A 55875-nucleotide genomic window follows, 5' to 3' on the forward strand; every position below is an offset into this window, starting at 1 on the left:
CGCCCCCTGGGCCGAGGTGCTTTCCGCGGTTCCCCGCGAGTATTGAGTCATCGAGAGCATTCGAGATCGCGTACGGGAAAGCACTTCGGAGAGGGAGAGAACATGAGCGCGTTGACCCGCCCCCGTCAGGGACGATGGATCGGTGGCGTCTGCGCCGGTCTGGCGCGACGGTTCGGTGTTTCGGCGAAGGTGATGCGGCTGATATTCGTCGTGTCCTGTCTGCTGCCCGGCCCGCAGTTCCTGATCTACCTGGCGCTGTGGATCCTGCTGCCGAACGAGAAGAACTCCACGACCGCCTGGTGAGGGCGGTTCGGGGGATGTCCGTCAGGGGGTGTCCGGGGGTGCGAGGCGGGGTGCGCGGGCGTCGCGTTCCTCCTCCATCCGGGCCGAGAGCTCTTCGCGGGCGGCGTTGAGGGCGGCGAGCCGGCGGGGCGCCGCCTCGGCGGCCTCGGGCCGGTCGTCGAGGCCGAGGTCGTGGCGCAGGACGTACTGGAGCAGCCAGACCCCGTCGGCGAGGGTGTCGGCGAACCAGACCCGGCCCCGTTCGAACGCGAGCTGCGGATCGGGGTGCAGGGGCAGTTCACGGACCACGAGGTAGCCGTTGCCCAGTGCTCGGTTGAGGGCGGCGGCGTAGCCGAGGAGCGGCAGCGGCAGGGCCATCTGGGCCTGCGCGTACTCCTCGGCCCACCGGTCCCGGGCGGTGTCGAGCAAGGCGGGGTCGTGTTCCTCGCCCCGGTGCGCGGCGAGGAGGGCGTCGCGGGCGGCGGAGCGGTAGCCGCGGGCGGTGGTGTTGAGGCGGGCGTAGCGGGCGCGGGTGGCCTCCTCGTCCCGTTCCTCGCGGGCGCGGCTCCGTTCCAGTTCGGCCCGGCGCGCCGATTCGCGGGCCTCGGTCCTGACCGCGCGTTGGCTGAGCACGGCGCCGCCCAGGGTGCCGCCGAGCGCGCCGACGACGCCGATGCCCGCGGCGACGAGCGTGGTGATGTCCACGGACCCCCCGATCCCGCCGGGCCCCCCGGCCCGGTCCCGGCACCGATCGTACGACCCGGGCGCGGGGAACCGGTTCGGGGATCACGTGGGGATCGGGCGGGGCTCAGTGGGAGACGCGGGCCAGCTTCTCCAGTTGCTTGTCGGCGAGCTCCCGGGGGACGCGGACCTGTCGTTCCGCGCCGGCCGGGGCCTGCGCGCCGGGGGCGGGGGCGGGGGCGCCGGCGACGTTGAGGGCCATCAGGCGCACGACGGTGGCGCCCTCGCGGATCACGACGAGGTGCACGGGCGCGGAGACGCCGGCCGCGGCGGCGGTGACGGACCAGGAGACGGTCTCGTCGCCCCCGGCGGGCTTGAACTCGACGGGCTTCACGTCGCGGTAGGCGCCGGTCTGCTTCTCGACGGTGGCCGTGAACCCGGTCCCGCACGCCGCGACGGCCGCGCGCAGGCGGGTCATGAGGGCCTTGGCGGCGGCCTCGGGGTACTCGCTGAGGGAGGCGGAGACGGCGAGGCCGAGCTGCTTCTGCGAGCCGATGCCCCGGTTGACGGTCTCGGCGGCGCCCGCGTCGGGCTTGTCGCCCATGACGTCGGCGAGCGGCTGGCACTGCTTCTTGTCGGCCTGCGGCTGCCCTGAGGGCGCGTTGGGGTTCTTGCCCTGGGCCGAGATCTGGTAGCCGGGCACGTCGCCTTGGGCGAGCGCGGCGGCGGCCAGGCCGGTGGCGGGGGCGGCGCCGGGGCTCGGGCTCGTGGCGGGCAGGGCGCCGGCGGGGGGCGCGGAGCCCTCGGCCGGGCGGGAGCCGGCGGGCCCGGGGCCCTTGTCGGCGGAGGGGTCGGCGGCGCCGCCGCAGGCCGTGGCGGTGAACAGGAGTGCGGGCACGAGCACGCCGAACGCGGCGCGGGTGACGCGGCGGGCGGGACGGCGGCGCGCGGTGGGGGCGTCGGTGTCCGGGCCGGCGTGCGGGTGGGTGGTGTCGGGTGCCGTTGGTGCCGTGGTGCGCATGATCGAAGACCTCATACCCCGTGCTGTGGGCGGCGGTTGAGGGACGATCGTGGCACAGCGCGCGGACGGGCGCACACCGTTCGAAACGGTGCGCGCCCGCTGTACACGCGTGCGAAATCCGCTGCTCAGCCCGCGTTGAGCGGCAGGCCGCCGATGAGGCCCTGGGCCGGGCCGAGGGCGGAGCCGAGGTCGGAGGCGCCGCCCTTCTCGCCGGTCTGGTTGGTGACGGCGCCGGTGGCGTCGGTGAGCTGGCCCACCGCGTCCGTGAGGCTCAGGTTCGGCAGCCCGGCGGCGGAGGCCGCGCCGGCACCGGAAGCGGCGAGGGCGGCACCGGCGACGGCGACACCGAGGGTCTTGGCGACAGACTGCTTCATGGGAAAACCTCGCGGTTGCGTCAGGGGAATCGAGCGGCTCCGCAACCTAGCCACGGGATTCCCGGCTCGGCAAACCTCGGTAAATACGAGAAAGCGTCCGAGTGCGCGGGCACTCGGACGCTTTCGGGGACCTCGCTCGCGGCGAGGCTTTGGCCTAGGCCGAGACGGAACCGCTGGTGGAAGCGGTCTGTCGGAACAGCCATTCCGACTTCAGCTCCGCGTAGCCCGGCTTGATCACGTCGTTGATCATCGCGAGGCGTTCATCGAAAGGAATGAACGCGGACTTCATGGCATTGACCGTGAACCACTGCATGTCGTCGAGCGTGTAGCCGAAGGTGTCGACCAGGTGCTCGAACTCGCGGGACATGCTGGTGCCGCTCATGAGCCGGTTGTCGGTGTTGACCGTCAGCCGGAAGTGCAGCTTGCGCAGCAGGCCGATCGGGTGCTCGGCGTAGGAGGCGGCCGCGCCGGTCTGGAGGTTGGAGGTGGGGCACATCTCCAGCGGGACGCGCTTGTCGCGCACGTAGGAGGCGAGCCGGCCGAGCGTGACCGTGCCGTCCTCGGCGACCTCGATGTCGTCGATGATCTTGACGCCGTGGCCGAGGCGGTCCGCGCCGCACCACTGGAGCGCCTGCCAGATCGACGGCAGGCCGAATGCCTCGCCGGCGTGGATGGTGAAGTGGTTGTTCTCGCGCTTGAGGTACTCGAACGCGTCGAGGTGGCGGGTGGGGGGGAATCCGGCCTCGGCGCCCGCGATGTCGAAGCCGACGACGCCCTTGTCGCGGTAGCGGTTCGCCAGCTCGGCGATCTCCAGCGCGCGGGCCGCGTGCCGCATCGCGGTGAGCAGCGCGCCCACGCGGATCCGGTGCCCGTTGGCCTTGGCGCGGCGCTCGCCCTCGCGGAAGCCGTCGTTCACGGCCTCCACGACCTGCTCCAGGGTGAGCCCCGACTCCAGGTGCTGCTCGGGCGCGTAGCGGATCTCGGCGTACACGACGCCGTCCTCGGCCAGGTCCTCGGCGCACTCGGCGGCGACCCGGAACAGGGCCTCCTTGGTCTGCATGACGGCGCAGGTGTGCGCGAACGTCTCCAGGTAGCGGGGCAGGGAACCGGAGTCGGCCGCGTCCCGGAACCAGACGCCCAGCTTGTCGGCGTCGGTCTCGGGCAGGTTCGCGTAGCCGACCTCGCGGGCCAGCTCGATGATGGTGCCCGGACGCAGACCGCCGTCGAGGTGGTCGTGCAGGAGCACCTTCGGGGAGCGTCGGATCTGGTCCGGAGTGGGCAGGTTGGGGCTTTCGCTCGTCATTTGCGCACTCTAACGCCTACGCGCGTAGAGCACCGGTCGGCGGGGGCGGTCGATATGGAACGGTGACCGTGCGGACGGGTGGCGTACACCTCGGCGTCTGAGACTGTTCCGCCATGCCATACGAAGCGTCGCCGACGCGCGGGGCCCCGCTGGGCCGGGCGATCGGCGCGAACGGTCCGGACGCGACCGTCGCCGGAGTGGTCCTCGTCCTGCTGCCCCGCGCCCGCCTCGCCCTCCCCTCCCCCGGCCCCCTGCGGGCCCTGACCAGGGCCCTCGCCCGGGCCACCCCGACCGGGGAGGACGCCCTGGCGACCCACGCCGTGCGCGGCGGGGCCGGGCCGGCGCTGGAGGCCGCCGTCGCCCGCTACGGGGACGTGCCCGTCTGCCTCGTCGGCCACGGGACCCGGGCCCGCGAGGCCCTGCGGGAGGCGGGGCACCCGGCCGTCAACTCGGTGGTGGCGCTGGCCCCTTGGCTCACGGCACTGGAGGAGGCGGCCTCACCGGAACCGGTGAAACACCTCGCGGGCCGGCAGGTGTTGATCGCCCACGGCACCGACGACGCCCGCGCCGACCCCGACCTCTCCTTCCGCCTCGCCGCCCGCGCGAAGAAGGTCAACCGCACCACCTGCCGCTTCGAGGTCCACTCCGACGGCCACGCGCTGCGCGAACACCGCGCCGAAGTCGTCGCCCTCACCCAGGACTTCGCGCGCGGCGCGCTGCTGGGCACCCCGTGGAGCCGCCCCGTCACCGACGCCCTGGCCGCGCCCCCGCCGCTGGGCCTGCGGATGCCGCTGGCCTCCGGCTACACCCTCCGCACCCCCTGACCCCCCCTCGATCGCCCCGCGCCCCGCCGGGTCACGGACACGGGAGCCGGCGGGTGGGGGGCGGGGCGAGGAGCAGCGCGAGGCGCCGGGCCGCCTCCCCCAGGCAGGCCCGCAGGGCCCGGCGGTCGGGGGCCGTGGCCAGGATCCAGCCGTGCCGCCTGCTGCCCGTGGCGGGGTGGTGCACGGTGAGCGGGCGGCCCGGGTCGGTGTCCGGGAGCCGCACCCGGACCACGCCGGGCACGGCCCGGGCCGCCGCGACCGCCGCCCGCAGCGCCCGCGGCGCGTGCGTCCCCGGCGGCAGGTCCACGTAGCGCAGGCCCGCCGGGGCCGTCGTGCGCGGCGTGGCGAGCGGGGCCGGCAGGCCGAGGGCGGCGGCGATCACCAGGCCGGGCACGTCCACCCCGCGCCCCAGCCGCAGCAGGCCGCACAGCTCCTCCGCCGGCGGGTGCGCGTGCGCCTCGATCAGGCGCGGTCCGTACGGGGTGAGGACGAGGTCCAGGTGGGCCGCGCCCTCGCGGTGCCCGGCCAGGTTCAACACCCCCTCCACCAGGGCCCGCACCGCCGCCGCGGTCTCCGGCGGCAGCGGGGCGGTGAGCTCGTGGCCGGCGGCCAGGGCGAGGGGGCCGTCGGCGGGGCCGGGGCGGCGCAGGGTGTGGCCCAGGATCCGGTGCCGGCCGGCGTGCGAGAGGGTGACGACGGTGAGTTCCGGCCCCGGCAGCCATTCCTCCACGATCAGATCCGTCACGGCCGGGTACACGCGGGCCGCGGCCTCCGCCTGGGCGGGCCCGGTCACCAGCCGGACCCCCTCCCCCCGGCTGCCGCAGCGCGGCCGGACCACGCACGGCGTGCCGATGAGCCCGGTCAGGAACGGCAGCAGGTCGGCGCGCCCGCAGCGGACGAAGGAGACGGGTCGGGTGGGGTGGAGGGTGTTGGAGAGCGCGCGGGTCGCGGCCTTGTCGGCGAGGACGGAGACGGTCCCCGGCCCGGGTCCGGCGCCGGCCGGCAGCCCGAGCGCGGCGTTCGCGCGGGCCGCGGCCAGCGCCTCGGCGGGCCCGTCGAGTCCGAGGACGGCGGCTCGACGGGCCCGCACCTCCGGCAGCTCGCGCAACGCGCGGACCAGGGCGGTGTGGTCGCGCCAGTCCACCCGCACCCGCCGGTCCGCCCCCTCGCGGGCGGTGGGTGCCGGGTGGGCCGGCGTGACCGCGACCGCCGCCGCCCCGACCCGGTGGGCGGCGGCGAGCTCGGCCGGACGCGGACTCAGCAGCACGGCCACCGGCCGCGTCGCCCCGGGCCTCGCGCCCAGGGGCCCGGACGCCCCCCTCCGTGCCGGTTCCATGACGCGCTCCCCCCATCTCACGGCGGGTCCCCCCGACACGCCGTGCTCCGGTCCGGCACACTCTGCCGGTTCGGCATATGCCGGCACACGGGTGGAGACCGCTCCGGTCGGTGCCTTGCGGAGATCGGAGGGGTTTACAAACGGGCACGCGTCGGGACGAATGGTTCATGCCACTCGATGACGGGTCCGGGGGCACGGCCCCGGCCGGCGGACGCCCCGGGCCGCTCGGCCCCGCCGCGTCGCGGCTGTACGCGTACGCCGCGCAGCGCGACTCCTTCGGCCTCGCCGAGGCCACCGCCGCGCTCGGCGCCCGGGCGGCCACCGCGCTCACCGAACTCGTCGGCGCGCACCTGCTGCAACGCGCCCCGGACGACGGCGACGGCGAACGCTGGTCCGCCGTCCCGCCCCGCGCCGCCGCCGCCCGGGCCACGGCCCCCCTGGCCCTGCGGGTGCGCGAGACCCACGACGAGATGGACCGGCTGCGCGAGAGCCTGGAGGCCCTGCTCCCCGTCTACGAGGCGGGCGAGGCCCGGCGGGCGCTGCGCCGCTCGGGCGGCCTGGAGCTCGTGACCGACCTGCGGGCCGTGCGCGGGCTGATCGCGGAGCTGGCCGCCGGCTGCGAGGAGGAACTGCTGACCTCGCAACCGGGCGGCGGCCGGCCCCCGGAGACCCTCGCGGAGGCCGTGGACCGGGACGAGGCCCTGCTGGCCCGGGGCGTGCGGATGCGCACCCTGTACCAGCACACGGCCCGCTACTCGCGGCCCACGGCGGCGTACGTGGAACGGGTGACGGCGCTGGGCGCGCGGGTGCGGACCGTCGGGGACGGGGTGGTGCGGATGCTCGTCTTCGACCGGCGGGCCGGGGTGATGACGGTGAAGGACACCCCGGGCGCGGCGCTCGTGGTGCGGGAGCCGAACGTGGTCGGGTTCATGGCGGCCACCTTCGAGCACGCGTGGCTGGGCGCGGAGCCGTTCCCGGTGTCGGTGGGGCCGGAGCAGGCGCGGGAGATCTCGGACGAGCTGCGGCAGACGATCGTGCGGATGCTGTCGGAGGGGCTGGAGGACAAGGTGGTGGCGCGCCGGCTGGGCATGTCGGAGCGGACCTGTCAGCGGCACATCGCGGAGATCATGCGGGCGCTGGGGGCGCGGTCGCGCTTCCAGGCGGGCTGTCTGGCCGCGCGGCAGGCCGCCCTCGCGCCCCCGCCCGACTGAGCGCCGTCCCACCCGTCCCACCCGTCCCGCGCCGGCGGGTCAGAGTTCGGGGATGAGGCGGCCCCGGCGCGACAGGAGGAACTTCTTGAACTCGGCCACCGGCGGGGTGTCCGGGTGCCCCTCCAGCCAGGCCACGCCGATCTCCCGGACCGCGCGCGGGGCCGTGACGGTGAGTTCGACGACCCCGGGCCGGGCCACCGCCGGTGGGGGCAGCAGGGCCACACCCAGGCCGGCCGCGACCAGGCCGCGCAGGGTCTCCGCCTCCTCGCCCTCGAAGGCCACCTTCGGGGTGAAGCCGGCCTCGGCGCACAGGTCGTCGGTGATGCGGCGCAGCCCGTAGCCGGGTTCGAGGGTCACGAAGGTCTCGCCGGCGGCCTCGGCCAGCCGGATCCGCTTGCGGCCGGCCAGCCGGTGGTCCTCCGGGACGACGAGCCGCAGGCGTTGTTCGTCGAGGCGGCGGGTGGACAGGTCGGGGGCGTCGGGGACGGGCGAGGTGAGGCAGAGGTCGAGCTCGCCCGCACGCAGCCGCTCCAGCATGGCCTCGCCGTAGTTCTGGACGAGCGCGAACCTGATGCCCGGGTGGTCGGCGCGAAAGGCCCGGATGAGGGCGGGGACGGTCTCGGAGCCGAGGGTGTGCAGGAAGCCGAAGGCGACCTTGCCGGTGCTGCGGTCGGTGTCCTGCTGCACGGTGTCCACCGCGCGGCCGATCTCGGCGAGGGCCTTCTCGGTCGCGGCGAGGAAGGAGTGGCCGGCGGTGGTGAGGGCGACGGTGCGGCCCCGGCGGGCGAACAGGGCCACGCCCAGGTCCTGTTCGAGGCGGACCAGGGCGCGGGAGAGGGTGGACTGCGGGATGCCGAGCTCGTGGGCGGCGCGGGTGACGTGCTCGTGGCGGGCCGCGGCGGCGAACCAGGCGAGTCGGGGGGCCAGAAGACCTGTCACGGCCATGTCTTCTTCGTAACGACTCATTGACAGCCACCCCTCTGAACTGCGGTGATGCAGTGGTGGAACGATTACCGCGATTCTACGCATTGGACGCATGAAAAAGGACGGGCTTACGGTCGTGACCATGCCTCCCGTCGATACCGGGGCACCCGTCACCTCGGGTGCCTCCACCCCGTCGTCTCCCGAAGCCCCCGAGGACCCCGCGAGCGCGCCGCTCACCCACCGCGCGCCCGGCCTTCCCGGTTACCGCCGCATGAGCCTGGCCCTGTTCGCGGCCGGCCTGGCGACCTTCGCGCTCCTCTACTCCACGCAGGCCCTGCTCCCGGCGGTCTCGGCCGGGTTCGGGGTGAGCGCGGACCGCGCGAGTTGGACGGTGTCGGCCGCGACCGGCGCGCTGGCCCTGTTCGTGCTGCCGCTGAGCGCGTTCTCGGAGCGGTTCGGGCGGACCCGGATGATGACCTGGTCGATGGCGGTGGCGGTGGGCGTCGGCGTGCTGGTGCCGTTCGCGCCGAGCCTGGAGTGGCTGGTGGCGCTGCGGGCCCTGCAGGGCGCGGCGATCGCGGGCATCCCGGCGTCGGCGATGGCGTACCTGGCCGAGGAGGTGTCCCCGAAGGCGCTGGTGGGCGCGATCGGACTGTTCGTGGCGGGCAATTCCATCGGCGGGATGAGCGGCCGGGTCGTGACCGGCTGGGCGGCCCAACTGTGGGGCTGGCGGGCCGGGTTGGCGGCGGTGGGCGCGATGTCGCTGCTGTGCGCGATCGCGTTCCTGGTCCTGTTGCCCAAGGCCCGCAACTTCCGGCCCGCCTCCCTGGACCCGCGCGCGGTGGGGCGGACGGTCGGGGCGCACCTGCGCGATCCGCTGCTGCTGCGGCTGTACGGGATCGGCGCGCTGTTCATGACGGTGTTCGGCGCGGTGTACACGGTGATCGGCTACCGGCTGGTGGAGGAGCCGTTCTCGCTCGGTCAGGGCGTGATCGGGTCGATCTTCCTGGTCTACCTGGTGGGCACGGCGTCGAGCGCGGCGGCCGGCACCCTCGTCGGGCGGCTGGGGCGGCGCGGGGCGCTGTACCTGGCGGTGATCACGACGGCGCTGGGCCTGCTGTTCTCGCTGGCCGACTCCCTCGTGGCGATCCTCGCCGGGCTGGTGTTGATCACGGCCGGGTTCTTCGCGGGGCACGCGGTGGCCTCGTCCTCGGTGAGCCGGACGGCGAAGACGGGCCGGGCGCAGGCATCGGCGCTGTACCAGTCGGCGTACTACCTGGGGTCGAGCGCGGGCGGCACGCTGGGCGCGCTCGCGTTCCACTCCGGCGGGTGGGCGGCGACGGTGGCGCTGGCGCTGCTCGCGGTGGTCGGCGTCGTGGGGATCACGCTGTACGGGTCGCACGCGGCCCGGGTGGAGCGGGCCCGGCTGACCCCGCTCGGCTCCCGCTGACCCTCATCTCGTCGACCCCTCATCTCGTCGAGCAGTCCATACGACGATCGCACGGTCCGAAATACGCACCCCCGGTGGGAACTTCACCGGGGGTGCGCTCGTCCCCGTGGCCAGAAGCACAGATGAGCCGGGGAGGATTTCGTGAGGGTGTCCGAGCACACACGCACCACCGGGACGGGGGCGGCGGTCGAACGGGCCGGGCGTACGGGGCGTTCCGCGTCGCGGGCACGTCGGATCGCGCTGGCGCTGGCCTCGGCGACCGCGCTCGCGGTGCCGACGGTCGTGGTCGGCGGCGGGTCGGCGCAGGCCGCGTCGTGCAACCTGACCACCGGTCCCTACCAGCGGCAGGTCGAGCAGTTCCTCGGCCGGCCGGTGGACGGCAAGCAGTCCGCCGCCGACTGCACCGCCATCCGCGCCTTCCAGGCGCAGCACGGGATCACCCCGACGGCCGGCTACGCGGGCGCGTTGACCTGGCAGACGATGAGCACGATCCTCGCCCAGCGGGCCGCCGGCACCACCCCGAACAAGGCGGGCACCTGCCCCGTGAACCGGGGTCGGATCGCGTGCGTGGACCTGACCCGGCAGCTGTCGTGGATCCAGGACGGGAGCAGGCTCGTCTACGGCCCGGTCCCGATCCGCTCCGGCAAGGACGGCACCGAGACCCGCACCGGCTTGAAGAAGATCTACCAGCGGACCCTGAACCACTGGTCGACGATCTACAAGGTGTGGATGCCGTACTCCCAGTTCTTCGACGGCGGCATAGCGTTCCACTCCGTCGACAAGAGCATGTGGAACCCGCCCGGTTCCGGAGGCTGCGTGAACATGCGCCCGGCCGACGCGAAGGCGTACTGGAACATGCTGAGCGTGGGCGAGGACGTGTTCGTGTACGGGCGCAAGCCCGGCACCTGATCCCACCCGCCGGCCCTCCCCCGCGCGGCCCGACGGCGGCGCCCGGCCCGTCCGGGTGCCGTTGTCACACCCCTCGGTTAGATTCCGAGAAGGACGCTTCGCAGGGGGAAACGCATCATGGGTCACACGATTCAAGCGGACCGGTTGCCGGACGAGTTGGCGGACGGGCTGGCCCGACACCGTACGGAGCTGACCGGCTACTGCTACCGGATGCTCGGGTCGGCCTTCGACGCCGAGGACGCCGTGCAGGAGACCTCGATCCGGGCCTGGCGCTCCTTCGACACCTGGGAGCGCCGCGCCTCCCTGCGCTCCTGGCTGTACCGGATCGCCCACAACGTGTGCCTGGACGCGTTGAAGGCCGGCAACCGCCGGGCCCGCCCCATGGACCTCACCTCCCCGCAGAGCCAGGCCGCCGCCATGCTCAACGAGCGCTCCGAGGTGACCTGGCTGGAGCCCGCGCCGGACGGGCTGGTGCTCCCGACGAGCGGGGACCCGGCCGAGCTGGCGCTCGCCAAGGAGTCCGTGCGGCTGGCGTTCATGGCGGCGCTCCAGCGGCTGCCGGCCAAGCAGCGGGCCGTGCTGATCCTGCGCGAGGTGCTGGCCTGGAAGGCCGACGAGGTGGCCGCGCTGCTGGAGACCACGGTGGCCTCCGTCAACAGCGCCCTCCAGCGCGCCCGCGCCACCCTGGCCGCGAACCCGCCGCGCGCCACCGAGTCCGTCGACCCGCTGGACGAGGAGCAGAACCGACTGCTGGCCCGCTACCTGACGGCCTTCGAGGGCTACGACATCGAGGCCCTGGCCGGGCTGCTGCACGAGGACGCCGTGCTGTCGATGCCGCCCTACGACCTGTGGCTGCGGGGACCGGCGGACATCGCGGCCTGGCACCTGGGGCAGGGCATCGGCTGCCGGGGCTCACGCCTGGTGCCGACCACCGCGAACGGCATGCCGGCCTTCGCCCAGTACCGGCCGCGCGAGGACGGCGCCCCGGGGCACACGGCGTGGGCGCTCCAGGTGCTGGAGATCGTCGACGGGCGGATCGTGGGTCTGAACGCCTTCCTGGACACCGAGCGCTGGTTCCCGCTGTTCGGCCTGCCGGCGACACTGGCCCCGGGACAGGAGGTCACGGCCTAGCCCACCACTGGCCGGTCAGGGTTCCGGGAGGCCCAGGGTCGCGGCGAGGCCGGTGAGCACCAGCAGCCCGCGCAGCGGGGCGGGCACGCCGGTCAGCCGCAGCGGCAGGCCGGCGCGGCGGGCCGCGAGGGCGAGCCGGGCCAGGGTGTCCACGGTGCGCAGGGTGGGTGCCGTCACCGCGCGGGCGTCGCAGAGCAGGACCGCGCCCGGTGCCCAGCCGGTCTCCGGTGGCACGAGGGCGGGCAGCAGGGGCTCGGGGAGCACGCCGTCGGGGCCGGGCAGGGCCGGCGCGATGATGCGGGTGGTCGTCACACAGGGCTTGACCGTCGAAGGGCCCGAAACTCATCGGGGCCGGGCGCGCGTGAGCGCGGTGGCGTCGCACACCACCGCGCTCACGGTGACCGGTCCGCGGGAGGTCCGGCCCGGTCGGTGACGGGCCGGGGGCCCGTCACGTCGTCGCGTCGCCGGTCAGGCGATGCGGTCCAGGACGATCGGGGTCGGCGTGTGCGCCGTGCCGGCCGGGGCGATGTCCCAGGCGCCGGCCAGGGAGGCGAGCGCGTAGTCGAACTTCTCCGGGGTGTCGGTGTGCAGGGTCATCAGCGGGGTGCCCGCCGTGACCGTGTCGCCGGGCTTGGCGTGCAGCTCCACGCCCGCGCCGGCCTGCACCGGGTCCTCCTTGCGGGCGCGGCCGGCACCCAGGCGCCAGGCGGCGACGCCGACCGCGTACGCGTCGAGGCGGGTGAGGACCCCGCTCTCGGGGGCGGTGACCACGTGCTGCTCGCGGGCCACGGGCAGGGCCGCGTCCGGGTCGCCGCCCTGGGCGGAGATCATGCGGCGCCACACGTCCATGGCGGAGCCGTCGGCGAGGGCCTTGGCCGGGTCCACGTCGGGCAGGCCGGCCGCCGCGAGCATCTCGCGGGCCAGCGCCAGGGTGAGCTCGACGACGTCGGCGGGGCCGCCGCCGGCGAGGACCTCGACGGACTCGCGGATCTCCAGGGCGTTGCCGGCGGTGAGGCCGAGCGGGGTGGACATGTCGGTGAGCAGGGCGACGGTCTTCACCCCGGAGTCGGTGCCGAGGCCGACCATGGTGCGCGCGAGCTCGCGGGCGTCGTCGATGTTCTTCATGAAGGCGCCGGAGCCGACCTTCACGTCGAGGACGAGGGAGCCGGTGCCCTCGGCGATCTTCTTCGACATGATCGAGGAGGCGATCAGCGGGATGGCCTCGACGGTGCCGGTGACGTCGCGCAGCGCGTACAGCTTCTTGTCGGCGGGGGCGAGGCCGTCGCCGGCGGCGCAGATGACGGCGCCGGTGGTGTCGAGGACGTTCAGCATCTCCTCGTTGGAGAGCAGGGCGCGCCAGCCGGGGATGGACTCCAGCTTGTCGAGGGTGCCGCCGGTGTGGCCCAGGCCCCGGCCGGAGAGCTGCGGGACGGCCGCGCCGCAGGCCGCGACGAGGGGGGCCAGCGGGAGGGTGATCTTGTCGCCGACGCCGCCGGTGGAGTGCTTGTCGGCGGTGGGGCGGGAGAGGGAGGAGAAGTCCATGCGCTCGCCGCTCGCGATCATCGCGGCGGTCCAGCGGGCGATCTCGGCGCGGTTCATGCCGTTGAGCAGGATGGCCATCGCGAGCGCGGACATCTGCTCGTCGGCCACGACGCCGCGGGTGTAGGCGTCGATGACCCAGTCGATCTGCTCGGGGCTCAGTTCGCCGCGGTCGCGCTTGGTACGGATGACGGAGATGACGTCCATGGCATGTCCTTGGTTCGTGTCGCAAGAGGGACGGGAGAAGGGACGGGAAAAGCGCACGACCCCCGCCCGTGGCGCCGTCGGTCGACGATTCGGGGCGGGGGCCGTACGCGGCTGGGGGGCCCGCTACCGGAGGTGGTCGGGACCGAATGCCTGGGGCAGCATCGCGGACAGCGGGAGGATCCCCTCGGGGGTCTCCACCCGCAGCTCCGGGCCGCCGAACTCGTACAGCAGCTGACGGCAGCGCCCGCAGGGCACCAGGATCTGCCCCTTGCCGTCCACGCACGTGAAGTGCGTGAGCCGGCCGCCTCCGGTGGCCTGGAGGCTGGAGACGAGGCCGCACTCGGCGCACAGGCCGAGGCCGTAGCTGGCGTTCTCGACGTTGCAGCCGGTGACGACGCGGCCGTCGTCCACGAGGGCGGCGACGCCGACGGGGAAGCCGGAGTAGGGGGCGTAGGCGCGGGTCATCGCGGCCCGGGCCGCCTCCCGCAGGGCCTCCCAGTCGACCCCGGCGTCGGCGGCGGGGGCCGCCGCGCCGGGGGTCGCGGGCGTCTGGGGGCTCGTCACTTGCCCTGGCCCTTGCGGTACGGCATGCCGTCCGCCTTGGGCATCCGCAGGCGCTGGGCCGAGAGGGCCAGCACGAGCAGGGTGGTCAGGTAGGGCGCGGCGTCCACGAACTGGCTGGGCACGGCGTCGGTGGTGACGTACCAGACGAAGAGCACGACCGCGCAGACGGCGGAGATGCCGGCCTGGACGAACTTGCGCTTGTACAGCTGCCAGGCGACGACGAGGAGCAGCAGGATCGCGATGAGCAGCAGCAGGGCGTGCACGTTCTCGGCGCCGCCGCGCAGCTTGAGGCTGTCGGTGAAGCCGAAGAGGCCGGCGCCGAGCGCCATGCCGCCGGGCATCCAGTTGCCGAAGATCATCGCGGCGAGGCCGATGTAGCCGCGGCCGCCGGTCTGGCCCTCCTGGTAGATCAGGGTGGTGATCGAGAGGAAGGCGCCGCCGAAGCCGGCCAGTCCGCCGGAGACGATCACGGCGATGTACTTGTACTTGTACACGTTGACGCCGAGGGACTCGGCCGCGATCGGGTTCTCGCCGCAGGAGCGCAGGCGCAGGCCGAAGGAGGTCCGCCACAGCACCCACCAGGTGCCCGGGATGAGCAGCAGGGCGAGGACGGTCAGCGGCGAGAGGTTGGTGAACACGCCGCCGATGACGCCGGCCACGTCGGAGACGAAGAACCAGTGCTTGCCCTGGAGGTCGGACATCCAGTCGGAGAGTCCGGGGACCGTCCAGTTGGTGAGTTCCTCCAGTCGCGGGGACTGCTTGGAGGAGCCGCCCTCGACGCCGTCGAACGCGAAGTTCGACAGGTACTGGGTGAAGCCGAGCGCCAGGATGTTGATGGCGACACCGGAGACGATGTGGTTCACGTTGAACGTGACGGTGATGATCGCGTGCAGCAGGCCGCCGATGGCGCCGCCGACGATGCCGAGCAGCAGGCCGGTCCACGGGCCCCACTGGTAGCCGGCCCAGCCGCCGAACCAGGTGCCGAGGATCATCATGCCCTCAAGGCCGATGTTGACGACGCCGGCGCGTTCGGCCCACAGACCGCCGAGACCGGCGAGGCCGATCGGGACGGCGAGCTGGAGGGCGCCGGAGACCTGGCCGATGGAGGTGAGGTCGTCGGCGCCGGAGACGATGCGGACGAGGGAGACCAGGGCCAGCCCGCCCGCGATGATCAGCATGATCACGGGGAGGGTGAGCTTGGTGCGGGCCGTGCCCGGCTTCTTCGGGGCGGTGCCCGTCGCGGGGGCGGTGGTGGTGCTCACGCCGCGACCTCCTTCTTGTCCGTCGAGAGGGCGCCGCCGGCGGCCAGCTCCTCGCCGACCTTCTGCTGCTGGCGGCGGATGCCGTAGCGGCGGACCAGCTCGTAGGAGACGACCACCGCGATCACGATCAGGCCCTTCATGATCGTGCCGATCTCCTTGGCGTAGCCGGCCGTGTCGAGGGAGGCGGACGCCTTGTCGATGAAGGCCATCAGGAGGGCGGAGAAGAAGATGCCGAGCGGGTTGTTGCGGCCCAGCAGGGCGATGGTGATGCCGGTGAAGCCGACGCCGACCGGGAAGGAGAGGCTGTAGGTGTGGCTCTCGCCGAGCAGCACGGGCATGCCCGCGAGGCCGGCGACGGCGCCGGAGATGAGCATCGAGGTGATGATCATCTTCTTGGCGTCCACGCCGGACGCCTGGGCGGCGGACTCGCTGGCGCCGGTGGCGCGCAGGTCGAAGCCGAACCGGGTCCGGTTGAGGACGAACCAGTAGACGACGCCGAGGGCGAAGGCGATGAAGGTGAACCCGTAGATCTCCAGCCCGTCGCCGATGTCCAGGGACGGGAACCAGCCGGACTGGGCGATGTCGCCCGTGGTCAGGTCGTTGGAGCCCTCCGGCTGCACGCCGAGGTTGGTGGGCAGGATCAGCCAGGCGATCAGGGAGGTCGCGATGGCGTTCAGCATGATCGTGGAGACGACCTCGCTGACCCCGCGCTTGGCCTTGAGGACACCGGCGATGCCGGACCAGAAGGCGCCGACCAGCATCGCGACGAGCACGATGAGCAGGATGTGCAGCGGGCCGGGCAGGGTGACCGCCGCGCCCACGGAGGCGGAGACCATGGCGGCGAGGCGGTACTGGCCGTCGACGCCGATGTTGAAGAGGTTCATCCGGAAGCCGACGGCCACCGCCAGCGCCGCCAGGTAGTACGTGCCGGTCTGGTTGAGGATCAGGACCTGGACGTCCTCGTAGCCCGCGTTCTCGATCATGATGCGCAGCGGGTCGATCGGGTTCACGCCCGAGACGGCCAGCACCAGCATGGTGAGCACGAAGGCGCTGATCAGCGCAAGCGCGGGGCCGGCGAAGCCGAGAAGCAGCCGGTCCTTGTCGAATTTCTTCATCGGGCCTCGTCCTCCGTCGAAGGCGAGTCCTCGCCGGAGCTGTCGGTGGTGGGGGCGTCGCCGCCGGCGGCGACGACGTCCGGGGCCGCGGCGGCCTCGGCGAGTTCCTCGGGCGTGGCCTCCAGGTGACCGGAGGCGGCGCCGGTCATGGCCGTGCCCAGCTCCTCCGGGGTGACGGTCGCCGGGTCGGCGTCCGCGACCAGCCGGCCGCGGAAGATGACCCGGAGGGTGTCGGAGAGGCCGATCAGCTCGTCGAGGTCGGCGGAGATCAGGAGCACGGCCAGGCCCTCGCGGCGGGCCTCGCGGATCGCGTCCCAGATCTGCGCCTGCGCGCCGACGTCCACGCCGCGGGTGGGGTGCGCGGCGATCAGGAACTTGGGGTTGTGGCTCATCTCGCGGCCGACGATCAGCTTCTGCTGGTTGCCGCCGGAGAGCGAGGCCGCGGTGACCTCGATGCCGGGGGTGCGGACGTCGTACTCGCGCACGATCCGCTCGGTGTCCTGGCGGGCGGCCTTCGGGTCGAGGATGCCGCGCTTGGAGTTGGGGGCCTCGGTGACGTGGCCGAGGATGCGGTTCTCCCACAGCGGGGACTCCAGCAGCAGGCCGTGCCGGTGCCGGTCCTCGGGGATGTAGCCGATGCCGTCCTCGCGCCGCTTGCGGGTGGGCCGGGCGGAGATGTCGGTGCCGTCGAGGGTGATGACGCCGCCGTCGGGGACGAGCATGCCCATCAGGGCCTCGATCAGCTCGGTCTGCCCGTTGCCCTCGACGCCCGCGATGCCGAGGACCTCGCCCTTGTGGATGGTGAGGTCGATGCCGGCGAGCACGTCGCGCACGACGCCGTCGGGGTCGGTCGCGGCCAGCCGCAGGCCCTCCACCGTCAGCATGGGCACGTCGGTGACGGTGGACTCGCGGGTCTCCGGCGAGGGCAGCTCGCTGCCGACCATCAGCTCGGCGAGCTGCTTGGGGGTGGTGTCGCGGGGGTCGGCGGTGCCGACGGTGGTGCCGCGCCGGATGACGGTGATGTCGTCGGCGACCTTGAGCACCTCGCCCAGCTTGTGGGAGATGAAGATGACCGTCAGGCCCTCGGACTTCAGCTCGCGCAGGTTGTCGAAGAGCGCGTCGACCTCCTGCGGGACCAGGACGGCGGTGGGCTCGTCGAGGATCAGGATCTTCGCGCCCCGGTAGAGGACCTTGAGGATCTCCACGCGCTGCCGGTCCGCCACGCCGAGGTCTTCGACGAGGGCGTCGGGGCGGATGCCGAGGCCGTAGGCGTCGGAGATCTCCTTGATCTTCTTGCGCGCCGCGCCGCCGATCCCGTGGAGCTTCTCGCCGCCGAGGACGACGTTCTCCAGGACGGTGAGGTTGTCGGCGAGCATGAAGTGCTGGTGCACCATGCCGATGCCGCGCTCGATGGCCTCGCCGGGGCTGTTGAAGGTGACCTGGTCGCCGTCGATGGCGATGGTGCCCTCGTCCGGCTTCTGCATGCCGTAGAGGATCTTCATCAGGGTGGACTTGCCGGCGCCGTTCTCGCCGACGAGCGCGTGCACGGTGCCCTTGCGGACGGTGATCGCGATGTCCTTGTTGGCGACGACGCCGGGGAAGCGCTTGGTGATGCCGTGCAGTTCGACTGCGGGCGGCGGGCTGGACGCGTTGATGACGCACTCTCCTTGGCCGAAAGGAGTGGGAGGCAGGGGGGACAGGGCGGGGAGAGAAGGTATCGCGTCCACGAGACCTCTACGCGCGTAGCACTGTCGAAACCGAAAACTTGAGGCCAAAGGGCCTCGGATCTTGGTCGTCCCAGGCGGTCCGAGGACCGTTTCCGGGACGGGGTGGGGGGACTGCGGTGTGGCGGGGGGGGAGGGCCCGGACGTGGCGCGGGGTCCACGGCGTGAGGCCGGGTCGGTCGACGCCTTACGGGGCGGTCTTGACCTTGATCTTGCCGGCGACGATGTCCGCCTTCGCCTTCTCCACGGCGGCGATGAGGTCGGTCATCTTCTTGTACTCGGGGTTGGAGTCGGCCAGGCCGACGCCGTCCTTGTCCAGGCCGTAGCGGATCTCGCCGGTGGTCGGCTTGCCGTCCTGGACCGACTTGATGAGGTTGAACACCGAGTCCGGGATGTCCTTGGTGACCGAGGTCAGGATCTTGTCCTTGTACTTCGACAGACCGGCCTGGTTGTACTGGTCGGAGTCGACGCCGATGGCCCACTTGCCCTTGGTGGCGGCGGCCTCGATCGCGCCGGAGCCGGCGAGACCGGCGGCGGCGTAGACGACGTCCGCGCCCGCGTCGATCTGCCCGTTGGCGGCGGCCTTGCCCAGGTCGGGCTTGGCGAAGCCGTCGAAGTTCGGCGGCTGGGTCAGGTACTGGCTGAGCACCTTGGCGTTCGGGTTGGTGTCCTTGACGCCCTGCTCGAAGCCCGCCTGGAACTTCTTGATGAGCGGGACCTCGACGCCACCGATGAAGCCGACGGTGCCGGACTTGGACGCCTTGGCGGCGGCGACGCCGGCCAGGTAGGAGCCCTGCTCCTCGTTGAAGACGAGGTTGGCGATGTTCGGGCCGGTCACCGAGGTGTCGTCGATGATGCCGAAGGTGGTCTTCGGGAACTTCGGCGCGACCTTCTTGATGGCCGGGGCGTAGGCGAAGCCGACACCGATGACCGGGTTCGAGCCGGAGCGGGCCAGCTCGGTCAGGCGCTGGACCTTGTCGGCCTCGCCCTCACCGTCGGTGGGCTCCTGCTCCTTGCCCTTGATCTTCAGCTCGGACTCGGCCTTGGCCAGACCGGCGTAGGCACCGTCGTTGAACGACTGGTCGCCGCGCCCGCCGATGTCGTAGGCGATGGCGGCGCTCTTGGTCGAGGTCGACCCGCCGTCGGAGGGGGTGTCACCCGAGGACTTCTTACCGCCACAGGCGGTGGCCGTCAGCGCGAGCGCCGCGGACGCGATGCCCACGGTGGCGATCCTGGTGATCCGGCGCAAGGGGAGGCTCCTTCAAAACCGACCGAAGCGCCACGACCGGCGCTGGTTTCGCCGCGATCGTAACGCGCGTAGATGCCACTTAAAGCCCCCTTGGTGAGTCGTTATCGGATCGTCGCGATCCTCTCCGTGACCATTTGGTGACCAATGTCGTGCACAGCCCTTGCGTGCCAAGGGCTGAAACACGTTTGCCGACGCGATGTCGGGTGTTGTATCGCGCGTTACCCGTTCCGCCGGGCGCGCTGTGCGTCGAGGAGGGCGGCGGCCGTGAAGAACTCGACGCCGACGGTGATGGCGGCCTCGTCCACGTCGAAATCGCCCCGGTGCAGGTCACGCTGGACGGGGTCGCCGGGGGTGCGCACCCCGAGCCGGGCCATCGCGCCGGGCACGTGCTCCAGGTACCAGGAGAAGTCCTCGCCGCCCAGGCTCTGCTCGGTGCCCTCCACGGAGTCGGCGCCGCGCCGGGCGATCATCGACTCGCGGAGCAGTTCGGTGACGGCCGGGTCGTTGACCACGGGCGGGACCCCGCGGACGTGGTTGATCTCGAACTTGGCGCCGTGCATCGTGGCGACCTCGTCGATGGCCGCGTGGATCTGGTCGGGGGCCTCGTGCCAGGCGTTCAGGTCCAGGCAGCGGACCGTTCCGGAGAGCTCGGCGTGCATCGGGATCACGTTGCAGGCGTGACCGGAGGAGATCCGGCCCCAGGTCACGGACATGCCGGAACGGGCGTCCATCCGGCGGGCGAGCAGCGCGGGCACGTCGACGGCGATCCGCGCGGCGGCCGTGACCAGGTCGGTGGTCAGGTGCGGGCGGGCGGTGTGGCCGCCGGGGCCGGAGAGGCTGATCTCCAGGCGGTCGCAGGCCGAGGTGATGGGGCCGGCGCGCAGTCCGATCCGGCCGGCGTCGACGCGCGGGTCGCAGTGCACGGCGATGATCCTGCCGACCCCGTCGAGGACTCCGGACTCGATGGCCTCGGTGGCCCCGCCCGGCAGCACCTCCTCGGCGGGCTGGAACAGCAGCCGGACCGGGAACGGCAGCCGGCCCCGGCGGTGCAGTTCGGCCAGGACCAGGCCGGCGCCGAGGACGACGGTGGTGTGCACGTCGTGACCGCAGGCGTGGGCGCGGTCGGGCACGGTGGACCGGTAGGTCACCTGGGTCTTGGCGTCGGGGATGGGGAGGGCGTCGATGTCCGCGCGCAGGGCCAGCATGGGGCGCTTGCCGTCCCACGTGCCCACGTCACAGATCAGGCCGGTGCCGGAGTTCAGGACCCGGGGGCGGAGCCCGGCCTTCTCCAGCCGCGCCTTGATCGCGGCGGTGGTCCGGAACTCCTGGTGCCCGAGTTCTGGATGCATGTGCAAGTCCCGGCGGAACGCGATCAGTTCATCGCGCAGATTCTCCGGGAGCCGGCCGGGCAGCTCGGGCTGAGCCGGCGTGCCGGGCAGGGCGGTCTGGGCCTCGCGGGACATCAACTGGTTCACCCGTTCAAGGGTAGGCCCCTCGCTGTCAACTGTCGGGTGATCGCCAAAACTTCAACCCGTTCGGGGCGAAAAAACCGTCCTCCGGAGGCATGGGCCTCCTCGGACGGGGGTAAACTCGCCCGCTCATCCGCCCGAACAGCCGTTTTGCGCCGGTACGGGCGCACGTTCAGCCGGCGCCGGGTGCGCCGGCGGCGCCGGTGGCCGCGAGCCCGTGGGTGGCGCGGGCCCCGGCCGACACGTCGTCGAGGAAGCCCCGGGCCCGGGGCGAGGCCGTGCGGGTGAGCCAGTCGGGGTCGATCTCGCAGACCTTCACGGTGACCCCGGTGCCGGCCAGCGCGTAGGGGAGCGTGTGCACGACGGTGGACGGGAAGCTCACCACCGTGCGCCCGATCGGGCCCCGGCGCGCGATCAGCTCCAGCGGCAGGTCGGGGCGGACGATCTGGAGGCCGGTGGCCTCGGCGACGGCCCGCAGCTTCTCGGGGGACTCCCGGCGGTGGGCGAAGTAGCGGCCCGCGCCGTGGTCGGCGGCGAGCCGGGCCACCGCCGCGAGGTAGTGGGTGGGCTCCAGCACCCCCGTCTCCACCAGCGAGGTTCCCACCAGGTCGGTGCCCCGGGTCAGGCGCGGCGGGCCGAAGCGCGAGCGGGTCCACGCGAAGTCGTTGAGGGTCAGTCGGGCCCCGGGCAGCGGCTCCACCGGCATCGAGGTGAACAGTTCCAGGGAGCGCCGGCCGGGCAGGCCGGGGGCGGGCGAGGGGGTGAGCCGGCGCAGGGCGCGGGCGGCGACCGGCGCGTGCGCCAGCTCGCGGACCCGGCCGAGCGCGCCGGCGGCCGGGGTGCGGTGCCAGCGGCGCAGGCGTTCGCCGGCGGCGAGGCGGGCGGCGAACTCCAGGGTGGCGGTGCCGTCGTCGACGACCACGAGGTCGGGGGTGCGGGCGGCGGCGAGGAGGAGTTGGGTGAAGCGGGAGAAGGGGTCGCCGATGACGAGGCGTTCGGCGGCGCGCACGTCGGACAGCAGGGCGGCGAGCGCCTTGAGCGGGGCGCCGGGTCCGCCCCGGGCCTCCTGCCAGGTGACGGCGTGACCCTCGTCACGGGCGAGGCCGGCGACGCGGCGCAGTTGGCCCCGGGACATGGGGTCGGTGGGCGGCAGGACCACGATCCGCAGCCGGGACTCCCCGCCGGCGGGCGGGGCGGGGGCGTGCGCGCAGCCGGGCCGGTCGACGCGGGATTCGGCGCGGGTCTCGGGGTGGGCGTTGGGGCGGGGGTTGGGGCGGGGGTCGGCGGGCCCGGGTTGGGCGGGGACGCCGGTCAGGAGGGTGCCGGCGGGGCCGGGGCGGGTGCGGTGGGCGTGGGCCCATTCCAGGACGCCGAGGAGCTGGACCGGGCTCTCGACGAAGGCGAGCGTGGCGGGGTCGGGGGTCACCGCGGTCTCCTCGGGTTCCGGCGTGGCGGGTTGGGAGGGGTGTGGGGCGTGACGGGCTGCGGGGCGGGGTGTGCGGGGCGTGCGGGCGGCTCGGGTCGGGGCCGGGGCGCCGCCCCCCGGGGGTGTCGGGGGCGGCGCGCGGTGGGGGGTCAGGCGGGCTGCGGGACGTTCACCGCGGCCTCGGCGGCCTCGGTCTCGGCGGCCTCGGTCTCGGCGATGACGCCGGGGACGCGGCGGAGCTTGCGCATGGGCGCCAGCTCGGAGTCGTAGACCTTCTTCACGCCGTCGCCGAGCGCGCTCTCGATGGTGCGGATGTCGCGCACGAGGCGGGTGAGGCCGCCGGGCTCGACGGAGGCGGCCTGGTCGGAGCCCCACATGGCGCGGTCGAGGGTGATGTGGCGTTCGACGAACACGGCGCCGAGGGCGACGGCGGCGAGGGTGGTCTGCAGGCCCGTCTCGTGGCCGCTGTAGCCGATGGGCACGTTGGGGTACTCCTCGCGCAGGGTCTGGAGCACGCGCAGGTTCAGCTCCTCCGCCTTGGCCGGGTAGGTGGAGGTGGCGTGGCAGAGCAGGATGTTCTCCGAGCCGAGGACCTCGACGGCGTGCCGGATCTGGCGCGGGGTGGACATGCCGGTGGAGAGGACCACGGTGCGGCCGGTGGCGCGCAGGGAGCGCAGGAGTTCGTCGTCGGTGAGGGAGGCCGAGGCGACCTTGTGGGCGGGCAGGTCGAACTTCTCCAGGAAGGCGACGGCCTCGGTGTCCCACGGGGAGGCGAACCAGGCGATGCCGCGCTCGCGACAGTGCTCGTCGATGGCGCGGTACTCGTCCTCGCCGAACTCGACGCGGTGGCGGTAGTCGAGGTAGGTCATGCGGCCCCAGGGGGTGTCGCGCTCGATGTCCCACTGGTCGCGGGGGGTGCACAGCTCGGGGGTGCGCTTTTGGAACTTGACGGCGTCACAGCCCGCCTCGGCGGCGGCGTCGATCAGGGCGAGGGCGTTGGCGAGGTCGCCGTTGTGGTTGATGCCGATCTCGCCGACCACGTACACGGGGCGGCCGGGGCCGACGGGGCGGTCGCCGAAGGAGCGCAGGCGGGGGCCCTCGGCGCGCGGGGCGGGGATCTGCGGGGTGCGGGTCTCGGCGGTCATGGCAGGGTTCGCCTTTCGTTGACGTGCGGGTGTGACGGGAGGTTCCGGGCGGTCGAGCAGGGGGGCCAGCGCGCGGGCGCGGGCGAGGTCGTGCGGGTCGTCGATCTCCAGGACCCGGGCGGGGTCGACGCGCACGGGCAGGGTGCGGCCGAAGAAGCGGTGGCGGGCGGCGCGGAAGCCGGGGACGCGCATGGCGTAGGCGGCGCCGGTCTCCAGCAGGTCCTCGGGGCGGTCCTGGCGGCGCGGGCGGATCGTTTTGGCGTGGTTGACGCCGTCGACGGGGCCGTGGGGATCGCCCGGTTGGGCGGCGCGCCACAGGAAGCCGTGGAAGGGGGCGGCGGTCAGGGCGCTGTCGGCGGCCCCGGTGGTGACGGCGCGGGCGACGGCGTCGATCTCGGCGGCGGTGAGGAAGGGGCTGGTGCACTGCACGAGCAGCACCACGTCCACCGGGTCGGTCGTCCCGGTCGTCCCGGTCGTCTCGGTCGCGTGGGCGGGTCGGTCCGCGGCCTCGACGGCGTCCAGGGCGTGCAGGACGGCGGCCTCGCTGCCGGCGGTGTCGCCGGAGATCTCGGCGGGCCGGTCGACGACCTCGGCGCCGGCGGCGCGGGCGAGGGCGGCGATGGCCGGGGAGTCGGTGGAGACGACCACGTCGGTGACGGCCGGCGCGGCCCGGCAGGCGCGGACGGCCCGGGTGACCAGGGGCAGGCCGCCGACCTCGGCGAGGTTCTTGCCGGGGACTCCCTTGGAGCCGCCCCGGGCCGGGATCACGGCCAGGACGCGGGGCCGGCGGGCCATGTCGGTCGCGGTCTCGGGGGCGGTGGTGCGGGGCGGGGTCACAGTTCTCCCATGCGGCGGATCACGGGGGCCACCCGCTGGACGCCCTGCCGGTAGGCGCCGCGCGCGGCCTCGCGCAGGCGGGCCTTGAGCCAGCGGCGCACGGGGTCGGCGCCGGCCGTCGCGGGGGTGGGGGCGCCGGGCAGGGGGCGGCCGTCGGGGGCGAGGTGGTGGCGGGCGAGGAGGGCGGGGAGGTAGCCGGGGGCGGTGCTCCGGTCGTACCAGGGGGCCGGCGGGGGCAGCGGCGGGCCGGCGAGGAGGGCGGCGAGCCGGGTGCGGGCCTCGGCATAGGGGTCGGCGGTGGACTCGGCGCCGGGCACGCCGTGGGCGGCGGTCCAGGCGGGGTCGCCGACGGGCATGGCGCCGGCGTCGAGTTCGTCCCAGGAGGCGAGGCAGCCGGAGCCGAGGAAGTGGTGGTTGCCGAGGGGCTCGCGGACGCCGAGGTCGGTGAGGACGGCGGTGGGGATGCCCCGGTGCAGGGATTCGAGGGCGGCGGTGGAGGAGACCGTGACCAGCAGGTCGGTGCGGTCGAGCACCTCGCCCATGTGCCCGTGCACGAGGCGGCAGTTGGGCGGCAGGCCGGGGGCGGGGAGGCGGGCCGCGAGCCGCTGGTAAGGGTGTTCCTCCAGGTGCGTGGTGTGTTCGCCGGGCCGGCTGCGGAGTTTGACGAGGACCTCGCGGTCGGGGTGCCGGCGGGCGTGTTCGGCGGCGCGGCGCAGCAGGTGCAGCCGGTCCTCGCGGGCGGCGGGCACGGAGGGCTGGGCGGCGAACACGACGGTGGCGGCGGGGCCTTCGGGGCGCGGGCCCCGGTAGGGGGCGCCGCCGAGGAAGGGGAGGGCGGTCTCGGTGACGGCGCCGGCGTCCGCGCCGACCCCGGCGTACACCTCGCGGAACCGGTGGGCGTCGTGGCGGGAGTTGGCGAGGACGAGGTCGGCGCCGTGGCGGAGCAGGAGGCCGTCGGCGAGCTTCTCGTAGACGACGCCGACGTAGCCGGTGACGAGGACGGGACGGCGGGTGCCGGGCGGGAGGGCGGCGCGGACCCCGTGCAGCACGGCCTGGACGGTGCCGCCGACGAGGGCGAGGACGACCACGTCCCAGGGGTCCTCGGCGAGTTCGGCGAGGAAGCCGGCGCAGGTGACCTCGCGGGGGGCGGCGGGGGTGCTCGCGGGTTCGACGGGCCGGTGCGCGGGGTCGGCGCCGGGGGTGGTGTCGGCGCCCCGGGCCACCTCGGCGAGCTGTCTGCGGGTGGGGGTGGCGCGACCGCGCAGCAGCAGGCCGGTGATCTCCGGGGCCGCGTGCCCGGTGGGGCCCGCGGCCGGGTCGGCGCCGGGGGCGGCCCCGGGGTCGGACCCGGGGTCGGCGAGCAGCCGGCGGGCCGTGGCCAGTCCCCATTTCCAGCGTGTGTCGGAATCTGCGAGGACCGCGACGCGCGGGCCCGTCCGCTTGCTTGTTGGCACGTTGGGGAAATTAGGCGGCCTGATGACCGGCCGGCCCAACGCGTCGGCAACAGCGGGTGAACAAGGCGTCGAAGAAGTGCGAACGAGCTTTTCCGCAGGGCCGGTTAACGCAGCCGCCGTCTTTCGTTCACGTGGATTCGACGCACGGTCCACGATGAATTCCGGGCCGCCTCCCAGGGTCGTCGTCGTGGTCAAGCTCTCTGTTGTCGTGCCGTTTTTCAACGTGCGGACATATGCGCCGGATGCCCTCAGAAGTCTCGAACTCAATGCCCGGGAAGATTTCGAGTTCCTGCTCGTCGACGACGTGTCCACGGACGGGACCGGCGAGTTGCTGGACCGGGCCGGGCGCACCCTGCCGGGGGCGGTGGTGCTGCGGCACGAGGTGAACGGGGGGCTGGCGCGGGCCCGGAACACGGGCCTGGACGCGGCGCGCGGGGAGTACGTGACCTTCCTCGACGGCGACGACTGGCTGGCCCCCGACCACCTGGCCCGCACCCTGGCCGAGATCGAGCGGCTCGACTGCGATTTCGTGCGGGTGGACCACGTGGTGTGCACGGGCCGGACCCGGTCGGTGGCGCGGGTGCCGTTCGGGCCGGCGGGGGTGGTCTCGGACCCGAGGTCGGCGATCCTGCCGGCCGGGCGGTCCACGGCCGTGGACTACCCGTTCGCCTGGGCCGGGATGTACCACCGGCGGCTGTTGGACGAGGGGCTGCTGCACTTCACGGACGGGTTGCGGACGGCGGAGGACCGGCCGTGGATCTGGCGGCTGCACCGGCGGGCGAAGTCGTTCGCCACGTTGGAGGGGACCGGGGTGTTCTACCGGCGGGGAATTGCGACCTCGTTGACCCAGATCACCAACGAGCACCAGCTCGATTTCATCCGGGCATTCGATCAGGTCATCGCGGAAACGACGGCCGATCCGGCGGCGGAACAGCTGCTCCCGAAAGCCGTCCGAACATATTGCGCGATTATCGCCCACCATCTCGGGCAGATCGACCGCTACGATTCCGTCGTGGCCGGAAAGCTCCGTTCCCGGAGTGCCGACGCCCTCGCCCGCCTCGACCGCGACCTCCTCACCGCCGCCCTCGACGCGATGGACGACGAACGCGCCGAACCCCTGCGCCGGCTGCGCCGCAAGGGCCGCGCGACCACCCCCGCCGCGACCGGCGCCGCCCGAACGGGAACCACCGCGTGAGCACCCAACTCTTCCTCGCCTCCAGCCTCTACGGCCTGGCCACCCTGGCCGCCGCCCTCGACGCCGGCCTCTTCCCCGAGGCCGACCGCCGGATCCTCATCACCAGCAACAACGCGCCGATCCCCGAGGTCACCCCCGACCTCACGACGATGGCCGGGCACGCCGCGCTGCGCGCCCGCTTCGACGACCACGTCGACTGGAACCGGTTCATCGCCCCCCACCACCCGTCCGGTTGGAGCCCCCGACCCGACGACGCGCCGCTGTGGGAACGACAGGTGCGCACCGCGTGGGCGCTGGGCTCCGCGCCCGTGCACCTGGTCGTCGAGTCCATCCAGGTCTCCCCCGCCCAGGCCCTGTGCCGGCTGTTCCCCGGGGCGCCCGTCACCGTCTACGCCGACGGCCTGATGAGCTACGGGCCCACCCGCGTCAAACTCGACCCGCAGATCGGCGTCCGCGTCGACCGGCTGCTCCACCCCGACCTCGCGCCGGGCCTGCGGCCCCTGCTGCTGCGCGAGTTCGACGTGCCCGCCGAGACCGTGCCCGACGCGGCCCTGCGTACCGTGCTCGCCGAACTCGCCGACGCGGCCCCCGCCGAACTCCTCGCCGAACCCCTCCCGGCGGGCGCCGAACCCGTGCTCCTGCTCGGCCAGTACCTCTCCGCCCTCGACCTCGTCACCGAGGCGGAGGAGGACGCCCTGCACCTGGCGATGGTGCGCGGCGCCCACGCCCTGGGCCACCGCGACCTCGTGTTCAAACCGCACCCCGGCGCCCCCGACCGGCACTCCGCCGTGCTGCGCGCCGAGGCCGAACGGATCGGGGCCCGACTCCTCGTCCTGGACGCGCCCGTGCTCGCCGAGGTCGCCTACCAGCGGCTGCGGCCCGCGCTCGTGGTCGGCTGCTTCTCCACCGGCCTGCTCACCGCCGCCACCCTCTACGGGCTGCCGGTGGCCCGCACCGGCACCACCGGGCTACTGGACCGCGTCACCCCGTACCAGAACAGCAACCGGGTGCCGCTGACCCTCGTGGACGCCCTCGTGCCCGACCTCGCCGACCGGGCCGCCGTCACCGCCGGACGACCCCCGGACGCCGACCGGGTGGCCCGCACGGTCGGCGACGGGCTGCTGCCGGCCGTCGGCTACGCCATGCAGGCCCGGATCCTGCCCGAGCTGCGGCCCGAGGCCGAACGCTGGCTCGCCACCCGCCTCGACGCCCGCACCCGGCACTACTTCAAACGCCGCCGGCTCACCGCCCTCGGCCTGCCCGGCGGCCTGCCCTCCCGGTACGGCACCCTGCCCGCGCGCCCCGGCGTGCGCCGCGCGGTGCGCCGGGTCCGGCGCCTGCGCCGGCTCGTCCTGGCCCGCCTCCGATGACCGCCACCGAAGCGGGAGCGGGTCCGGGACCGGGGACCACGCCGGGCCCACTGCCCACCCCGCGCGACGCCACCGCGACCGGGGCCGGGACCGCGCCCGCGACCGGGACCGACACCACGGCCGGGACCGGTGCCGGGGCAGAAGCCACACCCGCGCCCATGGCCGGGGCCGGCGTGGGGGCCCGTGCCGGGGCGCGGCGGGCGCACGGGCGGTTGCGGGCCCTGGATGGGCTGCGGCTGCTCGCCGCGCTCCTCGTGGCCTGCTACCACCTCGGCGGCCGGGACGGCGAGGTGGCCCGCGCCTGGGGCGCCTCCCCCCGTGACCTCTTCCCGACCGCGTCCACCTGGTTCGCCTACGGCCCGCTGGGCGTCCAACTCTTCTTCCTGATCAGCGGGTTCGTGATCTGTCTGAGCGCCTGGGGCCGCACCCCGCGCGCCTTCCTCGCCTCCCGCGCCGCCCGCCTCTACCCCGCCTACTGGGCCGCCCTCGCCCTGGTCACCGCCGCCGTGCTCCTCGCCCCCGGCCCCGGGCAGCGGCCCGCGTCCCCGTCCGACCTGCTGCTGAACCTGACGATGCTGCAACAACCCCTGGGCGCCGAAAGGATCCTGGGCGTGTGCTGGACGCTGTGGGTGGAGCTGCGCTTCTACGTGCTGTTCGCGCTGTGCGTGCTGCTGCCCGGCGGCGGGCGGCGCCGCACCCTGGCCTTCTGCGGGCTGTGGACCTTCGCCGCCGTCCTCGCCGACCCGGCGGACAACGCGTTCCTGGACCAGCTCCTCATGCCGCAGTACGCGCCGTTCTTCGTCGGCGGCATCGGCCTGTACCTCGTGCACCGCGACCGTGGCGACCGGCTCGCCTGGGGCGTCGTCGCGATGAGCTGGCTGCTCGGGCAGCACCACGCGGTGGCCGGCCTCTGGCACGCGCCGAACCCGAAGTTCTTCTCCGACCGCGACTCCGTCGTCATCATCGCGATCGTCACCTTGTCCTTCGCGGCCGTCGCCGCCGTGGCCCTGCGCCGCCCCCGCACCGCCCCCGGCCCCGAGACCCCGGCCCGCGCCCGCGTCGGCCGCGCGCTGACGGTCGCCGGCGCCCTCACCTACCCCTTCTACCTGATCCACGAGCACCTGGGCTGGCCCCTGATCCGCGCCCTGCACCGGGACGCGCACCTGCCGGCCCCGGCCGTGTTCGCCCTCACCCTGACCATCACCCTGGCCCTGGCCTGGGCCGTCCACCACTGGGTGGAACGCCCCCTGACCCCCCACCTCCGCCGCACCCTGGCCCCGCCGGCCAAGCAGGGCCGGCCCGCTCGGCCTTGACGGACAGTGGGGAGCCCGTCGCCACGACCCCGGTCCTACTCCTGCCAGGCGGCGAGTTTCTCCGGGTTGCGGACGGCCCAGATGTGGGTGACGCGGCCGGCCGTCACGTCGAGGGCCGCGACCGTGACCGTGGTCGGGCCGAGGCGGGCGATCAGGCCGGGGCCGCCGTTGACGGTGCGTTCCAGGAGGGTCGGGCGGGCGGCGGCGGTCGCGAACGCGCACAGGTAGTCGGCCACCGTCGCCCCGCCCCGGATCGGCCGCAGCGCCGCGCGGACCAGGCCGCCGCCGTCCACCGTCAGCACCGCGTCCGGGTCCAGCAGCGCCAGCAGCGCCGTCACGTCCCCGGCCTCCCAGGCCCGGCGGAACCGGCGCACCACCCCCGCCCGGTCCGCCGTCGGCGCCGGGGGCGCGTCCGCCCGTACCCGGCGGCGCGCGGAGGTCGCCGCCTGCCGGCACGCGCCGGGGCTCGCGCCCACGATCCGGGCGATCTCGGCGAAGGGGTAGCGGAACACGTCGTGCAGCACGAACACCACCCGCTCCCGGGGCGTCATCGCGTCCAGCACCAGCAGGAACGCCGTGCTCAGCGATTCGTCCGCGGCGACCCGTTCGGCCGGGTCCACCGGGCCCGCGCCCGCGAGCGGGCCCGGCACGGGTTCGGGCAGCCACTCCCCCACGTACCGTTCGCGGCGCACCCGCGCCGACCCGAGCACGTCCAGGCAGATCCTGCCGACCACGGTCGTGAACCACGCGGCCGGCACCTCCACGGCCGCCCGCCGCGCCGGCGTCAGCGCGTACCAGCGGACGTACGCCTCCTGCACGGCGTCCTCGGCCTCGGCCGCCGAGCCCAACAGCCGCCACGCCAACCCGAGCAGCCTGCGCCGCTCCCCCGCCTCGACACCAGCGTCCACGACCACGCGTCCCCCCGACGGCGACGACGTCCACCTCACGTTTCGCGGGCCCGCGTCGTCTGATCACCGGAACGGTACCGAGCCCTCGGCACCACCCGGAAGAGAGGTCCACGTCATGAGCGCCACCACCCCGACCACGACGCACTCCCCCGCCGCCGGCACCGGCCGCGCCCCCTGGCCCGCCCTGCTGCGGGTCGGCGCCGCCCTCCAGTTCCTGGGCCTGGTCTTCCAAGCGGTCACCGCCGGGCTGCTGTTCACCTCCGAGGCCGGCGAACTCGCCCACGCCGTCGGCGCGCGCGTCGCCTACGGCGCGGTGATGCTGTACGCCCTCGCCGCGGTCCTGGCCTGGCGGCCGGGCGGCGGCCCCGCGCGCCCGGTCGGGTACGCGGCGGGATTCCTGGCCCTGGTCTCGGCGCAGGTCCTCTCCGGCATCGCCCACGCGGCCTGGCTGCACCTCCCGCTGGGCGTCACCACCTTCGCCCTGACCCTGCTGGCCCTGCTCGACACCCGGTCCCGGACCCGGGGCCGCGCCCGGGAGGACGCCCACGCGCGATGAGCACGGCTGCCCAGGCGGCCCGCCCCGCGGAACGGAGCGGGGAACGTCGTGGCGCGGCGCCGTCCCCGCGCGGGGGTCAGCCGACGGCGAGTTTCGCGGCGAAGCCGAGGAAGAGGACGCCCGCCGCCGAGGTCGCCCCGGCCGAGAGGGCCTTGCGGCGGCGGAACGCGGCGGCGAGGCGGGTGCCCGCGAAGATCAGGGTGGAGAGGTAGAGCAGGCTCGCGGCCTGGAGGAGCCCGCCGAGCAGCAGGAACGACAGTGCCGGGTAGGCGTAGGTCGGGTCCACGAACTGCACGAAGAACGACAGCAGGAAGAGGATGGCCTTCGGGTTGAGGAGGCTGACCGTCAACGCCCGCCGGTAGGGGCGTTCGCCGGGCGGGAGCGGGGCGCGCGGACCCGACACCTCCGATTCCAGGGCCTCCACCCGGGCCCGGCGTCCGCGCCACAGCTGCCGGGCCGTGCGCATCATGCCGATCGCCAGCCACACCAGGTAGCCGGCGCCGAGCCAGCGGACCACGCCGAACGCGACCGGGCTGGCCTCCAGGAGGGCGCCGGCGCCGAGCGCGGTGAGCACCATCAGGATCGTGTCGCCGGTGAACACGCCGGCGGCGGCCCGGTAGCCGGTGCGCACGCCGGCGCGGGCCGCGACGGAGAGCACGTACAGCGAGTTGGGGCCGGGGAGCAGGACGATGACGGCGAGCCCGGCGAGGTAGGTCGGAAGGTCGGTGACACCCAGCATGGGCGCAAGTGTCCCAGGGGCGGCCGGTGCGGGCACGGGTGGGTGGGTGTCGCCGTGGTCACGTCACGAAGCGGCAACAGAACGCCACGCAGCGCAACCCTCCCCCGTCCCCCGACCGTCGATCGGTGCACACGCACCACCACGGGCGCCCGGGCGACGGCGCGCCCCACGCAGACCTCGGGGGACGAGACGATGCAGACCTTCCGCAAGCCCGGCCCGGCGCGGGCCGCCCGCGCCTCCCTCGGCGTGGCCGGCGCCCTCGCCCTGGCCCTCGCGGTGACGGCGTGCGGGCCGCAGCCGGCGGACCCGGCCGCGCGCCTGCCGAAGCCGGCCGCGTCCTCCGACGACGGCAAGGGGGGCGGCGGGCCCTCGGCGTCGACGGACCCGTCCGCCGGCCCGTCCTCGGCGGCGCCGTCCGCGTCGGGGTCCTCGGCCGGGTCGCCGTCGGCCTCGGCCGCGCCGTCGGGCGAGCCCTCGGCGCCCGTGAAGTCCTCCGTGCCGGCGCCGCCCGGCGGCTGGTTGATGACGGACGGCACCGAGAACGAGCAGGTCCGCGAGTTGCAGGCGCGGTTGCGGCAGGCCGGGTACCTGAAGCGGTCGCCGACGGCGTTCTACGGCAGCCTGACCACCGCCGCCGTGCGCGCGTTCCAGGCCGCGCAGGGCCTCCCGACGACGGGGTCGGTGGACCGGGCCACGTGGGAGAAGCTGCTGGCCACGACCCGGCAGCCGACCGCCGGGGAACTGCGGCCCGCCACCGCGAACGAACCGGCCGCGCCCGACCCGCGCTGCATGACGGGCCGGGTGATGTGCATCTCGAAGGAGAGCCGGACCCTGGTGTGGATGATCGACGGCAAGGCCGTGTCCTCCATGGACGTGCGCTTCGGCTCGGAGAACACCCCCACCCGCGAGGGCGTGTTCAAGGTGGACCGCAAGGAACGCGAGTGGGAGTCGACGATCTACCACACGCCGATGCCGTGGGCGATGTTCTTCAGCGGCGGCCAGGCGGTGCACTACTCGGCGGACTTCGCGGCACGCGGGTACGCGGGGGCCTCGCACGGGTGCGTCAACGTGCGGGACAAGGCGGCGGTCTCGGCACTGTTCGACCAGGTGCGGGCCGGCGACAAGGTCGTCGTCTACTGGTGACCGACGGGCGTTGACGGGGGGGGTGGCGGGTGGGGGGATGGGGCGTGGGTGGGGCCGGGGGAACGTGCCCCACCCACGCCGGGTGCGCAGAGCCCAGAGGTACGGGGGGAACCCCGGCTCGTGCGCGGCCGATGACCAGTCGGCTCGTTCTGTACTGCGTCGGGCGTGCGAAAAGTGTTACCGCCGAGTGTCAGTGACGTGTCCCGGCGGGGCTTTCGCCGTGCGCGGGGCGGGGGCGGGAACGTGGGGCGGCGGGGACGAGGGTCGCGGGGGCGGGGCCAGTGGTGACGGGTCCGACGGTGACGGGGCCGGTGGTGACGGGGCCCGGTCCGCCCGGACCGCCCGGACCGGGGGCGCCGCCGGGGCCGGACGGCCACTCGGGCGAGGACCCGGACGGGGGCTGGTCGAGGAGGCGTTCGCAGTAGAGGGCGATGCGGTGCGCGCCCCGGGCGAGCCGGACCAGGCGCTCGCGGCGCGTGTCGTCGAGGTGCCCGGCCCGGTAGTCGGAGCACAGGGCCACGGCGTGCGCGGGCCCGGGGGCGGGCTCCTCCGCCTGCGGGTCCACGCCCGGGAGGGGGCGGCCGGTGGGGTCGAGGCCGAGGTCGGCGATGGAGGGGTGGGTGCCGGCGTCCGTGCCGGTGCCGGTCCCGGTACCCGTGCCGCCGGTGTTCGTGCCGGTGCCGCTGCCGCTGCCGGTGGGGTTCGTGCCGCCGCCCGTGGGCCTGCCCGCGCCGCCGGCGGGGCCGGCGCCGGGGCGCAGCGGGCCGGTGCCGGGCCCGGCGGTGGGGGCGTACGGGACGGGGGCACCGGACGGGCCCGCGTCGGTGCCGCCGGCGGCGACGGGTCCGCCGGACCGGCCACTGCCGGTGTCGGGCAGCGGGGCGGGCGGGCGCGGCCCGCCGTCGGGGATGCCGCCGGCCGCGTCCACGGTGGTGTCCTCGCCGCTGTCGGCGCCGTCCGCGTTCTCGGTGTCCACGGTGACGGCGGGACCGCGCCCGGCCTGCGGGCCGCGCTCGCTCCACAGGCCGGCGCCGCCGGCGGCGAGGAGCCCGCCGAGGGTGACGCCGGCGAGGGCGGCCACGAGCCCGAACCGCACGGGCCTCGCCCGCCGAGCCCCCCGAACCCGCCGAAGAACCACGCCCGGACGCCCGTCACGAGGCCGATCGAAACCGGCAAGCAAACCAAGGTCGAGACCGGGACCCACGACGGGGTCGGGGGCGGGGGCGACGCCGAGGCCGAGGGCAACTCCGGGGCCGAGGTCGGGGGCGGGGGCGGGGTCGACACCCGGGACCGAGGGCATCGGGACCGCGTTCGGGGTGATCGGGTCCGGGTTCGGGGTGGCGGAGGCCGGGCCCCGGGTGGTGGAGGCCGAGTCCTGGGTGCCGGCGTCCCGCGTCGGGGTGGTCGGGGCGGGACGTCGGGTGGCTCGGAAGGCGGCGAGGGCCGCTTCCTCGCCGGGTGACGGGCCGTCGACTGGGCGGGGACGGAGGTCGTCGAGGGCAGCGCGCAGCCGTTCGGCGACGGCGCGGTCGCGGACGGGGTCCTCGATCGGCGCGCTGTTCACGCCGAAGCCGAGCCCGAAGCCGGAGTCGAAGCGGAACACGACTTCGGGAGCGGGGCCCGTGACGGGCCCGAACCCGGCCCCGGGTGCCGGTCGCACGGTCCCGGAGCCGAGCGGGTGCTCCGGGGCGCGCGCGGGGCGACGGGGGTGGTGGGTCGGCGGGGACGGGGCGGGGTCGTGGCCGCGCGGTGCCCCGGGGGTGCCGGGTGGTGGGGTGACGTCGGCGCGGGCCCCGTCGTGGCCCCGGGCCGGTGCGGCCCGGCCCGGCCCGTGGTCGCGGCCCGGACCGTGGTCGTAGGCCACGTCGTGGTGATGGGGGGTGTCGGGGGCGTGGATGTGGCCGAGCGCCCGACCGCCGTGCGGGTCGTGCGCAGGGCGCCCGCCGGGTCCGCCGGACCCACCGTGCTGGTCGTGCACGCCGTACGGGTCGTGGGGTTCGGGGGCGTCGGGATCGTGGGGGCCGGGGCCGGTGCCGCGCAGGAGGCGTTCGGCGGCGGACTCGGTGAGCCAGCCGTCGTGGGCGCGCCCGGGTTCGTGGCGGAAGGTCATCGGACGGCGACCTCCGGATTCACGTCCGCGCCCGTGCCGGCGCTCGAACGCACGCCCGTGCCCGTGCCCGCGTTCGCGCCCGTGCCCGTGCCCGTGCTCGGGCCCGCGCTCACGCCGACGCTCGGGCCCACGTTCACGCTCACGCCAACGCTCGGGCTCGCGTTCGCGCTCGGGCCCTCGTTCGTGCTCACGCCGACGCTCAGGTTCGCGTTCGCGCTCGGGGCCGGGCTCGGGTTCGCGTTCGGGCTCATGACCGGGCTCGGGTGTCGGGGGGTTCGGTGGGTGGGTGGGAGGGGTGTGGTGGGGTGGGGGTGGGGGGCGGCGCGGGTCGGTGCGGGACGGCTGTGGCGCACGCGCGCTCTCCCCTTGTCTGTGCCGGCCTCCGGGTCGGCCCCGACCCGGGGGTGTTGGATCGCGCGCGTGCCGACCGGGCGGGAACGGTCGGGCGACGTGCGCCGGGTCTCCCCCGGCCGCCGCCGCGGGAGGTTCACAGGTCTTCGGGTGCCCGCCGGAGCGTGTGGGTCGCGCCGGGGCGGTGGGTCCGTGGCCTGCCGGGGCCGCGTTGTGCGGGGACGGCGTCGAGGTCGCGTCCGGTGCCGGTCGCGCTCCGGCCGACCGCCGTGCGGCCCGTGGCATTATCGCCGACCTTGCCCGCGATTCCGGTACCGATTCCGTTTGCGCGGGGGCCGGGGACCGCGCCGCCCGCGGCCGTCGCGGCGGTGACAGTGGCGGGGCCGGTGGTGACGGGGTCGAGTTCGGCGCCGATGAGTTCGGCGAGTTTCTTCAGGCCGCGGTGGGCGGCGGTGCGGACGGCTCCGGGGCGTTTGCCGAGGGTCTCGGCGGCGCTCTTGGCGTCGAGTCCGACGACCACGCGCAGGACGACGGCCTCGGCCTGGTCCCGGGGCAGTCGGGCTATGAGGGCCATGGTGCGGCCGGTGGCGAGGGCCTCGATGGCCTCGCCGGCGGTGTCGGACTCGGCGGGCCGCGCCGTCAGTTCGGTCTCGTCGCCGCCGACGGCCGGGCGCCGGCCGCGCATGCGGATGTGGTCGAGGGCCCGGTTGCGGGCGATGCGGGCGGTCCAGCCGCGGAAGCGGTCGGCGTCGCCCTCGAAGCCGGCGAGGTCCCGGGCTATCTGGAGCCATGCCTCGGAGGTGACGTCCTCGGCGTCCCCGTCGCCCACGAGGGTGCGGGTGTATCCGAGCAGGCGTGGGTGCACGGCGCGGTACACAGTACGGAACGCGTTCTCGTCGCCGCCCTGTGCCGCGAGCACCGCGGCGGTCAGCTCCGCGTCGTCCCCCAGCAAAGTCCCCAACCCGTTCACTGTCCTGTACGTGTGGCGCAAATCAGCACGTTACGGCCTCTCCTCCGGTCTCGTCCACGAGTTGTACAGCCGGCAACCATCCCTGCGCGGAGCGGGGTGTGACACAAAACGCATCGCCGGCGCTGAAGGGGATACGGGCTTGTCGCACGAGCCCGTACGGACGGCGACCGGGGCCTCTCCTGTGGGGGGTGGCGGCCTCGGTCGCCTTCCTCGTCTCCGCCCTCCCCTGCGCTCCCCTTCGTTTCCCTCCGGTTCCCGTTCCGTGTGGCCCCGACGCCCGCCGTCGACGCGTGCCCCGATCCGACCGGTCCGATCTCCCCCGCCCCGTTCCGTCCCGTGCCGTCCCGGCCCGGCCCGCCTCGCCCCGCCCATCCCGTGCCCGGTCGTGCGCGGCCGGCGGGCGCGTTCGTCCTCGTCTCGTGGCCCGTTCGAACGCCCGGACGTGTCAGGCTCGCGGAAGGTTCCCGTCCGGGCGAACCCGCGCCCCTCCGGGACCCCCGGAGGGTGGTCCGGGTCCCCTCCGGCCGGCCCGCGCCGCGCGTGCGACATGCAGGCGGATCGGTCATTTCGCCCGGACGGCCCGCCGACGGACGCAAAATACGCCCGGGTTGGGCGGATTCACCCCTGTGGGATAGTCCGTCCGTGCCTGTTTGATCACACCGATGGCCCCGGCGAGAAGGAACCGACAACTCGTCGCTACGATGGCCGGGGCCGGTGGACCGTACCCGGCCGGGCCCGACCGACAACGAAGCCGGCTGGCCCCCGCCCCGCTTCCGGAGGGTTTTCCGTGCCGGCTGGAACGTTGTACCGCGGCCGGGAAGGAATGTGGTCCTGGGTGGCTCATCGAGTCACCGGCGTCCTCATCTTCTTCTTCCTGTTCGTACACGTCCTCGACACCGCTCTCGTCCGCGTCTCTCCCGAGGCGTACGACGATGTCGTGGCCACCTACAAGACTCCGATCGTCGCGCTGCTGGAGTACGGCCTCGTGGCCGCCATCCTCTTCCACGCGCTCAACGGTCTCCGTGTCATCGCCGTGGACTTCTGGTCCAAGGGCCCGCGCTACCAGAAGCAGATGCTCTGGACCGTCGTGGGCATCTGGGTCGTGCTGATGGCCGGGGCCCTGTACCCCGTGCTCGGGCACGCGGCCGCCGAGCTGTTGGGGAAGTGATCGTGAATGTCCGCTGAGACCTCCCCCGCAATCGGCGACGTCGAGGGCGTGACCCTCTACGACGTCGACAACCCGGCGCCGTACATCGAGGCGCCGCGCAAGCGCACGAGCAAGACCCCGCGTTCCACGCGCGGCAATTTCGAGATGTTCGCCTGGCTGTTCATGCGCCTGTCGGGCATCGTCCTCGTCGTGCTCGTGATCGGCCACCTGCTGATCCAGCTCGTCCTCGACGGCGGCGTCTCGAAGATCGGCTTCGCCTTCGTGGCGGGCCGCTGGGCCTCGCCGTTCTGGCAGGTCTGGGACCTGTTGATGCTGTGGCTGGCCATGCTGCACGGCGCCAACGGCCTGCGCACCGTCATCAACGACTACGCCGAGCGCCCCGGCACCCGGCTGTGGCTCAAGGGCCTGCTCTACACCGCCACGGTGTTCACCATCCTCCTGGGCACGCTGGTGATCTTCACCTTCGACCCGAACATCCGCTAGGCACGGGCTGAGGCGACTTACCTGATGAAGATCCACAAGTACGACACCGTCATCGTCGGCGCGGGTGGCGCCGGCATGCGCGCGGCCATCGAGTCGACCAAGCGCAGCCGCACCGCCGTGCTGACCAAGCTGTACCCGACCCGCTCCCACACGGGCGCCGCGCAGGGCGGCATGGCCGCCGCGCTCGCCAACGTGGAGGACGACAACTGGGAGTGGCACACCTTCGACACGGTCAAGGGCGGTGACTACCTGGTCGACCAGGACGCCGCCGAGATCCTGGCGAAGGAGGCCATCGACGCCGTCCTCGACCTGGAGAAGATGGGCCTGCCGTTCAACCGCACCCCGGACGGCACCATCGACCAGCGCCGCTTCGGCGGCCACAGCCGCGCCCACGGCGAGGCCCCGGTCCGCCGCTCCTGCTACGCGGCCGACCGCACCGGTCACATGATCCTCCAGACGCTGTACCAGAACTGCGTCAAGGAGGGCGTGGAGTTCTTCAACGAGTTCTACGTCCTCGACCAGCTCCTCGTGGAGGTCGACGGGGTCAAGCACTCCGCCGGCGTCGTCGCCTACGAGCTGGCCACCGGCGAGATCCACGTCTTCCAGGCGAAGGCCGTGATCTACGCGTCCGGCGGCACCGGCAAGTTCTTCAAGGTGACCTCCAACGCGCACACCCTCACCGGTGACGGCCAGGCGGCCTGCTACCGGCGCGGCCTGCCGCTGGAGGACATGGAGTTCTTCCAGTTCCACCCGACGGGCATCTGGCGCATGGGCATCCTGCTCACGGAGGGCGCCCGCGGCGAGGGCGGCATCCTGCGCAACAAGGACGGCGAGCGCTTCATGGAGAAGTACGCGCCCGTCATGAAGGACCTCGCCTCGCGCGACGTGGTCTCGCGTTCGATCTACACCGAGATCCGCGAGGGTCGCGGCTGCGGCCCGGCCGGGGACCACGTGTACCTGGACCTGACCCACCTGCCGCCGGAGCAGCTCGACGCGAAGCTCCCGGACATCACCGAGTTCGCGCGCACCTACCTGGGCATCGAGCCGTACACCGACCCGATCCCGATCCAGCCCACCGCGCACTACGCGATGGGCGGCATCCCGACCAACGTCGAGGGTGAGGTCCTGTCGGACAACACCACCGTCGTGCCCGGCCTGTACGCGGCCGGCGAGGTCGCGTGCGTCTCCGTGCACGGCGCCAACCGTCTGGGCACCAACTCGCTCCTCGACATCAACGTCTTCGGCAAGCGCTCCGGCATCGCCGCCGCGAAGTACTCCGCCGAGCACGACTACGTCGAGCTGCCCGAGGACCCGGCCGCCCTCGTCGTCGAGCAGGTCGAGCGCCTGCGCGCCTCCACCGGCTCGGAGCGGGTCGCCGACCTGCGCCTGGAGCTCCAGGAGACGATGGACGCGAACGTCATGGTGTTCCGCACCGAGCAGACCATCAAGACGGCCGTCGAGAAGATCGCCGAGCTGCGCGAGCGCTACAAGAACGTCTCCGTGCAGGACAAGGGCAAGCGCTTCAACACGGACCTGCTGGAGGCCATCGAGCTGGGCAACCTGCTCGACCTGGCCGAGGTCATGGCCGTGTCCGCCCTGGCGCGCAAGGAGTCCCGCGGCGGTCACTACCGCGAGGACTACCCGACCCGCGACGACGTCAACTTCATGCGCCACACCATGGCGTACCGCGAGGTCGGCGCCGACGGCTCGGACTCCGTCCGGCTCGACTACAAGCCCGTCGTCGTCACCCGCTACCAGCCGATGGAGCGTAAGTACTGATGGCCACTCCGACCCTGGACAAGGTGGAAGCGGCCTCCGCCGCCTCGCACACCATCACGGTCACCTTCCGGATCCGCCGCTTCAACCCCGAGGTCTCCGACGAGGCGACCTGGGAGGACTTCCCGATCGAGATCGATCCGAAGGAGCGCGTCCTCGACGGTCTCCACAAGATCAAGTGGGACCTCGACGGGACGCTGACCTTCCGCCGCTCGTGCGCGCACGGCATCTGCGGCTCGGACGCGATGCGGATCAACGGCAAGAACAGGCTCGCCTGCAAGACGCTGATCAAGGACATCAACCCGGAGAAGCCCATCACGGTCGAGGCCATCAAGGGCCTGACCGTGCTGAAGGACCTCGTGGTCGACATGGAGCCCTTCTTCCAGGCGTACCGGGACGTCATGCCGTTCCTGGTCACCAAGGGCAACGAGCCGACGCGCGAGCGCCTGCAGTCCGCCGAGGACCGCGAGCGCTTCGACGACACCACCAAGTGCATCCTGTGCGCCGCGTGCACGTCCTCGTGCCCGGTGTTCTGGAACGACGGCCAGTACTTCGGCCCGGCGGCCATCGTCAACGCGCACCGCTTCATCTTCGACTCGCGCGACGAGGCCGGCGAGCAGCGGCTGGAGATCCTCAACGACAAGGACGGCGTGTGGCGCTGCCGCACGACGTTCAACTGCACGGACGCCTGCCCGCGCGGCATCGAGGTCACGAAGGCGATCCAGGAGGTCAAGCGCGCGCTGATCACGCGTCGCTTCTGATCCCGGGCGGCGCCTGATCGCGCGTCGCGGTCGCTCACCGACCGCGGCCGGTCACGGCGTCGCGGCCGATCACGTGTCGCGGCCGATCACGGCGTACCCGAAAGCCCCGTCCCCACCGGCCCCGGCCGGTCCGGGGGCGGGGCTTTCGGCACGCCCGGATCCCGGCGGGCGGCCGCAGAGCCCTCGGCCGGCGGTCGGACGGAGGTCGGCGGGCGGCCGGACGGCGGCCGAATCGGCCGGCTGTGCGACCATCCGGTCCATGACAGAGCATCAGCCGCCCCCGCACGAGGGCGCCCCGTACGACCCCGCGCCGCCGGGCGCCGCACCGCCGGGCCCGATACCCGGCCCGCCGGGGCCGACACCCGACCCCGGCGCCGTCCCCCACGACCCCGCGGGCCCGCTGCTGGCCCTGGGTGACATCCAGGTGGTGGGCGATCAGATCCTGACCCCGGCGGGCCCCATCCCGCTGCGCGGCTCCGTGTGGACGGCGGCCGACCTCTCGCACACGGAGGAGAAGATCCCGCAGCACGCGATCGTGCTGGCGGTGGTCTTCGGGCTCCTGTGCCTGGTGGGCGTGCTGTTCCTGCTGATGCGCGAGAAGCGGACCACCGGCTACATCCAGGTGTCCGTGTTCGGCGGCGGGCGCCAGTACACCACGATGATCCCGGCGTTCGACGACTACAGCTTCCCGTGGGTGATGGCCCGCGTGGAGTACGGGCGGGCGCTGAGCGCCGCCTGACACGCCGTGAACGGCCCCCGACCCCCAGGTGGTCGGGGGCCTTCGTCGTTCCCGGGCCAGAATGCTTGAACATGTTCAAAAACAGGTCTACAGTCAGGACCACCGCAGTTATTGAACACGTTCAAGGGGGCTGAGGGCAATGGACCTCACCGTGCTCGCGTACATCGTCTACCTCACCATCGGCATCGGCCTGACCGTCTGGGTCGCCCGCACGCTCAGCCGCACCGGCCGCGTCTTCATCGCCGACGCCCTCCAGGGCCGCGAGGAGCTCGCCGACGCGGTCAACCACCTGCTGGTGGTCGGCTTCTACCTCGTCAACATCGGCTTCGTGGCCCTGTGGCTGCGCATGGGCGGCAGCGTCGGCAGCGCCCGCGAGCTGTTCGAGCAGATCTCGGTCAAGCTCGGCGTGGTCCTGCTCGTGCTCGGCGTCATGCACCTGGGCAACGTGTGGGTGCTCAGCCGGATCCGTCGGCGCAGCAGCGTCCGGGGCCTGACCACCCCGCCCGTGCCGCCCACCGGCTGGACCCTCCCGGCCGGAGCCTGAGCCGTGACCTCCCGCCCCGCGCCCACGCCGCCCCCGGCCCCCGCCCCGGGGGCCCCGGCCCACCGGCCCGCGCCCGAGACCGGCCCCGGCGCCACCACCGCCGGCCCCGGGCCGGGGCCCGCGCCGCACGTCGACCGGCCCGTGCAGGGCCTGACCGTCCTCTACGACGCGAACTGCCCGCTCTGCGCGCACATCCACGACTGGCTGATCGGGCAGCGCCGGCTCGTCCGCCTCACCCTGATCCCGGCCGGCTCCGCACGCGCCCGCGCCGCCTTCCCCACCCTCGACCACGCGGCCACCCGCCGCGAGATCACCGTCATCGGGGACTCCGGCCAGGTCTGGACCGACACCGACGCCATGATCATGTGCCTGTGGGCCCTGGTCGAGCACCGCGCCACCGCCCTCCGGCTGGCCGGTCCCGCCGGCCGTCCCTTCGCCAAGGCCGCCCTCGCCGCGGCCTCCGCGTGGCGCGGGATCACCGGCGTCACCGCCGCCGCCGAGGCCGCCGCGCGACGGGACGCCGACACCGAACCGGACTGCGTCGACGGCGCGTGCGGCGTCGCCCGATAGGGTGCTTCACCGTGACAGATCAGAAGGCGTCCAAAAGCGAGCAGACCCGCACGCTCATCCTGGAGACCGCGCTCCGCCTGTTCCAGGAGCGCGGGTACGACAAGACCACGATGCGGGCCATCGCCAAGGAGGCCGGGGTCTCGGTCGGCAACGCGTACTACTACTTCGGGTCGAAGGAACACCTGGTCCAGGGGTTCTACGACCGGATCGGCGCGGCCCACGTCGAGGCGTGCCGGCCGCTGCTGGACACCGAGACCGACCTGGAGAAGCGGCTGGTCGGCGTGCTCACCTCGTGGGTGGACATCGCGTCCCCTTACAAGGAGTTCGGCGCCCAGTTCTTCAAGAACGCGGCCGACCCGGAGAGCCCGCTCAGCCCGTTCTCCCCGGAATCGGAACCGGCCCGCGAACAGGCCATCTCCGTCCACCGCGAGACCCTCGCCGGTGCGAAGACGAAGATCCCGCCGGAACTGGCCGACCTGCTGCCGGAGTTGGTGTGGCTGGCCCAGATGGGGCTGGTGCTGTACTGGGTGTTCGACCGCTCGGAGAACAGCGAACGCACCCGCCTCATGGCCGAACGCGGCGCCCGGATCACCACCCGGGGCATCATGCTGGCCCGCTTCCGGGTGCTGCGGCCGATCGTGCGGGAGGTCCACGAACTGTTCGCGGACTTCCTGCCGGGCATGGCCCAGACGGCCGCCGCCCGCGCCGGCGCCACCCCCGGCGCCCCCGACGACACCCGCCCGATCCGCGAGGTCGACCCCGAGGACCCGGACTGGCAGGCCGAGTTCGAGGCGGAACTGGAAGAGGCCGCGAAGGCCATTCGTGCCCGTCGCCTGGCGGAGGCGAAGGCGAAGAAGGCGGAATCCGCCACGGATTGACGCACGAGGGGCGACGAGAGACCGAACCGTCGCCCCTCACACCCGTCCCCGCCCTCCGCTACACGCACCGAGGGCAACGACAGGGCGGGAACTCCATGGAGCCGGGCGGCAGATCGACCCCGGGCTCCCCGTCCTCCCCCGGATCGGGGTCGGGATCGACGGGCACGAGCAGCGAGCCGTCCCGCCCCCGCTCGGCGATCAACCGCGCCAGTTCGGCCCGCGCCTCACTCCCCACGGCGGGCCTCCGGACGGACGACGGGAACCGGAACGCGCCGGTCACGGTACGGGTGGGACGGCTGGGACGAGAGCATCGTCGGACGTTCTCCCTTCGGGGGGTTTGACTGCGCTTCCACCCTCAGATCACCACGCCCGCGCCTAGCCTGGACAGCCTTGACCGGCACTGCTCAAGGCCCTCAAGGCGGCGTGTACGCGCGGCCGGGGCGTAGCGCGAGGTGAGCCCGATGACCGAGGTCCGACAACAGCCGACCTTGAACCCCCTCTCCGACTTCGGCCTGGACGTACGCCAGATGCGCGAGACGCGCGGCATGTCGCTGCGCGCCCTCGGACACGCCACGGGGTACTCGGAGAGCTACGTCTGCAAGGTGGAGAAGGGGGTGCTGGCGGCGAGCGAACAATTCGTCCAAGGCTGCGACGTGGCCTTCACCACCGGCACCCTCTTCCACCGCAAATGGCTCCGAAGCCGAGAAGGCGACCACCCCAGCTGGTTCGCGCCGTACCTCACGCTGGAACGGCAGGCGTCCGAGATCTGGGACTTCAGCACGATGTTCGTGATGGGCCTCCTCCAGACCGAGGAATACGCCCACGCAACCCTCAAGGCGGCGAACCCCCGGGACAACCAGTCCGCCTTGGACGGTCGGGTCCAGAGTCGTCTGTCACGTCACGTCGTGCTCCAACGGCAAGACCCGCCGGAACTGTGGGTGATCCTGCACGAGGCATGCCTGAGGACGGCCGTCGGCGGAGCGGAGGTGATGCGGCAACAGATCGACCATCTGATCTCAGCAGCCGGAGACCCGAACATCACACTCCAGTTACTGCCGTTCGCGGCAGGAGCACCGACCAACGGTGCGCCCTACACGATGCTGTTCTTCTCCGAGTCCGGCACCGTCGTCTACTCCGAGGGGCCGCAAGGCGGCCGACCCTATGATGACCCCAAGGTCGTGAAGCACAGCACGCAGATGTACCAACGACTGCGCATGCTGGCCCTGCCGCACGACGACAGCGTTGCCCGCATGAAGGACATTCACAAGGAGTTCCGCGCATGAGCGAGAAGCACCCGCGTGACGGCTGGGTCTCCTCCAGCCACAGCGACCCCAACGGCGGCCAATGCGTGCAGTGGCACCCCGCGCAGGCCCTCGCCACCGGCACCGTCCCCATCCGCGACAGCAAGCGCCCCACCGGCGAGGTCATCGCCTTCGGCGCGGCCGCCTGGACCGCGTTCGTCGAGCACGCTGGGCGCTGAGGTTCGGCCCCGGCAGCACCCGTGCCGCCGGGGTCTTCCCGTTCAGCTCACGGACCGGAGCGCCTCGACGATCAGGGCTCTCGCCCGCGCTCCGTACACCGCCATCCGCCCGAATTGGGCGAACGCCTTCTCGTACAGGGCGATCTCCTGGGGCTGAGTGACCCGCACCCGGGCCGAGACCAGTTCGACGGAGACGAGCCCGTCGTCGTACATGTGGAAGGTCTCGGTGGGGGTCTTGATCCGCTGCGGCAGATCGGCCGGGATGATCCCCAACGAGACCGAGGGCAGCGCCGCGGCCGCCATCAGGTGCCCGAGCTGCGCCGCCGTGGCCTCCGGTCCGGCGACCCGGCAGTGCAGCGCGGCCTCCTCGATCACCATGGCGAAGGTACGCCCGGGCGCGTGGAGGACACGGTTGAGTTTCACCCGGGCCGCGACCGCGTCCTCCACCTCGTCGGGAAGCTCACGGAACCTGGTGACCGATTCCAGGAGGGCCCGGATGTACCCCTCCGTTTGCAGGGGGCTCGGGATCAACAGGGCGGAGTAGGCCCGGAAGCGTCGCGTGTCCCGAAACAGGGGCACGGCCGCGTACTGGGCCTGGCGGAGCCCCATCCGCATCCTGCGCCGCCACTCGATGTACTGGGTCTCGACGGTTCGCGATCGTGCGATCAGCGCGCTCGCGCTGTCCGTCGCCCCGCAGGCGGCGCACCAGCGGCGGATGTCCTCCGGGCTCGGCGGTGTCCGGCCGTTCTCGATGCGGGAGGTCTTCGAATGCGTCCACCCGCAGAGGCGGCCCAACGCGGTTCCGCTGAGCCCAGCCTCGACGCGGAGTTCGGCGAGCTGTGAAGCCACGGCCTCACGACCGGTCTGCGCGGTCACGGATGGGGATGGGGGCATGGGGAAAGTGGGCCTCGTGTCGGTCGATCTCGTACGCCTGGTCCGGTAGCGCCCGCTTTCGCACCGCCCCGAACGCCTCGGTGGTGCACGGACGCGGATCACGATCGTGGGCGCACGTCGCCTCGTCAAGCACGCGTCCAGGTGTGGCCCTGCGGCCTCGTACCGGCATGAACATCGGTGCACATGAGTGGTGTTGGACACCTGTCGATTCCTAGCGTCGTGCCATCAGCGGCCCGATCGATTGGGGATTGTCATGGCATGGGGAACCGGCAAGGGCGGGTCCGGGGGGAACGGGCAGCACTCCGGGGGCAAGGACCCCGGCACCCAGAAGCCGTCTTCGGACACCGCCAAGCCGAAACCGGAGCCGAAGCACAAGAAGGACGAGAAGTAGGGGGCCGGGCTGTGGTTGGGGGCGGGGAGGGCGTGGACGGGTTGATGGCCGGGTTGCTCGGGCGGGTGGGGGTGGGGGGTGCTGCGGCGGGGGTGTGGGAGGACGTGTTTCGGGGGGTGCCTCGGCATTTGTTCCTGCCCGATCGGGTGTGGGTCGGGGACGGGTTGCGGGAGGTGCGTCGTGCGGAGGACCCCGAGGGGTGGTTGCGCGCGGCGTACGCGGACGAGCCCGTGGTCACGCAGGTCAACGACGGGCGGGCGGTCGAGGCGGACGAGGAGTTGTGGCCCTCGTCCTCGGCGTCCGCCCCGTCCGTCGTGTTCCTGATGCTCGACCTGCTCCGGGTGGAGCCCGGCCACGCCGTGCTGGAGATCGGCACCGGGACCGGGTGGAACTCCGCCCTGTTGGCGCGGCGGCTCGGTTCGGGGCGGGTGACGACAGTGGAGGTGGACCCGGCGCTGTCGGCCGCGGCGGCCGTGCGGCACCGACGGCTGGGGGTCTCGCCCCGGGTGGCGTGCGGGGACGGGGCGGAGGGCTTCGCGGCCGGCGCCCCGTACGACCGGATCGTGGCCACGTGTTCGGTCCGGTCGGTCCCGCCCGCGTGGCCGGCGCAGACGCGCCCCGGCGGGGTGATCCTCACGCCGTGGGACTCGGCCTGGTGCACGTACGGCCTGCTGCGGCTCACGGTGGACGCGCACGGGACGGCGTCGGGGATGTTCGCGCCGTACTCGGCGTTCATGAGCCTGCGCGCGCACCGCACGGACCTGCGGATCTTCCGTGACGTGGTGCGCGAGGAGCACGTGCCCGTCGAGTCGACCGCGCGGGTCGATCCCGAGGCGGTGGCCGGGGAGGACCTGGCGGCGAGGTTCGCCGTCGGGCTGTTGCTGCCGTCGGTGTGGCACGCCCGGCACGAGGACCCGGACGTGGACGGGGTGGTCTCCCGCCTGTGGGTCTCCGACACCGACGCCACCTCCTGGGCCGCCGTCGACCGCCACGAGGACGACCGGCCTTGCACGGTCTGGCAGTACGGGCCCCGGCGGTTGTGGGACGAGGTGGAGGCCGTCCACGCGTGGTGGGCGGAACGGGGGCGGCCGGGGCCGGAGCGCTTCGGCCTGACCGTCCACGCGACCGGCGACACCCACACCTGGCTCGACACCCCGACCCACCCCACCCCGCCCCTGACCCGACGCCCCGGCCTCGCGCTGACCCCCTTCCGCGTCTGCGGGAGGGGGTTTTGGGGGGTTGGCCAGGGGTTTTACGGAGAGTGGTGGGGTTGTCGCCGTGTGTCGCGTTTGCGGTACGGTGCGCGCACTGGCTTCGCGCCACGCCCCCAATGAGGCGGCCCCCGCCCGGTGTTAGCAGCACCGAGACGAGGGCCTTCATCAACCGATCCACATCACCTGGATGGTCAAGATGCTCCGTCATGCTAGCTCTCCCATGCGCTCCTTCACCCGTGTCCCGCACGAGATTTCGCGACACCGTGACCTTTCGGGCGATGCCGTGCGGCTGCTGATCTGGCAGTTGTCGTTGCCGGAGGGGGACCCGGAACCCCTGTACCGGACCGCCCGAAAGGCGGGGATCAGCAGGGGCCGGCTGACGCGCTGCAAGCGGGAGTTGACCCGCGCCGGGTATCTGCACGAGTGGCCCGACCAGGGTGCGCGGGGTCGGTGGCGGACCGTGCAGCTCGTGTCCGACGTGCCGATCAGCGAGGCCGAGGCGCGGGCGTTGGGGGAGGCGAGGGGCGGGGCCCTGACGTGCGGGGCGGGCGCGTCCTCGCAGGTCGCTCCGAGTGCCGTGGCACCGACCGTCGGTTCGCCGGGCGGTCGGGCGGTCGGCCGTCAACCCCTGAAGAACGGGGAGAAGAACACCCACCCGCCCACCCCGCGCCGTTGGTCCCGGCCCGGACGGGCCGCCGGTGCGGCGACCGGCGCGGTGGCCGGCGCGGCGATCACCCCCACGAGTGAACGCTCGCCCGAGCCCTCGTCCGAACCCTCGTCCCCGCCGTGGTGCCTGGAGCAGGCCACTGTGGTGCTGACCGCGCTGTCGACGCGCGAGCGGCGGTTGCGGTTGAGCGCGTCGGAGGTGCGGGAGCTGGCGCCGCTCGCGGCGCGCTGGTTCGAGCGCGGGGCCGGGGCGCAGGAGTTGTACGGGGAGCTGACGGCCGGGCTGCCGCCGTTGATCCATCGGGCCGCCGGGCTGGTCCGGGACCGGCTCGTGCGCAAGGCCCCCGAGCCGGGCACGCGCGGCCCGGCACGGCCCTGGCACGACCGCCCCCTGGTCGTCGCCGGCACGCCGACCTGCGGTGACGTCGGCGTTGGCCCTGTTGCGGGGGCGGGGGCGACGGGAGCCACGGGGGCGGGGCGGGCCCGGGTGGCCGGGATGGTGGAGTGCGCAGACCCTGCCGGGCGGCACACCCACCCGATGCTGTTCCGCCCGCCGCACCCGGAGGAGACCCGCTGCCCCGGCTGCCGGGCCAACGTGCCGGCAGGGGCGTCGGCGGCCTCGGCGGGGGCGCAGGCGACCCGGTGAGCCCCGACCCCCGTCACGGCGCAGGCCGCCCGGGGGCCTGCCCGGCCACGGACACGCGCCGCGCGCCGTGCGGGCCGGTGTCCCCCGTGCGGGGTGTCGGGCCGTGCGCGGGGGGTGGGTGGGGTCAGGTGCGGGAGAGTTCCCACAGGCGCCAGACGCCCGAGCCGTCGGAGAGGTACTGGATGCCGGAGATGTTCTCCCGCGAGACCACGTAGTCCTTCTTCTGCCAGATCGGCAGCACCGGCACCTCGACGGCCGCGGTGCGCTGGAGGGCCTTGAAGTCGTTGACGGCCTCGCCCCGGTCCGCGTGGGACTGGGTGCGGGCCACGAGGGCGTCGACGGTCTTGTCGGACCAGCCGGTGTTCATGGAGGAGCCGGAGCCGATCAGCGGGTCGACGAAGTTGTCGGCGTCGGGGAAGTCGGGGATCCAGCCGACGGTGTACGCGTCGTACTCGCCGCGCGCGTAGCCCTGCTGGAAGGCGGTCCAGTCGCCGACGGCCCGGATGGTGACGGAGAAGAGCCCGCCGGCCTCCAGCTGCTTCTTGATGTTCTGGGCCTCGGGCACGTTGGTGCTGCGGTCGTAGACGCCGAGGGTGAACTTGACCGGGCCGGCCGCCGTCCCGGCGCCCGGGGTGCCCTCGCGGAGCAGGGCGCGGGCCGCGTCGAGGCTGGGCTGGGCGTAGGTGTCGGAGAAGGGGGTGGAGTGGCCGGGGACGCCGGCGGGGATCAGGGAGTACAGGGGGGTGACGGTGCCCTTGTACACCTCCTGCGCGATCTTGGGCCGGTCCAGGAGCGCGGCGACGGCCTGGCGGGTCTGCTTCTTGCCGAAGGCGGAGCCGGACCGGGTGTTGAAGAGCATGTTGCGGATCTCGGTGCCGCCGGACTCCTGGTAGCGGGTGTCCTTGAGGGTGGGGCCGAGGCCGGCGAGGGTGGCGGGCGGCAGGTCGCGGTGGGCGACGTCGACCGTGCGGTCCTTCCACGCCTTCTGGAGGGCCTCGCCGTCCTTGAAGTAGCGGACCTCGATGTTCTGACGGGCGGCCTTGCCCTCGCCCTGCCAGTTCTCGTTCGGCTTGAGTTCGGCCTTCTGGCCGGCGGTGTACGAGGTGAGGGCGAACTGGCCGCTGCCGTCGACCTCGTCGCCCTCGCGCAGGGAGCCGGCCGGGTAGCGGTCCTTGTCCACGATCGAGGCCGCGCCCGTGGCGATCTTGAACGGGAAGGTGGCGTCGGGCCGGGAGAGGGTGAAGACGACCTTGGCGCCGTCGGCGGCGACGGAGGCGATGTTGGCGAAGAGGGGGGCCGGGCCCTGGTCGGCCTTGATCTTGCGGATCCGGTCGATGGAGTACTTGACGTCCTCGCCGGTGACGGTGCGCCCGTTGGTGAACTTCAGGCCCGTGCGCAGTTCGCAGCTGTAGACGGTCAGCTTCGCGGGGTCGTCGAACCCGCAGCGGGAGGCCGCGTCGGGGACGGGGGTGTCGGAGCCGGGGCGCAGGGTCAGCAGGGACTGGAAGACGTTGCCGTACAGGGCCCAGGAGCCGGCGTCGTAGGAGCCGGCCGGGTCGAGGGAGCCGACGGCGTCGGTGGTGCCGACGGTGATGGGGGTGGAGTCCCCGGCCAGCGCGGGCCAGAACTGCCACGTGGCCACTCCGGCCACCGCGGCCAACGCGACCCCGCCGGCCACCCACTTCGCACCGGACCCCATGCGGACACACCTCTTCCACCCCGCCGCCCCACGGGCAGCGTGTTCGCATGGCGCCGAGCGGTATCCGAAAATCGGACACATCTCATCACGGAACCCCGGCGAGCGGAAGGGCCGTTCCACGTTTCGGATGGCGGAATCACGACGGCGGCCGGACGCGATGTGCGCCCGACCGCCGAGGTCGTGGAAGTGCGACCCGCGCGCGGCGGGTCGATTTCAGGCCATCCTCAGGCCATCTTGGAGGCCAGCTCCACCACCGTGATGTCGGAGGGCGCGCCCACCCGCACCGGAGGCCCCCAGGCGCCCGCGCCGCGCGAGACGTACAGCTGGGTGTCGCCGTAGCGCTCCAGCCCGGCGACGGTGGGGTTGGCGAGTTCGGCGAGGTAGGGGCCGGGCCAGAGCTGCCCGCCGTGGGTGTGGCCGGAGAGCTGGAGGTCCACGCCGTGCTCGACGGCGTCGTGGATGACGATCGGCTGGTGCGCCAGCAGCACGGCGGCCCGGGACCGGTCGCGGTCGCCGAGGGCGGCGCCGAAGTCGGGGCCCTGGTCGAAGTCCTCGCCGGCCACGTCGTTGACGCCGGCCAGGTCGAAGTGGGGCAGCTCGCGGCGGGCGTTCTCCAACGGCAGCAGCCCCAGCTCGCGCACGTGGTCCACCCACTGCTCGGCGCCCGAGTAGTACTCGTGGTTGCCGGTCACGAAGAACGCGCCGTGCCGGGCGCGCAGCTCGGCCAGGGGCTCGGCGGCGTGCGCGAGGTCGGTGACGGAGCCGTCCACGAGGTCGCCGACGATCGCGATCACGTCGGGCTGGGTGGCGTTGACGGTGTCGACGATGCGGCGGGTGTGGGCGCGGCCGAGGATCGGGCCGAGGTGCACGTCGCTGACGACGGCGATCCGGAAGCCGTGCGCGGCGCGCGGCAGCTTGGCGAGGGGGACGGTGACGCGCTTGACGCGGGGGCCGCGCAGCACGCCGTGCGTACCGACCCCGACCGTGGCCAGGGCGCCGGCGGCGGCGGCCCCGCCGAGGGCGCGGGCGACGAAAAGACGACGGCTGGGCTCCACCGGGGATCCGACCGGGGGTCCGACCGGGGATCCGACCGGGGATCCGACCACGCGTGCGTCCCGTCCTTCCCCGCCGACGCCGACGCCGGCCTCGGCCTCCTGTACGACCGTGCGCCGCTCGGCCGGCTCGCCGTCCGCGCGGTCCTCGCCGACGCGGACCTCGCCCGCGTCGGCCGGGCCGACCGGGGTCGGCCGGTGGGCGGCGCGGAGCAGCCAGAGGGCGCGGACCACCTCGGCGACGAGCATGCCCAGGCACAGGTAGAGGAGCACGGGCAGCCACAGGAACCCCGGCCAGGCCACGATCCGCTGGAGGGTGAAGGGCACGCCGGCGCGGCCGGAGACGAGGGCGGCCAGGGAGAGCAGGGGGAGGGCGAACGCGACGACGGTGCCGACGCGCCGGACGGGGCTCCCGGGGCGGGTGGTGTCGCGGACCAGCCGCACCCAGAGCCACCGGTGCACGAGCACGAGCACCGTCAACACGCCGAGGGCGGCGAGGCCGCCGAGCAGCACCTTCACCGGGCGCCGCCCGTTGTACCGGTCGCCTCCGGGGTGGTGTCACGGGCGGCGTCGGCACGTGATGCTCGCCGCAAGGCGCGCACCCCGCGCAACCCGATGGCCCCCACGACCGTCCCCAAGACAAAGGAGGTCACGGCCAAGGCCAGGTGCACCCAGAAATAGGCCGTCGGGTCCCCGGCGTCGTCGAACGCGAGGCCGCTGCCGTCCTTCCACAGATTGCGGACGAAAGACACCCAGATGAACCAGCTCCACGCTCCGAAAGCGAGCAGGAACCAGGAGACGCCGCGACTGAGTTTCATGGCTCAAGTATCGGTATCGTCCTCGGAGCGGGAGCCCGCGGGTGGGCCGTCCCGGCGGTGGTTCCGGCGGGTTGATCGAACTAACCCGATAAACACACAAACTCCCTGTACGTTCACCTGCGTGTCTGCCAAAAAGACCGCGCTGACGGTCATCTCCGCCGCGCTGCTGATCCCGGCGTTGTGCGCGGCCCCCGCCCACGCGGATCCGACGAAGTCGCCGACCCCGTCCCCCGGGACCGGGACGAGCGGCTCGCCGTCCGCCCCCGCCGACAACAAGCCGCCCGCCAAGCCGCTCATGCCGGTGGAGAAGATGTCCTCCGTCGGCGGCGTCCGGCTCGGCACCCCCGGCACCCAGGTGGACCTGCTGCCCGGCGCCCCGGCCCTGCCCACCAACCTCACCGGCCGGTCCTGGATCGTGGCCGACGTGGAGTCCGGCGAGGTCTTCGCCGCCCACAACGCCCACTGGCGCCTGCCCCCGGCCTCCACCCTCAAGATGCTCTTCGCCGACACGGTCCTGCCGGGACTGCCCAAGGACCAGGTGCACAAGGTCACCCCGGCCGAGCTGGCCGACCTCGGCGCCGGCAGCAGCCTCGTCGGGATCAAGGAGAACCACGAGTACACCGTCCACGACCTGTGGCTCGGCGTGTTCCTGCGCTCCGGCAACGACGCCGTGCACGTGCTGTCCGCGATGAACGGCGGCGTCGACAAGACCGTCAAGGACATGCAGGCGCACGCCGAGGAGCTCCAGGCCCTCGACACGCACGTGGTCTCCCCCGACGGCTACGACTCCCCCGGGCAGGTCTCCTCGGCCTACGACCTGTCCCTGTTCGCGCGCTCCGGGATGCAGAAGAAGGACTTCCGCGAGTACTGCGGCACCGCCATCGCGAAGTTCCCGGGCGAACAGAAGGACGGGCAGACCCGCTCCACCTTCGACATCCAGAACACCAACCGGCTCATGACCGGCGCCGACGGGGTCACCCCCTACAAGGGCATCGCCGGCGTGAAGAACGGCAGCACCACGATGGCCGGCAACACCTTCACCGGCATCGCGCAGCGCGGCGACCGCAAGCTCGTCGTCACCGTCATGAACCCGAACGACGGCGGCGCCAACGCCGTGTACGAACAGACCGCGGCCCTGCTGGACTGGGGCTTCGCGGCGGCCGGCAAGGTCAAGCCGGTCGGCACCCTCGTGCCGCCCAAGAGCGCCGACACCACCGGCCTCGGCTCCCCCTCCGGCAGCCACCCCGGCAAGGCCGGCCAGGGCGCGGCGAGCGGGCAGCCCGCGGCCTCGCAGAACACCGGCGGGGGCGGCGGCCTGGGCACCGCCCTCGGGTTCGCCGGCGGGGCGCTGGCCGTGGTCGCGGGCGGCGCGTGGGTCGTCAACCGGCGCTGGCCGCGCGGCGAACGCGGCAAGCGGGAGACCACGTCGTCGAGCTGACCGACGCCCCGTCCACCGCCCGCCCCCGGGGATCCGGGGGCGGGCGGAGCCGTGTCCGGGCCTCGCGACGGCCGTTCAGGGGCCCGTCACGGGGTCCGCGGGGGCCGTGCGGTGTCCGGGGCGGTCCCGCCGTCCTCGGCGCCGTCGGCGCCCTCGGGGCCGGCAGTGTCCGCCGCCGCCGCTTCCTCCGCCGTTTTCTTCGCCGGGCCGTCCAAGGGGTCCGTCGTCGCGCTCCACGAGGCGCAGAACAGCAGCAGCCGGGCCGTGAAGTTGATCCACAACAGCAGCGCGATCGGCACCCCGAACGCCCCGTACATGCTCTTCGCCGCCACCCCCTGGATGTAGCCGCTGAGCAGCAGTTTCAGCAGTTCGAACCCGGCCGCCCCGATCAGCGCCGCCTGCACCAGCCGGCGCCTGGGCGGCTGCACGCCCGGCAGCAGCGTCAGCAGGTACAGCAGCAGCAGGAACGCCGCCAGCACCCCCACCCCGAACGCCGCCACCCGCAGCAGCACCCCGCCCGCGCCCGCGCGCGAGACCCCGAACCAGCCCGCGATCGCGCCGACCGCCCCCGAACCGCCGATCGAGGCCGCCGCCGAGGCCAGTACCGCGCCGCCCAGCCCGAGCAGCACCAGGCCGTCCTTGCCCTTGCGGACGAAGGGGTTGCCGTCGTCCTCGTCGTCCTTCTCCCACACCGCCCGCAGGCAGTCGCGCATCGAGCCCACCCAGCCGATGCCCGTGAACAGCAGCAACGCGCCCGCGACGAGCCCGACGGTGCCCGCGTTGGAGACCAGCGACTCCAGGTCGAGCTGGTCGGAGATGCCCGGCACCTGCTGGGCCAGGGTGTCCTGGAGCCGGTTCAGCTGCTCCTGGTCCAGGGTGGCCGCGCCGACCGCCGCCGCGACCGTGATCAACGGGAACAGGGCGAGGAAGCTGATGAACGTGACGGCCGCCGCCAAACGGGTCCACTTGGCCCGCTCCAAGCGCTCGTAGGAGCGCCACAGGTGAGTGCGCATCAGCCGGGCCACCAGGGGACCGATCACCGGAAGGTTCGTCAGCCAGTCCATGGCGTCACCGTAAGCCGGCCGCCGCAAATAGCGGGGATTGCGGGCCGGGGCCGCTACGGTCGCACATTGTGACTTTTCGCCCCCACGACCCCGTCGAGACGACCGCCCGCCGACCCCGACCCCGTCCCCGGCCGTTCCGGGAGCTGCTGCTGCGCGGACTCGCCTACCGGACCCGCCGCCTGCTCCGCACCCCGCCGCACCGGCCCGCGCCCGTGACCGTGTCCGCGCTCCCGGGCCCGCCGGTTCAGGACCGGGGGGTGACCGCCTCGTCCACCGGCGAGCCGGTCTGTTGCGCCGGCAGCACCCGCGCGCCCGCGCCCGACCCGATCGGGCCGGAGCCGAAGGGGTACTCGGTGAGCTTGCGCCACACCCCGTCCAGGCCCTGCTCGTAGAGGGACAGGCCCGTGCACAGCCACGCGGCCTCGAAACCGGACAGCTCCGCGTGCGCCCGGTCCATCGCCGCCTCGGAGATGCCGTGGGCGACGGTCACGTGCGGGTGGTACGGGAACGCCAGCTCGCGCACGAGCGGCCCGCGCGGGTCGCGGACCCGCTCCTGGAGCCGGCCGCAGGCGGGCGCGCCCTCGGCCAGGGTCACGAAGACCACCGGCGACAGCGGCCGGAAGGTGCCGGTGCCCGACAGGCGCAGCACGAAGGGCCGGAACGCGGAGGCGACGCCCTCCAGGTGGGTCCGGATCTCCGGCAGCCGGTCCGCGTCCACGGCGGTCGGCGGCAGGAGGGTGACGTGCGTGGGAATGTGGTGGGCCGCGTCGTCGCCGAAGTCGATCCGACACCGGCGCAGGGTGCTGCCGTGCGGCTCCGGGACCGGGAGGGCCACACCGAGCGTTACGGTCCCCACGTGCGTCTCCCTCGTTGCTCGTTCGTCGGTGGCGTGCGGCCGCCGGCCCGCCGACCGGGTCGTCACCGGACGGGCCGGGGGGCGCCGGCCACCAGTGTGGGGCCGGCACCCCCCGCTCGGCCAGAGTCGCTGGTCCCGGCGGCGGACAGGGGGTGCGTCAGTGCTTCGCGGGCAGGAAGCCGATGTGCTCGTAGGCGCGGGCGAGGGTCTCGCCGGCCACGGCACGGGCCTTCTCGGCACCCTTCGCGAGGATCGCGTCGAGGGTCTCGGGGTCGCCGAGGTACTGCTCGGTGCGCTGCTTGAACGGGGTCACGAAGTCGACCATCACCCCGGCGAGGTCGCCCTTGAGCGCCCCGTAGCCCTTGCCCTCGTAGCGGGCCTCCAGCGCGGGCACGTCCTCGCCGGTGAGGGTCGACAGGATCGTGAGGAGGTTGCTGACGCCGGGCTTCTCCACGGCGTCGAAACGGATCTCCGTGCCCGTGTCGGTGACCGCGCTCTTGATCTTCTTCTCGGTGGCCTTGGCCTCGTCGAGGAGGTTGATCAGGCCCTTCGGGCTGGACGCCGACTTCGACATCTTGATCGTGGGGTCCTGGAGGTCGTAGATCTTCGCGACCTCCTTGACGATGTGCGCGGCCGGGACCGTGAA

55 protein-coding genes and 2 pseudogenes (2 of these 57 running past the window's edge) are annotated in these 55875 nt (G+C 73.6%); 26 read left to right on the forward strand and 31 right to left on the reverse strand.

Annotation, left to right across the window (positions count from 1 at the left end; all coding sequences use genetic code 11):
- Nucleotides 1-46, forward strand: partial view of a VanZ family protein gene (locus ACN20G_RS08480; RefSeq protein WP_424212127.1) — the 3' end only. The gene continues 683 nt to the left of window position 1, outside the view; the window shows 46 of its 729 coding nt (coding positions 684-729); its start codon lies beyond the left edge, outside the window; the stop codon is at nt 44-46.
- A 56-nt stretch (nt 47-102) separates the two neighbouring features.
- Nucleotides 103-303 carry a PspC domain-containing protein gene (locus ACN20G_RS08485; RefSeq protein WP_424212128.1) on the forward strand — a complete coding sequence of 67 codons (201 nt, stop codon included), beginning with the start codon at nt 103-105 and terminating at the stop codon, nt 301-303.
- Between the two features lie 21 nt (nt 304-324).
- Here ACN20G_RS08485 and ACN20G_RS08490 read toward each other — a convergent pair whose 3' ends face one another.
- The 4 genes from ACN20G_RS08490 to ACN20G_RS08505 all read right to left on the reverse strand — a co-directional run bounded on the left by ACN20G_RS08490 (nt 325) and on the right by ACN20G_RS08505 (nt 3661).
- Nucleotides 325-987, reverse strand: coding sequence for a hypothetical protein (locus tag ACN20G_RS08490; protein ID WP_424212129.1), 663 nt, complete (start codon nt 985-987; stop codon nt 325-327).
- A 103-nt stretch (nt 988-1090) separates the two neighbouring features.
- Nucleotides 1091-1984: a hypothetical protein gene (locus tag ACN20G_RS08495; RefSeq protein ID WP_424212130.1), complete on the reverse strand. Its 894-nt coding sequence runs from the start codon at nt 1982-1984 to the stop codon at nt 1091-1093.
- A gap of 125 nt (nt 1985-2109) precedes the next feature.
- Nucleotides 2110-2358: a hypothetical protein gene (locus ACN20G_RS08500; protein WP_424212131.1), complete on the reverse strand. Its 249-nt coding sequence runs from the start codon at nt 2356-2358 to the stop codon at nt 2110-2112.
- A gap of 154 nt (nt 2359-2512) precedes the next feature.
- Entirely contained in the window at nt 2513-3661 is a 1149-nt protein-coding gene (locus ACN20G_RS08505) for an adenosine deaminase (RefSeq protein WP_424212132.1), read from the reverse strand.
- Nucleotides 3662-3774: 113 nt separating this feature from the next.
- Between ACN20G_RS08505 and ACN20G_RS08510 the strand changes: the two genes are divergently transcribed.
- Nucleotides 3775-4485: an alpha/beta hydrolase gene (locus tag ACN20G_RS08510; protein WP_424212133.1), complete on the forward strand. Its 711-nt coding sequence runs from the start codon at nt 3775-3777 to the stop codon at nt 4483-4485.
- 31 nt (nt 4486-4516) lie between these two features.
- On the opposite strand, the gene ACN20G_RS08515 is transcribed toward ACN20G_RS08510, so the two are convergent.
- Nucleotides 4517-5758, reverse strand: coding sequence for an ATP-grasp domain-containing protein (locus tag ACN20G_RS08515; protein WP_424212134.1), 1242 nt, complete (start codon nt 5756-5758; stop codon nt 4517-4519).
- A 230-nt stretch (nt 5759-5988) separates the two neighbouring features.
- Here ACN20G_RS08515 and ACN20G_RS08520 point away from each other — a divergent pair, with 230 nt between their 5' ends.
- A complete protein-coding gene (locus ACN20G_RS08520) occupies nt 5989-7032 on the forward strand; it encodes a LuxR C-terminal-related transcriptional regulator (protein ID WP_424212135.1) in 1044 nt (347 codons plus the stop codon).
- Between the two features lie 39 nt (nt 7033-7071).
- Here the strand turns inward: ACN20G_RS08520 and ACN20G_RS08525 are convergent, their stop codons facing one another.
- Nucleotides 7072-7977 (reverse strand): LysR family transcriptional regulator, encoded by a 906-nt coding sequence (locus tag ACN20G_RS08525; RefSeq protein WP_424212136.1) that lies wholly within the window; start codon nt 7975-7977, stop codon nt 7072-7074.
- A 121-nt stretch (nt 7978-8098) separates the two neighbouring features.
- Here ACN20G_RS08525 and ACN20G_RS08530 point away from each other — a divergent pair, with 121 nt between their 5' ends.
- From ACN20G_RS08530 to ACN20G_RS08540, 3 genes are all read left to right on the forward strand, one after another.
- Nucleotides 8099-9406, forward strand: a complete 1308-nt coding sequence (locus ACN20G_RS08530) for an MFS transporter (protein WP_424212137.1) — start codon at nt 8099-8101, stop codon at nt 9404-9406.
- A 234-nt stretch (nt 9407-9640) separates the two neighbouring features.
- Nucleotides 9641-10315, forward strand: a complete 675-nt coding sequence (locus ACN20G_RS08535) for a L,D-transpeptidase family protein (protein WP_424215427.1) — start codon at nt 9641-9643, stop codon at nt 10313-10315.
- A 117-nt stretch (nt 10316-10432) separates the two neighbouring features.
- A complete protein-coding gene (locus ACN20G_RS08540) occupies nt 10433-11446 on the forward strand; it encodes a sigma-70 family RNA polymerase sigma factor (protein ID WP_424212138.1) in 1014 nt (337 codons plus the stop codon).
- Nucleotides 11447-11461: 15 nt separating this feature from the next.
- Here ACN20G_RS08540 and ACN20G_RS08545 read toward each other — a convergent pair whose 3' ends face one another.
- The 12 genes and pseudogenes from ACN20G_RS08545 to ACN20G_RS08600 all read right to left on the reverse strand — a co-directional run bounded on the left by ACN20G_RS08545 (nt 11462) and on the right by ACN20G_RS08600 (nt 25437).
- Nucleotides 11462-11758, reverse strand: coding sequence for an STAS domain-containing protein (locus ACN20G_RS08545; RefSeq protein WP_424212139.1), 297 nt, complete (start codon nt 11756-11758; stop codon nt 11462-11464).
- Between the two features lie 156 nt (nt 11759-11914).
- Entirely contained in the window at nt 11915-13192 is a 1278-nt protein-coding gene (locus ACN20G_RS08550; RefSeq protein ID WP_424212140.1) for a thymidine phosphorylase, read from the reverse strand.
- A gap of 123 nt (nt 13193-13315) precedes the next feature.
- Nucleotides 13316-13756, reverse strand: coding sequence for a cytidine deaminase (locus ACN20G_RS08555; protein ID WP_424212141.1), 441 nt, complete (start codon nt 13754-13756; stop codon nt 13316-13318).
- Nucleotides 13753-15018 carry an ABC transporter permease gene (locus ACN20G_RS08560; RefSeq protein ID WP_424212142.1) on the reverse strand — a complete coding sequence of 422 codons (1266 nt, stop codon included), beginning with the start codon at nt 15016-15018 and terminating at the stop codon, nt 13753-13755. The genes ACN20G_RS08555 and ACN20G_RS08560 overlap by 4 nt, the downstream gene beginning before the upstream one ends.
- Entirely contained in the window at nt 15015-16133 is a 1119-nt protein-coding gene (locus ACN20G_RS08565; protein ID WP_424212143.1) for an ABC transporter permease, read from the reverse strand. Before ACN20G_RS08565 ends, ACN20G_RS08560 begins: the two co-directional genes overlap by 4 nt.
- The gene (locus tag ACN20G_RS08570; protein WP_424215428.1) at nt 16130-17755 is read right to left on the reverse strand and encodes an ABC transporter ATP-binding protein; all 1626 of its coding nucleotides are present in this window, start codon (nt 17753-17755) and stop codon (nt 16130-16132) included. The genes ACN20G_RS08565 and ACN20G_RS08570 overlap by 4 nt, the downstream gene beginning before the upstream one ends.
- 289 nt (nt 17756-18044) lie before the next feature.
- Entirely contained in the window at nt 18045-19106 is a 1062-nt protein-coding gene (locus ACN20G_RS08575; protein ID WP_424212144.1) for a BMP family lipoprotein, read from the reverse strand.
- Between the two features lie 218 nt (nt 19107-19324).
- Nucleotides 19325-20569, reverse strand: coding sequence for an amidohydrolase (locus ACN20G_RS08580; protein ID WP_424215429.1), 1245 nt, complete (start codon nt 20567-20569; stop codon nt 19325-19327).
- Between the two features lie 178 nt (nt 20570-20747).
- Complete coding sequence (locus tag ACN20G_RS08585) at nt 20748-22001, reverse strand: hypothetical protein (RefSeq protein ID WP_424212145.1); 1254 nt, start codon at nt 21999-22001, stop codon at nt 20748-20750.
- 149 nt (nt 22002-22150) lie between these two features.
- Nucleotides 22151-23146, reverse strand: a complete 996-nt coding sequence (locus ACN20G_RS08590) for an N-acetylneuraminate synthase family protein (protein ID WP_424215430.1) — start codon at nt 23144-23146, stop codon at nt 22151-22153.
- A gap of 381 nt (nt 23147-23527) precedes the next feature.
- A pseudogene (locus ACN20G_RS08595) lies at nt 23528-23941 on the reverse strand (cytidylyltransferase domain-containing protein); the annotation flags it as partial.
- Between the two features lie 38 nt (nt 23942-23979).
- Nucleotides 23980-25437: a DUF6716 putative glycosyltransferase gene (locus ACN20G_RS08600; RefSeq protein WP_424212146.1), complete on the reverse strand. Its 1458-nt coding sequence runs from the start codon at nt 25435-25437 to the stop codon at nt 23980-23982.
- 187 nt (nt 25438-25624) lie between these two features.
- Between ACN20G_RS08600 and ACN20G_RS08605 the strand changes: the two genes are divergently transcribed.
- The 3 genes from ACN20G_RS08605 (at nt 25625) to ACN20G_RS08615 (ending at nt 29315) form a co-directional block, all read left to right on the forward strand.
- Nucleotides 25625-26632, forward strand: a complete 1008-nt coding sequence (locus ACN20G_RS08605; protein ID WP_424212147.1) for a glycosyltransferase family 2 protein — start codon at nt 25625-25627, stop codon at nt 26630-26632.
- The gene (locus ACN20G_RS08610; protein WP_424212148.1) at nt 26629-28002 is read left to right on the forward strand and encodes a polysialyltransferase family glycosyltransferase; all 1374 of its coding nucleotides are present in this window, start codon (nt 26629-26631) and stop codon (nt 28000-28002) included. Before ACN20G_RS08605 ends, ACN20G_RS08610 begins: the two co-directional genes overlap by 4 nt.
- Nucleotides 28003-28160: 158 nt before the next feature.
- Nucleotides 28161-29315, forward strand: a complete 1155-nt coding sequence (locus ACN20G_RS08615) for an acyltransferase family protein (RefSeq protein WP_424212149.1) — start codon at nt 28161-28163, stop codon at nt 29313-29315.
- A 35-nt stretch (nt 29316-29350) separates the two neighbouring features.
- Here ACN20G_RS08615 and sigJ read toward each other — a convergent pair whose 3' ends face one another.
- Nucleotides 29351-30223, reverse strand: coding sequence for an RNA polymerase sigma factor SigJ (gene sigJ, locus ACN20G_RS08620; protein WP_424212150.1), 873 nt, complete (start codon nt 30221-30223; stop codon nt 29351-29353).
- 115 nt (nt 30224-30338) lie between these two features.
- Between sigJ and ACN20G_RS08625 the strand changes: the two genes are divergently transcribed.
- The gene (locus tag ACN20G_RS08625; protein WP_424212151.1) at nt 30339-30779 is read left to right on the forward strand and encodes a hypothetical protein; all 441 of its coding nucleotides are present in this window, start codon (nt 30339-30341) and stop codon (nt 30777-30779) included.
- Nucleotides 30780-30855: 76 nt separating this feature from the next.
- On the opposite strand, the gene leuE is transcribed toward ACN20G_RS08625, so the two are convergent.
- The gene (leuE, locus tag ACN20G_RS08630; protein ID WP_424212152.1) at nt 30856-31518 is read right to left on the reverse strand and encodes a leucine efflux protein LeuE; all 663 of its coding nucleotides are present in this window, start codon (nt 31516-31518) and stop codon (nt 30856-30858) included.
- Nucleotides 31519-31710: 192 nt separating this feature from the next.
- On the opposite strand from leuE, the gene ACN20G_RS08635 reads away from it, so the two are divergent.
- Nucleotides 31711-32661: a L,D-transpeptidase family protein gene (locus ACN20G_RS08635; protein ID WP_424212153.1), complete on the forward strand. Its 951-nt coding sequence runs from the start codon at nt 31711-31713 to the stop codon at nt 32659-32661.
- Nucleotides 32662-32851: 190 nt separating this feature from the next.
- On the opposite strand, the gene ACN20G_RS08640 is transcribed toward ACN20G_RS08635, so the two are convergent.
- From ACN20G_RS08640 to ACN20G_RS08650, 3 genes are all read right to left on the reverse strand, one after another.
- A complete protein-coding gene (locus ACN20G_RS08640) occupies nt 32852-34771 on the reverse strand; it encodes a hypothetical protein (protein WP_424212154.1) in 1920 nt (639 codons plus the stop codon).
- On the reverse strand, nt 34768-34914 hold the full coding sequence (locus ACN20G_RS08645; protein ID WP_424212155.1) for a hypothetical protein: 147 nt from the start codon (nt 34912-34914) through the stop codon (nt 34768-34770). Before ACN20G_RS08645 ends, ACN20G_RS08640 begins: the two co-directional genes overlap by 4 nt.
- Nucleotides 34915-35258: 344 nt before the next feature.
- Entirely contained in the window at nt 35259-36074 is an 816-nt protein-coding gene (locus tag ACN20G_RS08650; protein ID WP_424215431.1) for an RNA polymerase sigma factor, read from the reverse strand.
- An 805-nt stretch (nt 36075-36879) separates the two neighbouring features.
- Here ACN20G_RS08650 and sdhC point away from each other — a divergent pair.
- The 8 genes and pseudogenes from sdhC to ACN20G_RS08690 all read left to right on the forward strand — a co-directional run.
- Nucleotides 36880-37260, forward strand: coding sequence for a succinate dehydrogenase, cytochrome b556 subunit (gene sdhC / locus ACN20G_RS08655; RefSeq protein ID WP_424212156.1), 381 nt, complete (start codon nt 36880-36882; stop codon nt 37258-37260).
- Between the two features lie 6 nt (nt 37261-37266).
- Nucleotides 37267-37743 carry a succinate dehydrogenase hydrophobic membrane anchor subunit gene (locus ACN20G_RS08660; protein ID WP_424212157.1) on the forward strand — a complete coding sequence of 159 codons (477 nt, stop codon included), beginning with the start codon at nt 37267-37269 and terminating at the stop codon, nt 37741-37743.
- A 24-nt stretch (nt 37744-37767) separates the two neighbouring features.
- Nucleotides 37768-39522 (forward strand): succinate dehydrogenase flavoprotein subunit, encoded by a 1755-nt coding sequence (gene sdhA, locus ACN20G_RS08665; RefSeq protein ID WP_424212159.1) that lies wholly within the window; start codon nt 37768-37770, stop codon nt 39520-39522.
- Nucleotides 39522-40280 (forward strand): succinate dehydrogenase iron-sulfur subunit, encoded by a 759-nt coding sequence (locus tag ACN20G_RS08670; protein WP_424212160.1) that lies wholly within the window; start codon nt 39522-39524, stop codon nt 40278-40280. Before sdhA ends, ACN20G_RS08670 begins: the two co-directional genes overlap by 1 nt.
- Before the next feature lie 259 nt (nt 40281-40539).
- A complete protein-coding gene (locus ACN20G_RS08675) occupies nt 40540-41019 on the forward strand; it encodes a hypothetical protein (protein ID WP_424212161.1) in 480 nt (159 codons plus the stop codon).
- Nucleotides 41020-41158: 139 nt separating this feature from the next.
- Nucleotides 41159-41563 carry a hypothetical protein gene (locus ACN20G_RS08680; RefSeq protein ID WP_424212162.1) on the forward strand — a complete coding sequence of 135 codons (405 nt, stop codon included), beginning with the start codon at nt 41159-41161 and terminating at the stop codon, nt 41561-41563.
- A gap of 3 nt (nt 41564-41566) precedes the next feature.
- Nucleotides 41567-42133, forward strand: a complete 567-nt coding sequence (locus ACN20G_RS08685; protein ID WP_424212163.1) for a thiol-disulfide oxidoreductase DCC family protein — start codon at nt 41567-41569, stop codon at nt 42131-42133.
- Nucleotides 42134-42144: 11 nt separating this feature from the next.
- Nucleotides 42145-42846 (forward strand): annotated as a pseudogene (locus ACN20G_RS08690) (TetR family transcriptional regulator); the annotation flags it as partial.
- A gap of 223 nt (nt 42847-43069) precedes the next feature.
- On the opposite strand, the gene ACN20G_RS08695 reads toward ACN20G_RS08690, so the two are convergent.
- The gene (locus ACN20G_RS08695; RefSeq protein ID WP_424212164.1) at nt 43070-43246 is read right to left on the reverse strand and encodes a hypothetical protein; all 177 of its coding nucleotides are present in this window, start codon (nt 43244-43246) and stop codon (nt 43070-43072) included.
- Between the two features lie 226 nt (nt 43247-43472).
- Here ACN20G_RS08695 and ACN20G_RS08700 point away from each other — a divergent pair, with 226 nt between their 5' ends.
- Together ACN20G_RS08700 and ACN20G_RS08705 are read left to right on the forward strand one after the other, a co-directional pair.
- A complete protein-coding gene (locus ACN20G_RS08700) occupies nt 43473-44294 on the forward strand; it encodes a helix-turn-helix domain-containing protein (RefSeq protein ID WP_424212165.1) in 822 nt (273 codons plus the stop codon).
- A complete protein-coding gene (locus ACN20G_RS08705; RefSeq protein WP_424212166.1) occupies nt 44291-44491 on the forward strand; it encodes a DUF397 domain-containing protein in 201 nt (66 codons plus the stop codon). The genes ACN20G_RS08700 and ACN20G_RS08705 overlap by 4 nt, the downstream gene beginning before the upstream one ends.
- A 42-nt stretch (nt 44492-44533) precedes the next feature.
- Here ACN20G_RS08705 and ACN20G_RS08710 read toward each other — a convergent pair whose 3' ends face one another.
- The gene (locus ACN20G_RS08710; RefSeq protein WP_424212167.1) at nt 44534-45340 is read right to left on the reverse strand and encodes a helix-turn-helix domain-containing protein; all 807 of its coding nucleotides are present in this window, start codon (nt 45338-45340) and stop codon (nt 44534-44536) included.
- A gap of 298 nt (nt 45341-45638) precedes the next feature.
- Here ACN20G_RS08710 and ACN20G_RS08715 point away from each other — a divergent pair, with 298 nt between their 5' ends.
- The 3 genes from ACN20G_RS08715 to ACN20G_RS08725 all read left to right on the forward strand — a co-directional run bounded on the left by ACN20G_RS08715 (nt 45639) and on the right by ACN20G_RS08725 (nt 48302).
- Nucleotides 45639-45776: a hypothetical protein gene (locus ACN20G_RS08715; RefSeq protein WP_424212168.1), complete on the forward strand. Its 138-nt coding sequence runs from the start codon at nt 45639-45641 to the stop codon at nt 45774-45776.
- Between the two features lie 116 nt (nt 45777-45892).
- Nucleotides 45893-47110: a methyltransferase domain-containing protein gene (locus ACN20G_RS08720; protein WP_424212169.1), complete on the forward strand. Its 1218-nt coding sequence runs from the start codon at nt 45893-45895 to the stop codon at nt 47108-47110.
- A 163-nt stretch (nt 47111-47273) separates the two neighbouring features.
- The gene (locus ACN20G_RS08725) at nt 47274-48302 is read left to right on the forward strand and encodes a hypothetical protein (RefSeq protein WP_424212170.1); all 1029 of its coding nucleotides are present in this window, start codon (nt 47274-47276) and stop codon (nt 48300-48302) included.
- A gap of 124 nt (nt 48303-48426) precedes the next feature.
- Here the strand turns inward: ACN20G_RS08725 and ACN20G_RS08730 are convergent, their stop codons facing one another.
- From ACN20G_RS08730 to ACN20G_RS08740, 3 genes are all read right to left on the reverse strand, one after another.
- A complete protein-coding gene (locus ACN20G_RS08730; RefSeq protein ID WP_424212171.1) occupies nt 48427-50001 on the reverse strand; it encodes an ABC transporter substrate-binding protein in 1575 nt (524 codons plus the stop codon).
- Between the two features lie 224 nt (nt 50002-50225).
- The gene (locus ACN20G_RS08735) at nt 50226-51563 is read right to left on the reverse strand and encodes a metallophosphoesterase (protein WP_424215432.1); all 1338 of its coding nucleotides are present in this window, start codon (nt 51561-51563) and stop codon (nt 50226-50228) included.
- A 5-nt stretch (nt 51564-51568) separates the two neighbouring features.
- Nucleotides 51569-51871 carry an SCO4848 family membrane protein gene (locus ACN20G_RS08740; RefSeq protein ID WP_424212172.1) on the reverse strand — a complete coding sequence of 101 codons (303 nt, stop codon included), beginning with the start codon at nt 51869-51871 and terminating at the stop codon, nt 51569-51571.
- Nucleotides 51872-51992: 121 nt separating this feature from the next.
- Between ACN20G_RS08740 and ACN20G_RS08745 the strand changes: the two genes are divergently transcribed.
- Nucleotides 51993-53309 (forward strand): D-alanyl-D-alanine carboxypeptidase family protein, encoded by a 1317-nt coding sequence (locus ACN20G_RS08745; protein ID WP_424212173.1) that lies wholly within the window; start codon nt 51993-51995, stop codon nt 53307-53309.
- Nucleotides 53310-53395: 86 nt separating this feature from the next.
- Here ACN20G_RS08745 and ACN20G_RS08750 read toward each other — a convergent pair whose 3' ends face one another.
- The 3 genes from ACN20G_RS08750 to trpS all read right to left on the reverse strand — a co-directional run.
- Nucleotides 53396-54373 (reverse strand): YihY/virulence factor BrkB family protein, encoded by a 978-nt coding sequence (locus tag ACN20G_RS08750; protein ID WP_424212174.1) that lies wholly within the window; start codon nt 54371-54373, stop codon nt 53396-53398.
- A 244-nt stretch (nt 54374-54617) separates the two neighbouring features.
- The gene (locus tag ACN20G_RS08755; RefSeq protein WP_424212175.1) at nt 54618-55229 is read right to left on the reverse strand and encodes a 2'-5' RNA ligase family protein; all 612 of its coding nucleotides are present in this window, start codon (nt 55227-55229) and stop codon (nt 54618-54620) included.
- Nucleotides 55230-55386: 157 nt separating this feature from the next.
- A protein-coding gene (trpS, locus tag ACN20G_RS08760; RefSeq protein WP_424212176.1) for a tryptophan--tRNA ligase crosses the window boundary here: on the reverse strand, nt 55387-55875 show its final stretch. 525 nt of this gene lie beyond the right edge of the window; the window shows 489 of its 1014 coding nt (coding positions 526-1014); its start codon lies beyond the right edge, outside the window — the gene reads right to left on this strand; its stop codon occupies nt 55387-55389.

It is taken from the genome of Streptomyces dryopteridis (assembly GCF_049606955.1).
GTDB lineage: Bacteria > Actinomycetota > Actinomycetes > Streptomycetales > Streptomycetaceae > Streptomyces.

Bases quoted from the DNA above. Each gene is read 5' to 3' on its own strand.
- ACN20G_RS08530 (WP_424212137.1), top strand. From the start codon at position 8,099: ATGCCTCCCGTCGATACCGGGGCACCCGTCACCTCGGGTGCCTCCACC.
- ACN20G_RS08615 (WP_424212149.1), top strand. From the start codon at position 28,161: ATGGCCGGGGCCGGCGTGGGGGCCCGTGCCGGGGCGCGGCGGGCGCAC.
- ACN20G_RS08670 (WP_424212160.1), top strand. From the start codon at position 39,522: ATGGCCACTCCGACCCTGGACAAGGTGGAAGCGGCCTCCGCCGCCTCG.
- ACN20G_RS08640 (WP_424212154.1), bottom strand. From the start codon at position 34,771: ATGACCTTCCGCCACGAACCCGGGCGCGCCCACGACGGCTGGCTCACC.
- ACN20G_RS08750 (WP_424212174.1), bottom strand. From the start codon at position 54,373: ATGGACTGGCTGACGAACCTTCCGGTGATCGGTCCCCTGGTGGCCCGG.
- ACN20G_RS08565 (WP_424212143.1), bottom strand. From the start codon at position 16,133: ATGAAGAAATTCGACAAGGACCGGCTGCTTCTCGGCTTCGCCGGCCCC.
- ACN20G_RS08550 (WP_424212140.1), bottom strand. From the start codon at position 13,192: ATGGACGTCATCTCCGTCATCCGTACCAAGCGCGACCGCGGCGAACTG.
- sdhA (WP_424212159.1), top strand. From the start codon at position 37,768: ATGAAGATCCACAAGTACGACACCGTCATCGTCGGCGCGGGTGGCGCC.
- ACN20G_RS08590 (WP_424215430.1), bottom strand. From the start codon at position 23,146: ATGACCGCCGAGACCCGCACCCCGCAGATCCCCGCCCCGCGCGCCGAG.
- ACN20G_RS08680 (WP_424212162.1), top strand. From the start codon at position 41,159: ATGGACCTCACCGTGCTCGCGTACATCGTCTACCTCACCATCGGCATC.
- ACN20G_RS08660 (WP_424212157.1), top strand. From the start codon at position 37,267: ATGTCCGCTGAGACCTCCCCCGCAATCGGCGACGTCGAGGGCGTGACC.
- leuE (WP_424212152.1), bottom strand. From the start codon at position 31,518: ATGCTGGGTGTCACCGACCTTCCGACCTACCTCGCCGGGCTCGCCGTC.
- ACN20G_RS08635 (WP_424212153.1), top strand. From the start codon at position 31,711: ATGCAGACCTTCCGCAAGCCCGGCCCGGCGCGGGCCGCCCGCGCCTCC.
- ACN20G_RS08715 (WP_424212168.1), top strand. From the start codon at position 45,639: ATGGCATGGGGAACCGGCAAGGGCGGGTCCGGGGGGAACGGGCAGCAC.
- ACN20G_RS08540 (WP_424212138.1), top strand. From the start codon at position 10,433: ATGGGTCACACGATTCAAGCGGACCGGTTGCCGGACGAGTTGGCGGAC.
- ACN20G_RS08495 (WP_424212130.1), bottom strand. From the start codon at position 1,984: ATGCGCACCACGGCACCAACGGCACCCGACACCACCCACCCGCACGCC.
- ACN20G_RS08675 (WP_424212161.1), top strand. From the start codon at position 40,540: ATGACAGAGCATCAGCCGCCCCCGCACGAGGGCGCCCCGTACGACCCC.
- ACN20G_RS08705 (WP_424212166.1), top strand. From the start codon at position 44,291: ATGAGCGAGAAGCACCCGCGTGACGGCTGGGTCTCCTCCAGCCACAGC.
- ACN20G_RS08505 (WP_424212132.1), bottom strand. From the start codon at position 3,661: ATGACGAGCGAAAGCCCCAACCTGCCCACTCCGGACCAGATCCGACGC.
- ACN20G_RS08625 (WP_424212151.1), top strand. From the start codon at position 30,339: ATGAGCGCCACCACCCCGACCACGACGCACTCCCCCGCCGCCGGCACC.
- ACN20G_RS08485 (WP_424212128.1), top strand. From the start codon at position 103: ATGAGCGCGTTGACCCGCCCCCGTCAGGGACGATGGATCGGTGGCGTC.
- ACN20G_RS08525 (WP_424212136.1), bottom strand. From the start codon at position 7,977: ATGGCCGTGACAGGTCTTCTGGCCCCCCGACTCGCCTGGTTCGCCGCC.
- ACN20G_RS08700 (WP_424212165.1), top strand. From the start codon at position 43,473: ATGACCGAGGTCCGACAACAGCCGACCTTGAACCCCCTCTCCGACTTC.
- ACN20G_RS08500 (WP_424212131.1), bottom strand. From the start codon at position 2,358: ATGAAGCAGTCTGTCGCCAAGACCCTCGGTGTCGCCGTCGCCGGTGCC.
- ACN20G_RS08520 (WP_424212135.1), top strand. From the start codon at position 5,989: ATGCCACTCGATGACGGGTCCGGGGGCACGGCCCCGGCCGGCGGACGC.
- ACN20G_RS08580 (WP_424215429.1), bottom strand. From the start codon at position 20,569: ATGTCCCGCGAGGCCCAGACCGCCCTGCCCGGCACGCCGGCTCAGCCC.
- ACN20G_RS08740 (WP_424212172.1), bottom strand. From the start codon at position 51,871: ATGAAACTCAGTCGCGGCGTCTCCTGGTTCCTGCTCGCTTTCGGAGCG.
- ACN20G_RS08730 (WP_424212171.1), bottom strand. From the start codon at position 50,001: ATGGGGTCCGGTGCGAAGTGGGTGGCCGGCGGGGTCGCGTTGGCCGCG.
- ACN20G_RS08510 (WP_424212133.1), top strand. From the start codon at position 3,775: ATGCCATACGAAGCGTCGCCGACGCGCGGGGCCCCGCTGGGCCGGGCG.